Origin of the sequence: Aureimonas sp. N4 (assembly GCF_001463925.1) — a bacterium.
Lineage (GTDB): Bacteria > Pseudomonadota > Alphaproteobacteria > Rhizobiales > Rhizobiaceae > Aureimonas > Aureimonas ureilytica_A.
On record NZ_BBWS01000001.1, the window covers coordinates 113,565 to 168,704 of the forward strand.

Annotated in this window: 54 protein-coding genes (2 of these 54 running past the window's edge); 25 read left to right on the forward strand and 29 right to left on the reverse strand. The window is 66.6% G+C overall.

The annotated features are described in order from the left end of the window. On the forward strand, positions 1-706 hold the final stretch of the coding sequence (locus AUL28_RS00500; protein WP_062230191.1) for a glucan biosynthesis protein. 854 nt of this gene lie to the left of the window's left edge; 706 of the gene's 1,560 nt are visible here — the last part of the coding sequence; its start codon lies beyond the left edge, outside the window; its stop codon occupies positions 704-706. A gap of 192 nt (positions 707-898) precedes the next feature. Next, positions 899-1,576 (forward strand): hypothetical protein, encoded by a 678-nt coding sequence (locus AUL28_RS00505; RefSeq protein ID WP_062230318.1) that lies wholly within the window; start codon positions 899-901, stop codon positions 1,574-1,576. Here AUL28_RS00505 and AUL28_RS00510 read toward each other — a convergent pair. Further along, positions 1,548-2,156 carry an alpha-ketoglutarate-dependent dioxygenase AlkB family protein gene (locus tag AUL28_RS00510; protein WP_062230193.1) on the reverse strand — a complete coding sequence of 203 codons (609 nt, stop codon included), beginning with the start codon at positions 2,154-2,156 and terminating at the stop codon, positions 1,548-1,550. The genes AUL28_RS00505 and AUL28_RS00510 overlap by 29 nt on opposite strands. 102 nt (positions 2,157-2,258) lie before the next feature. Beyond that, positions 2,259-2,918, reverse strand: coding sequence for a helix-turn-helix transcriptional regulator (locus tag AUL28_RS00515; RefSeq protein WP_244493363.1), 660 nt, complete (start codon positions 2,916-2,918; stop codon positions 2,259-2,261). A gap of 760 nt (positions 2,919-3,678) precedes the next feature. On the opposite strand from AUL28_RS00515, the gene hslU reads away from it, so the two are divergent. Both hslU and AUL28_RS00525 read left to right on the forward strand, forming a co-directional pair. Further along, the gene (gene hslU, locus AUL28_RS00520) at positions 3,679-4,989 is read left to right on the forward strand and encodes an ATP-dependent protease ATPase subunit HslU (RefSeq protein ID WP_062230194.1); all 1,311 of its coding nucleotides are present in this window, start codon (positions 3,679-3,681) and stop codon (positions 4,987-4,989) included. A gap of 355 nt (positions 4,990-5,344) precedes the next feature. Then, positions 5,345-6,655, forward strand: coding sequence for an MFS transporter (locus AUL28_RS00525; RefSeq protein ID WP_062230196.1), 1,311 nt, complete (start codon positions 5,345-5,347; stop codon positions 6,653-6,655). Between the two features lie 59 nt (positions 6,656-6,714). Here AUL28_RS00525 and AUL28_RS00530 read toward each other — a convergent pair whose 3' ends face one another. Together AUL28_RS00530 and AUL28_RS00535 are read right to left on the reverse strand one after the other, a co-directional pair. Then, complete coding sequence (locus AUL28_RS00530) at positions 6,715-7,515, reverse strand: class II glutamine amidotransferase (RefSeq protein ID WP_062230197.1); 801 nt, start codon at positions 7,513-7,515, stop codon at positions 6,715-6,717. Between the two features lie 128 nt (positions 7,516-7,643). Then, complete coding sequence (locus AUL28_RS00535) at positions 7,644-8,396, reverse strand: aspartate/glutamate racemase family protein (protein ID WP_062230199.1); 753 nt, start codon at positions 8,394-8,396, stop codon at positions 7,644-7,646. Between the two features lie 171 nt (positions 8,397-8,567). Between AUL28_RS00535 and AUL28_RS00540 the strand changes: the two genes are divergently transcribed. Together AUL28_RS00540 and AUL28_RS00545 are read left to right on the forward strand one after the other, a co-directional pair. Then, on the forward strand, positions 8,568-9,029 hold the full coding sequence (locus tag AUL28_RS00540; protein WP_058602247.1) for an Lrp/AsnC family transcriptional regulator: 462 nt from the start codon (positions 8,568-8,570) through the stop codon (positions 9,027-9,029). Between the two features lie 142 nt (positions 9,030-9,171). Further along, positions 9,172-10,137 carry a DUF1402 family protein gene (locus AUL28_RS00545; protein ID WP_062230201.1) on the forward strand — a complete coding sequence of 322 codons (966 nt, stop codon included), beginning with the start codon at positions 9,172-9,174 and terminating at the stop codon, positions 10,135-10,137. On the opposite strand, the gene AUL28_RS00550 is transcribed toward AUL28_RS00545, so the two are convergent. From AUL28_RS00550 to AUL28_RS00580, 7 genes are all read right to left on the reverse strand, one after another. Then, on the reverse strand, positions 10,138-10,923 hold the full coding sequence (locus AUL28_RS00550; protein WP_062230203.1) for a hypothetical protein: 786 nt from the start codon (positions 10,921-10,923) through the stop codon (positions 10,138-10,140). It lies immediately after the preceding gene. 29 nt (positions 10,924-10,952) lie between these two features. After that, positions 10,953-14,180, reverse strand: a complete 3,228-nt coding sequence (locus AUL28_RS00555) for an efflux RND transporter permease subunit (protein ID WP_062230205.1) — start codon at positions 14,178-14,180, stop codon at positions 10,953-10,955. Beyond that, on the reverse strand, positions 14,177-15,877 hold the full coding sequence (locus AUL28_RS00560; protein WP_062230207.1) for an efflux RND transporter periplasmic adaptor subunit: 1,701 nt from the start codon (positions 15,875-15,877) through the stop codon (positions 14,177-14,179). The genes AUL28_RS00555 and AUL28_RS00560 overlap by 4 nt, the downstream gene beginning before the upstream one ends. Before the next feature lie 265 nt (positions 15,878-16,142). Then, positions 16,143-16,541 carry a helix-turn-helix domain-containing protein gene (locus AUL28_RS00565; protein WP_058602223.1) on the reverse strand — a complete coding sequence of 133 codons (399 nt, stop codon included), beginning with the start codon at positions 16,539-16,541 and terminating at the stop codon, positions 16,143-16,145. Next, entirely contained in the window at positions 16,538-17,134 is a 597-nt protein-coding gene (locus AUL28_RS00570) for a Smr/MutS family protein (protein ID WP_062230209.1), read from the reverse strand. Before AUL28_RS00570 ends, AUL28_RS00565 begins: the two co-directional genes overlap by 4 nt. Next, positions 17,131-18,219: a murein transglycosylase A gene (mltA, locus tag AUL28_RS00575; protein ID WP_062230211.1), complete on the reverse strand. Its 1,089-nt coding sequence runs from the start codon at positions 18,217-18,219 to the stop codon at positions 17,131-17,133. Before mltA ends, AUL28_RS00570 begins: the two co-directional genes overlap by 4 nt. 29 nt (positions 18,220-18,248) lie before the next feature. Next, on the reverse strand, positions 18,249-18,941 hold the full coding sequence (locus AUL28_RS00580; RefSeq protein ID WP_062230214.1) for a Tim44/TimA family putative adaptor protein: 693 nt from the start codon (positions 18,939-18,941) through the stop codon (positions 18,249-18,251). 177 nt (positions 18,942-19,118) lie between these two features. Between AUL28_RS00580 and AUL28_RS00585 the strand changes: the two genes are divergently transcribed. The 3 genes from AUL28_RS00585 (at position 19,119) to AUL28_RS00595 (ending at position 21,472) form a co-directional block, all read left to right on the forward strand. Beyond that, positions 19,119-19,658, forward strand: a complete 540-nt coding sequence (locus AUL28_RS00585; RefSeq protein ID WP_058635908.1) for an FxsA family protein — start codon at positions 19,119-19,121, stop codon at positions 19,656-19,658. 151 nt (positions 19,659-19,809) lie between these two features. Further along, positions 19,810-20,310 (forward strand): protein-export chaperone SecB, encoded by a 501-nt coding sequence (secB, locus tag AUL28_RS00590; protein WP_058602218.1) that lies wholly within the window; start codon positions 19,810-19,812, stop codon positions 20,308-20,310. Positions 20,311-20,470: 160 nt separating this feature from the next. Continuing rightward, a complete protein-coding gene (locus tag AUL28_RS00595; RefSeq protein ID WP_244493364.1) occupies positions 20,471-21,472 on the forward strand; it encodes a GGDEF domain-containing protein in 1,002 nt (333 codons plus the stop codon). Positions 21,473-21,497: 25 nt separating this feature from the next. Here the strand turns inward: AUL28_RS00595 and dnaQ are convergent, their stop codons facing one another. The 5 genes from dnaQ to AUL28_RS00620 all read right to left on the reverse strand — a co-directional run bounded on the left by dnaQ (position 21,498) and on the right by AUL28_RS00620 (position 25,041). Further along, the gene (dnaQ, locus tag AUL28_RS00600; protein WP_062230216.1) at positions 21,498-22,208 is read right to left on the reverse strand and encodes a DNA polymerase III subunit epsilon; all 711 of its coding nucleotides are present in this window, start codon (positions 22,206-22,208) and stop codon (positions 21,498-21,500) included. Between the two features lie 159 nt (positions 22,209-22,367). Then, positions 22,368-23,024 (reverse strand): dephospho-CoA kinase, encoded by a 657-nt coding sequence (coaE, locus tag AUL28_RS00605; protein WP_082640142.1) that lies wholly within the window; start codon positions 23,022-23,024, stop codon positions 22,368-22,370. Between the two features lie 7 nt (positions 23,025-23,031). Next, a complete protein-coding gene (locus tag AUL28_RS00610; RefSeq protein ID WP_058635910.1) occupies positions 23,032-23,475 on the reverse strand; it encodes a hypothetical protein in 444 nt (147 codons plus the stop codon). A gap of 134 nt (positions 23,476-23,609) precedes the next feature. Then, the gene (locus AUL28_RS00615; protein WP_062230218.1) at positions 23,610-24,449 is read right to left on the reverse strand and encodes a shikimate dehydrogenase; all 840 of its coding nucleotides are present in this window, start codon (positions 24,447-24,449) and stop codon (positions 23,610-23,612) included. Then, positions 24,442-25,041 (reverse strand): Maf-like protein, encoded by a 600-nt coding sequence (locus AUL28_RS00620; RefSeq protein ID WP_062230219.1) that lies wholly within the window; start codon positions 25,039-25,041, stop codon positions 24,442-24,444. Before AUL28_RS00620 ends, AUL28_RS00615 begins: the two co-directional genes overlap by 8 nt. 701 nt (positions 25,042-25,742) lie before the next feature. Here AUL28_RS00620 and hemE point away from each other — a divergent pair. Beyond that, the gene (gene hemE, locus AUL28_RS00625; RefSeq protein WP_062230221.1) at positions 25,743-26,771 is read left to right on the forward strand and encodes a uroporphyrinogen decarboxylase; all 1,029 of its coding nucleotides are present in this window, start codon (positions 25,743-25,745) and stop codon (positions 26,769-26,771) included. On the opposite strand, the gene AUL28_RS00630 is transcribed toward hemE, so the two are convergent. Continuing rightward, positions 26,768-27,313 (reverse strand): AAA family ATPase, encoded by a 546-nt coding sequence (locus AUL28_RS00630; RefSeq protein ID WP_062230223.1) that lies wholly within the window; start codon positions 27,311-27,313, stop codon positions 26,768-26,770. The two genes, hemE and AUL28_RS00630, sit on opposite strands and share 4 nt — an antisense overlap. Positions 27,314-27,547: 234 nt before the next feature. On the opposite strand from AUL28_RS00630, the gene hemJ reads away from it, so the two are divergent. The 5 genes from hemJ (at position 27,548) to AUL28_RS00655 (ending at position 32,558) form a co-directional block, all read left to right on the forward strand. Further along, entirely contained in the window at positions 27,548-28,069 is a 522-nt protein-coding gene (hemJ, locus tag AUL28_RS00635; RefSeq protein ID WP_062230225.1) for a protoporphyrinogen oxidase HemJ, read from the forward strand. A gap of 290 nt (positions 28,070-28,359) precedes the next feature. Beyond that, on the forward strand, positions 28,360-28,908 hold the full coding sequence (locus tag AUL28_RS00640) for a gluconokinase (protein WP_306302744.1): 549 nt from the start codon (positions 28,360-28,362) through the stop codon (positions 28,906-28,908). 67 nt (positions 28,909-28,975) lie between these two features. Further along, the gene (locus AUL28_RS00645) at positions 28,976-30,361 is read left to right on the forward strand and encodes a GntP family permease (protein ID WP_058602209.1); all 1,386 of its coding nucleotides are present in this window, start codon (positions 28,976-28,978) and stop codon (positions 30,359-30,361) included. Positions 30,362-30,650: 289 nt separating this feature from the next. Next, on the forward strand, positions 30,651-31,916 hold the full coding sequence (gene rho, locus AUL28_RS00650; protein ID WP_019994620.1) for a transcription termination factor Rho: 1,266 nt from the start codon (positions 30,651-30,653) through the stop codon (positions 31,914-31,916). A 153-nt stretch (positions 31,917-32,069) separates the two neighbouring features. Further along, complete coding sequence (locus AUL28_RS00655) at positions 32,070-32,558, forward strand: YbaK/EbsC family protein (RefSeq protein WP_062230229.1); 489 nt, start codon at positions 32,070-32,072, stop codon at positions 32,556-32,558. 3 nt (positions 32,559-32,561) lie between these two features. On the opposite strand, the gene arsC is transcribed toward AUL28_RS00655, so the two are convergent. Next, entirely contained in the window at positions 32,562-32,963 is a 402-nt protein-coding gene (gene arsC, locus AUL28_RS00660) for an arsenate reductase (glutaredoxin) (protein ID WP_062230231.1), read from the reverse strand. A 486-nt stretch (positions 32,964-33,449) separates the two neighbouring features. After that, positions 33,450-34,127, reverse strand: a complete 678-nt coding sequence (locus AUL28_RS00665; protein WP_244493365.1) for a PadR family transcriptional regulator — start codon at positions 34,125-34,127, stop codon at positions 33,450-33,452. Between the two features lie 255 nt (positions 34,128-34,382). Here AUL28_RS00665 and mnmE point away from each other — a divergent pair, with 255 nt between their 5' ends. Next, complete coding sequence (gene mnmE / locus AUL28_RS00670) at positions 34,383-35,702, forward strand: tRNA uridine-5-carboxymethylaminomethyl(34) synthesis GTPase MnmE (protein ID WP_062230322.1); 1,320 nt, start codon at positions 34,383-34,385, stop codon at positions 35,700-35,702. Positions 35,703-35,718: 16 nt separating this feature from the next. Then, entirely contained in the window at positions 35,719-36,246 is a 528-nt protein-coding gene (locus AUL28_RS00675; RefSeq protein ID WP_062230234.1) for a GNAT family N-acetyltransferase, read from the forward strand. Here AUL28_RS00675 and AUL28_RS00680 read toward each other — a convergent pair. Beyond that, complete coding sequence (locus AUL28_RS00680; protein ID WP_156419845.1) at positions 36,225-36,776, reverse strand: hypothetical protein; 552 nt, start codon at positions 36,774-36,776, stop codon at positions 36,225-36,227. The genes AUL28_RS00675 and AUL28_RS00680 overlap by 22 nt on opposite strands. A 144-nt stretch (positions 36,777-36,920) precedes the next feature. On the opposite strand from AUL28_RS00680, the gene mnmG reads away from it, so the two are divergent. The 4 genes from mnmG (at position 36,921) to AUL28_RS00700 (ending at position 41,524) form a co-directional block, all read left to right on the forward strand. Then, on the forward strand, positions 36,921-38,804 hold the full coding sequence (gene mnmG / locus AUL28_RS00685; RefSeq protein WP_062230238.1) for a tRNA uridine-5-carboxymethylaminomethyl(34) synthesis enzyme MnmG: 1,884 nt from the start codon (positions 36,921-36,923) through the stop codon (positions 38,802-38,804). Further along, positions 38,788-39,525 (forward strand): 16S rRNA (guanine(527)-N(7))-methyltransferase RsmG, encoded by a 738-nt coding sequence (rsmG, locus tag AUL28_RS00690; RefSeq protein WP_062219834.1) that lies wholly within the window; start codon positions 38,788-38,790, stop codon positions 39,523-39,525. The genes mnmG and rsmG overlap by 17 nt, the downstream gene beginning before the upstream one ends. Positions 39,526-39,623: 98 nt before the next feature. Next, entirely contained in the window at positions 39,624-40,433 is an 810-nt protein-coding gene (locus tag AUL28_RS00695; protein WP_058602202.1) for a ParA family protein, read from the forward strand. 104 nt (positions 40,434-40,537) lie between these two features. Beyond that, complete coding sequence (locus AUL28_RS00700; RefSeq protein ID WP_058602201.1) at positions 40,538-41,524, forward strand: ParB/RepB/Spo0J family partition protein; 987 nt, start codon at positions 40,538-40,540, stop codon at positions 41,522-41,524. A 79-nt stretch (positions 41,525-41,603) separates the two neighbouring features. Here the strand turns inward: AUL28_RS00700 and AUL28_RS23135 are convergent, their stop codons facing one another. From AUL28_RS23135 to leuS, 7 genes are all read right to left on the reverse strand, one after another. Further along, entirely contained in the window at positions 41,604-41,828 is a 225-nt protein-coding gene (locus AUL28_RS23135; protein ID WP_202814870.1) for a 2TM domain-containing protein, read from the reverse strand. 49 nt (positions 41,829-41,877) lie between these two features. Continuing rightward, positions 41,878-41,988, reverse strand: a complete 111-nt coding sequence (locus tag AUL28_RS23140) for a helix-turn-helix domain-containing protein (protein ID WP_202814871.1) — start codon at positions 41,986-41,988, stop codon at positions 41,878-41,880. A gap of 132 nt (positions 41,989-42,120) precedes the next feature. Next, positions 42,121-43,080 (reverse strand): LysR family transcriptional regulator, encoded by a 960-nt coding sequence (locus AUL28_RS00710; RefSeq protein ID WP_082640143.1) that lies wholly within the window; start codon positions 43,078-43,080, stop codon positions 42,121-42,123. 23 nt (positions 43,081-43,103) lie between these two features. Next, entirely contained in the window at positions 43,104-43,523 is a 420-nt protein-coding gene (locus AUL28_RS00715) for a lysozyme inhibitor LprI family protein (RefSeq protein ID WP_244493366.1), read from the reverse strand. 105 nt (positions 43,524-43,628) lie between these two features. Then, complete coding sequence (holA, locus tag AUL28_RS00720) at positions 43,629-44,675, reverse strand: DNA polymerase III subunit delta (RefSeq protein WP_062219838.1); 1,047 nt, start codon at positions 44,673-44,675, stop codon at positions 43,629-43,631. A gap of 16 nt (positions 44,676-44,691) precedes the next feature. Continuing rightward, positions 44,692-45,270 carry a hypothetical protein gene (locus AUL28_RS00725; protein WP_062230240.1) on the reverse strand — a complete coding sequence of 193 codons (579 nt, stop codon included), beginning with the start codon at positions 45,268-45,270 and terminating at the stop codon, positions 44,692-44,694. Next, complete coding sequence (gene leuS / locus AUL28_RS00730) at positions 45,257-47,890, reverse strand: leucine--tRNA ligase (RefSeq protein WP_062230242.1); 2,634 nt, start codon at positions 47,888-47,890, stop codon at positions 45,257-45,259. The genes AUL28_RS00725 and leuS overlap by 14 nt, the downstream gene beginning before the upstream one ends. Positions 47,891-48,326: 436 nt before the next feature. Between leuS and AUL28_RS00735 the strand changes: the two genes are divergently transcribed. Beyond that, the gene (locus AUL28_RS00735; RefSeq protein ID WP_062230244.1) at positions 48,327-48,995 is read left to right on the forward strand and encodes a YggS family pyridoxal phosphate-dependent enzyme; all 669 of its coding nucleotides are present in this window, start codon (positions 48,327-48,329) and stop codon (positions 48,993-48,995) included. Between the two features lie 214 nt (positions 48,996-49,209). Here the strand turns inward: AUL28_RS00735 and AUL28_RS00740 are convergent, their stop codons facing one another. Together AUL28_RS00740 and AUL28_RS00745 are read right to left on the reverse strand one after the other, a co-directional pair. Further along, positions 49,210-49,830, reverse strand: coding sequence for a DedA family protein (locus AUL28_RS00740; protein ID WP_062230245.1), 621 nt, complete (start codon positions 49,828-49,830; stop codon positions 49,210-49,212). Between the two features lie 134 nt (positions 49,831-49,964). Further along, on the reverse strand, positions 49,965-50,849 hold the full coding sequence (locus AUL28_RS00745) for an aminoglycoside phosphotransferase family protein (RefSeq protein ID WP_062219847.1): 885 nt from the start codon (positions 50,847-50,849) through the stop codon (positions 49,965-49,967). Between the two features lie 29 nt (positions 50,850-50,878). Between AUL28_RS00745 and AUL28_RS00750 the strand changes: the two genes are divergently transcribed. The 3 genes from AUL28_RS00750 to AUL28_RS00760 form a co-directional block, all read left to right on the forward strand. Continuing rightward, on the forward strand, positions 50,879-52,132 hold the full coding sequence (locus tag AUL28_RS00750) for an AI-2E family transporter (RefSeq protein WP_062230247.1): 1,254 nt from the start codon (positions 50,879-50,881) through the stop codon (positions 52,130-52,132). 107 nt (positions 52,133-52,239) lie between these two features. Beyond that, a complete protein-coding gene (gene acs / locus AUL28_RS00755; RefSeq protein WP_058636337.1) occupies positions 52,240-54,198 on the forward strand; it encodes an acetate--CoA ligase in 1,959 nt (652 codons plus the stop codon). 327 nt (positions 54,199-54,525) lie between these two features. Further along, positions 54,526-55,140, forward strand: partial view of a PTS galactitol transporter subunit IIC gene (locus tag AUL28_RS00760; RefSeq protein WP_062230249.1) — the start only. It continues 828 nt past the right edge of the window; the window shows 615 of its 1,443 coding nt (coding positions 1-615); its start codon is at positions 54,526-54,528; its stop codon lies beyond the right edge, outside the window.

The window sequence follows — 55,140 nt, forward strand, 5'->3', positions numbered from 1 at the left end:
CGATGGTCTGGCGCTCTGGACGGGCACGGGCGAGCGCATCTGGCGTCCTCTCAACAACCCCAACAACGTCATGACCTCGACCTTCACCTCGGACTCGCCCAAGGGCTTCGGCCTTCTGCAGCGCGACCGTGACTTCAAGAACTACGAGGATGACGGCGTGTTCTACGAGCGCCGCGCCAGCGTCTGGGTTCAGCCCAAGGGCGACTGGGGTCCGGGCGCCGTGCAGCTCGTGGAAATCCCGACCGACGACGAGATCCACGACAATATCGCCGCCTACTGGCTCTCGGCCAAGCCCGTGAAGAAGGGCGATGCGATCAGCCTCGACTACGATCTCTACTGGGCCAACAAGCAGCCCTTCCCCGGCGATGTCGGCGTGGTCGTCTCCACGCGCCTGGGGCGCGGCGGTGTCGCGGGTCAAGCCCGCCCCGCCGGCGTCACCAAGATCGTCGTCGATTTCGACGGCGGACTGGTGGCCAAGCTCGGCCGCTTCGACAAGGACGTGAAGCCCGTCGTCACCGCCTCGCGCGGCACGATCAGCAATGTGGACGCCTATTCGGTCAAGGTCGGCACCGCCTGGCGCGTGACCTTCGACGTCGCGGCCGAGGGCACGGAGCCGGTGGAACTGCGCCTCTTCCTGCGCCAGGGCGACACGATCCTGACCGAGACCTGGGCCTACCAGTTCCTGCCGCTGCCCAAGGCTGGCTGAGGTTTCGCCAGAACCTTCGAGACACGAGCGGAAGGCCGGCCGATGCGCCGGCCTTTTTGGTGGAACGCTCCGGCCGCTTTGTCGCAGACGAAAGGGGCCGGACCCTGCCCTATGTCCGCCCTTCTCGCGACGAGCAGGCTGGGTTGGGATGCGAAGAATAAGCCGGGTTCAGACGATCGCGGGTGGGCACTGATGGCGACCCTCGTCACGGTGCTGCGCGGCGGCGGGCGCTACACACCGCTTTGGGTGGAGCGGCTCTGGGCGGGCGCGCGGCGTCACGCGCCGGGCTTCACGCGCTGCCTCTGCCTCACCGACATGGAGTTTGCCATCGAAGGCGTCGAGCGTGTGCCTCTGCGCGAGACATGGCCGATCTGGTGGTCCAAGATGGAGGCGCTGCGCCCCGGGCTCGTGGAGGGCACGGCGCTTCTCTGCGACCTCGACACGGTGTTTTCGGGCGACGCCTCGGCGCTCAGCGAACCCGGCCTCTGTGCCATGGAGGATCACTTCCACAAGACGCGCCTGTCGAGCGCGCTGCTGCGCTGGGAGGGCGATCAGCTCGGCTTCGTCCACGACGCCTTCCGAGCGGACCCCGAGCGCTGGATGAAGCCGGGCTCCTGCGGGCCGGTGCCGAACGCCGTGCATGGCGATCAGGTGGTGATCGACCATCTTCTGCGCCAGCGGGGCATCAAGCCGGATTTCTTCCAGCATCGTCATCCCGGCCTTCTCGACTTCTACGACCCGGACAATCCGCGCCCCGGCCCGGTATTGGTCTTCATCGGCGACGCCAAGCCCGATCTCGCGACCGAGCCCGTCGCCTCGCTCTGGCGGGGAGATACCTCTATCAGGCAGGCCGAACCCGCCGAAGCGTGAGATTGATCCGCCCGCCCTTGGGCAACAAGGTCGAGGTGCCGGGATAAACGCGGTCCACCCCATGGAACGCGAGGCGGCTCGCGCCGCCCAGCACCAGCACATCGCCGGACTTCAAGCGAAACGAGCGCGTCGGGTCGCTGCGCTCCAGCCCACCCAAGCGAAACAGCGCCTCGTCGCCCAGCGAAACGGAGACGACGGGCGCGGCAAGGTCCGCCTCGTCCTTGTCCTGATGCAGACCAAGCTTGGCGGATCCGTCGTAGAAGTTCACCAGACAGGCCTCCGGCGGCGCGGACGAGGCGGACACCTCGTCCCAAAGCTGGAGAAGCACGGGCGGAATGGCGGGCCAGAGCGCGCCGGTTTCGGGATGGTCCCGCTGGTAGCGATAGCCCGCGCGATCCGACACCCAGCCGAGCGACCCGCAATTGGTCATGCGCACCGAGAAGGGCTTTCCTGTGCGGGGCATGGCCGGGCGATACAGCGGGGCCTCTGCAACGACGGCGCGGATGGTCTCCACCAGTTCTTCCTGCGCCGCGCGCCCGAAGAAGCCCGGCCAGAAGCGCACGCCCGGCTGAAGCTCCATCGTCGGTCTGCCTTCTATCATCCCAAAGGACATAGGCGCCGAGCCGCCGCTCCGCCACCCGGAAAGCCCGAGCGGCTCAGGAGGGGGAGCGCGGCGGCTGACTTACGAAAGATAGCCGAGCTGCGCGGCCAACGCGACCGCATGGGTGCGGTTGGAGGCGTCGAGCTTGCGCGTCGCGGAGGTCAGATATTGCGAGATCGTGTGTTCCGACAGTTTCAGGATGGTGCCGATCTCGGACGAGGTCTTGCCGAGCATGGCGAGCTTGAGGCAGTCGCGCTCGCGCCCGGTCAGCGGATTGTTGCGCCGGTTCTCTTCGAAGCGGATGCAGCTCAGCATTCCGAAGGCGCTGAAAGCCACGAGATGCAGCGCGTCGGCCACCTCTTCCGAGATGGGCGGACCGGCGCCGAAGAAGCAGAGAACGCCATTGAAGCCCGTCAGCCCATGCACCGGGCAATAGACGCCCGACAACATGCCCGTCGCGCCCAGAAAGCGCGCCTGGGGCAGCATGTCGGGGTCAGCGGGATCATAGCCGTAGAGCGTTTCGGCGTCCCAGACGAGCGGCAGCACGCCGCCCTTCAGCGCCCGCAGAACGGGCGTGAAACGGTTGAGGCCATTACGCTCGAAGCCGCGCCGGAACTCCTCGCTCCAATTCGACAGGACAAGCCGCATCTCCGCCCCCGCATCGTCGGACGAGGGGATCGAAAGGAGAGCGAACGTCGTAAATCCATGCTGGACGGCGATGGTTTCAAGACTGCTCGCCAATCCCTCCAACGTCCATGGTCGCGGTGCTCCTTCGAGCATCAAGCTGAACCCATCCTTCATTACGCCAGCGCGTCCACCATCAACAGGCGAGAGAACGAGGAGTTACAAACCATGGCCATTCCTTCCGCAGACTACCGCGTAAGCCGGGCGACGAGGCCGCGCGCACCGGCTCTCAAATTCATCTAACCGCAAATTCGCCACCATTCGACCCCCGTGGGGTCATAAAATTGGGCAGGCACATACAGTTTGGTTGATTAAATTTAAATGACAAACAACCATTGGTTGGAACAGCCCCCAGAGCCGGGAAAATAACATAGGCCGGAATTTGTCACGGAAAAAACTCATCTTCCGCTTCGGAAGTTGGAAAAGTTTGCCAAGCTTGGGGATACGATAACTCGCATCGATTGCGTTCTATTCATTTTATCCGCTCGCCTGTAAAATGAGCAGAGGTTGAATCCATGGGCGGATACGCGCCGATTCGTGCCTGGCGACCCCTTGATCGTGCCCTGTCGAAAGACCTGATCGTGCCGTGCACAAGCGCTGGGTCTGTCAGTTTTCTTTTATTGGCCGGGCAAGGATGGCAGCGACCTCGGGTTCCGCCGAGGATGCTGCCCGGTCTTGGCGCGTCAGATGGGCACGGCGGTCAGCTGTCAGCCTTGCCGCGCGGAGCCCTCTGGCACAGGCTCCTTGCGCTCCCCATCTGCAGCACTGTTTCCTTCCGCCATGACCCTTCCGGCGACCAGTACGAGACCCTGAAAGCATGACCGACTTTTCCCCCCGCGAGATCGTTTCCGAGCTGGATCGCCACATTATCGGGCAGCGCGAGGCCAAGCGCGCGGTGGCCGTGGCACTGCGCAATCGCTGGCGCCGGCAGCAGCTGACGGGCTCGCTGCGCGAGGAGGTCAGCCCCAAGAATATTCTGATGATCGGACCCACCGGCGTCGGCAAGACGGAGATTTCGCGCCGCCTGGCGAAGCTCGCCGGCGCGCCCTTCCTCAAGGTCGAGGCGACGAAGTTCACCGAGGTCGGCTATGTCGGCCGCGATGTCGAGCAGATCGTGCGCGATCTCGTGGAGATCGGTATCGGCCTCGTGCGCGAGAAGAAGCGCGCCGAGGTGCGCGCCAAGGCCCATGCCGGGGCCGAGGACCGCGTGCTCGACGCGCTCGTCGGCAAGACCGCCTCGCCCGCCACGCGCGACAGCTTCCGCAAGCGCCTGCGCGCCGGCGAGTTGGACGACAAGGAGATCGAGATCGAGGTGGCCGACACGTCCAACCCGATGGGCGGCATGGACATTCCCGGTATGCCCGGCGCCAATATCGGCGTCCTCAACCTCTCCGAAATGTTCGGCAAGGCCATGGGCGGGCGCACCAAGACGCGCCGTACCACGGTGAAGGAAAGCTACGAGCTTCTGATTTCGGAGGAATCCGACAAGCTGCTCGACAACGAGGCCCTGGTCGCCGACGCCATCGCGGCGGTGGAGAACAACGGCATCGTCTTCCTGGACGAGATCGATAAGATCGCCAACAAGGACGGCATGGGCGGCGGCGCGGGCGTCAGCCGCGAGGGCGTGCAGCGCGACCTCCTGCCCCTCGTGGAAGGCACGACGGTCGCCACCAAGCACGGGCCGGTGAAGACCGACCACATCCTCTTCATCGCGTCCGGCGCCTTCCATGTCGCCAAGCCCTCGGACCTTCTGCCCGAGCTTCAGGGCCGCCTGCCGATCCGCGTCGAGCTGCGCGCGCTCACCAAGGACGATTTCCGCCGCATCCTGACGGAAACCGAAGCCTCGCTCATCAAGCAGTATGTGGCGCTGATGGCGACGGAGAACGTGACGCTCGACATCACCGACGACGCGATCGACGCGATCGCCGATCTCGCCGTCTCGCTGAACGGCACCGTCGAGAATATCGGCGCGCGCCGTCTGCAGACGGTGATGGAGCGCGTGCTGGACGACATCTCCTTCGAAGCGCCCGACAAGGGCGGAGAGACCTTCCGCGTCGATGCCGACTATGTGCGCAAGGCGCTGGACGGCATTGCCGGCAATGTGGACCTGTCGCGCTTCATTCTCTGACGGCGTTTGTTCTTCTCTTTCATGGGCCGCGTCCGAAAGGGCGCGGCTTTTTTGTGTTTGAAGGACGGATCATCGCCCGCCGCGTTTCCGGTTGTGACGAGAATGGCGACCCATATCGGGCAGGCCCCAAACCGAACGCGCGCCGAGCCTAACCGCCCGAAATCACGACGATACTCGCTGGGCGCGTGGTGGGCTGAACACTCCATGGAGCCCGCCTCCCGACCTCAGCCACACCTTCGGCCGACGGGGACACGCTGCTTTTCCCGCACTGCGGTCTCTTGACGCAGCCGCGAAGGGCGAACCAAATCAGCGCCCCGTCCCGCGCGCCTTGCGCTCTTGTCCCGGTCCCGAGCCCATGCCCCGAGCCTTGCCCTTCGAAACCGCGCTGGAGGCCGTCGGCACCGGCCGCTTCCAACGAAAGCTGCTTCTGACCTTCGGCCTCGTCTGGGCGGCCGATGCCATGCAGGTTCTGGCGATCGGCTTCACCGCCGCTTCGATCGCGGCGAGCTTCGGCCTCACCGTGCCGCAAGCGCTGCAAACCGGGACGCTGTTCTTTCTGGGAATGCTCGTCGGGGCCTTCGTCTTCGGGCGGCTGGCGGATCGGATCGGGCGGCGGCGCGTCCTGATCCTCACCATCCTGATCGACGCCCTGTTCGGCATCGCCTCGGCCTTCGCGCCCGATTTCACCTGGCTCCTGGCCCTGCGATTTCTCACCGGCCTCGGCGTCGGCGGCACGCTGCCGGTAGACTATGCGATGATGGCCGAGTTCCTGCCGCCCCAGAAGCGCGGGCGCTGGTTGGTCATGCTGGAAGGGGCTTGGGCGCCGGGCACCGTGCTGGTGGCGCTGGCCGCCCTCGCCGTGCAGTCGAGCGGCGCGGCCGAGCCTTGGCGCGTTCTGTTCTTCATCACCGGCGCGCCGGCCATCATCGGGCTCTTCATCCGCTTCTGGGTGCCGGAATCCCCGATGTATCTCTTGCGCCAGGGGCGGGAGGCGGAGGCACGCGCCATTCTGGACAGGGTCGCCAGCGCCAACGGCACCACGCTTCCCGCCGGCACGCTGACCCTGCCGAAGCCCGGCCAGGGCGGCTCAATCTTTTCGGCGGCGCTGCGCGGCGTCACCCTGCCGGTTCTCGCCGTCTGGTTTCTCGTGTCGATGAGCTATTACGGCGTCTTCGTCTGGCTTCCCGTTCAGCTCGCGGGCCAAGGCTTCGGTTTCGTGCGCGGGCATTGGTTTCTGGTGCTGGTCGCGCTCGCCCAGATCCCCGGCTATGCGCTGGCGGCCTATGGCGTGGAGCGATGGGGCCGCAAGCCGACGCTGATCGGCTTCCTGCTTCTGAGCGCCCTCGGCTGCGGGCTTTACGGGCTCGGCCTCAGTGACGCGCTGGTGGCGAGCGCGACGCTGATCATGAGCTTCGCGCTGCTCGGCACGTGGGGCGCGCTCTATGTGGTCACGCCCGAGCTTTACCCGACCGAACTGCGCGCCACCGGCATGGGCAGCGCCGGAGCCATGGCGCGGCTCGGCGGCCTCGTCGCGCCCTCGCTGCTCGCCCCGATCATGGCGGCAAGCTTTGCCGGCGCGCTCGGCCTCTACGCCGCGCTTCTGGTTCTGGCCGCCGTTGCGGTGACGCGGATCAGGGTCGAGACGCGCAACCGAGCGCTGGCCTGAGGCCTAGGAACCGGGAACAGACGCCTTCGGGTCGGTCGACCGGGTCTAACCCAAGCCGCTCAGGCGGCCCGGATCGCGCCTTGATGGGGGGCATCGACATCGAAGGAACGCAGGAACATGCGTCCCGTCCGGTCCGCTTCCAGCACGCTGCCGGGCGGAATGGCGCGCCAGCCCGCCGCGTCCCGCCCGCAGGGCTCGGAGGCGACGAGAAGACTCGCCCCCTCGCTGCGGGCATAGAGCGAAGGCGGCTTGTCGTCGCTCGCCCAGCGAAAGGCGAAGAGCCGCTCGCCGTCCGAATGCACGGCGGCAAAGCGCACCGGCTCGTCCGACACCGCGCCGCGCATTGCCTCGATCTCGCTCAGCGTATCGCGAAACGCCGCGACGGGATCGCTCTCCAGCCCACGGCTGAGGGCGGCCAGAAAGATCGCCTCGGAGTCGCAGGTGCCCTTGCGCGAGGGATAGAGCGCGTCGGAAATCATGCCTTCGACGCGCCGGCGCAAGCCCGCATAGCCGCCGATCTGGCCATTGTGCATGAAGAGCTGCTGGCCATGGGCGAAAGGGTGGCAATTGCTGGTGGAGACGCCGCCGCTGGTCGCCGCCCGCACATGGGCCAGAAACAGGCCGGAGCGGATCTGACGGCAGAGCGAGGTGAGATTGGCGTCCGACCAGGCCGGCAGAATACCGCGATAAAGGCCCGGCTCGGCCCGCTCGCCATACCAGCCAAGGCCGCAGCCATCTCCGTTCACCACGGTGCGCGCCTCGCGCGCGGCCATGGATTGCGACACGAGGGAGCCTTCTGGGCGGATCAGGAGATCTTCCAGAAACAGCGGCGTCCCGGCATAGGCGAGTAGGCGGCACATGGGCGGGCAATCCAAGGCGAATGCGGCAGATGTTCGACCGAGGCATCGGCCGAATCGTCCCGTCAGCCGAAGGCGAGGAAGCGGGGCCTTGCGGCCACAGACCCCCGCGCCGTCAGTGACGCTTCAGCCTATGCTGCAACGCGTTCGCGAAGCTTGGCATTCTCCGTCTCTATGACGGTTTCCTGACCTTCGCCGAGGGCGAAGCGCACCGCCGCTGCCGCGTGGATTTCGGTGGAGCAGAAGCCCGGCAAGGCGAGCGCGTCGGGGCGCACCAGAAGCCCGATCTCGGTGCAGCCGAGGATCACGCTGTCGGCGCCCGCCGCGCGTCCGCGCTCCACCACCGCCTCGAAGGCGCGGGCCGAGCTGGGGTCCACATGGCCGGCGCACAGCTCTTCGAAGATGACGCGGTGCACCAGCGTGCGGTCTTCGGCATTGGGCACGATCGGGCGGAAGCCGACAGTCGCTTCCATCCGGTCGGCATAGAAGCCGTGTTCCATCGTGTAGCGCGTGGCCAGAAGCAGCGGGCGCGAATGGCCGGCCTGCTTCAGCGTCTCGCCCGTCTCACGGATGATATCGATCAGCGGAATGGAAACGGCGGCCTGCACCTCGGCCGAGACGAGATGCATTGTGTTGGTGCAGATGAGGACGCAATCCGCACCCGCGCGCTCCAGACGGCGCGCGCTGTCGGCCAGCATTTCGGCCGCCAGATCCCAGCGTCCCGCCTTCTGCAGCGCGACCACGGCCGAGAAATCGAGCGAATGGAGCAGCACGTCGGCCGAGGCGAGCGGCGAGCGCGCCGCGCGCACCGCCTCGTTCAGGAGGCGATAATAGGTGGCGGTGGATTCCCAGCTCATGCCGCCGATCAGCCCGATGCGCTTCATATGTCCGTCCCCTCAGGTATTGCGATCCTGTCATGAAGCATGACGCGAGGCCAGCGAAACCGGGATGCGACTTTACCGCAATCGACGCGGATTCGTGCACTTTTAACGCGCATTTTCGGCAGATAGCGCATCGCTCTTGCACGGCTTCTCCGCTTCGTGCATCCCTGCCCCATGCTGGACGATCGCGACCACCAACTCCTCACCCTGCTTCAGGACGATGCCGACCGTTCGGTGGCCGATCTGGCCGAGCGTCTCGCCCTGTCGCCCTCAGCCTGTTCGCGCCGCATCCAGCGCTTGAAGGACGAAGGCTACATCGCGCGCCGCGTCGCACTGGTGGATCGCAAACGCATCAACCTGCCAACCACGATCTTCGTTCTGGTGAAGACGGCGCGGCATGAGAAAGGCTGGCTGGAGGAGTTCCACGCCGCCGTCGGCGCGATCCCGGAGATCGTCGAGGTGCACCGGCTGACCGGCAGCGTCGATTACATCCTGAAGATCGTGCTGCCCAATGTCGAGCATTACGATACGATCTACAAGCGCCTCGTCGCCAAGGTGAGCCTTGCCGACATGTCGGCCTTCATCTCCATGGAGACGGTGAAATCGCTGACCGCCGTGCCGACGCGCTATGCCTGAGTGTTTCACGTGTGACACGCTTGGCGTTAAAAGAGCTGGGTAATGTTTCGAGCGGCGACGTCTTGATCTAAGACAGCCCGGTCGCCTCACGCTCGCCGCAAACCATGCGGATAGGCAGGCCTGTCCGATCGAAGGTCGATCCATGTCCCGTTTTCTCGCCGCGCTTCTGGCGGGCTTCCTGCTGGCTCACCCCGCTCAGGCGCAGTCCGTCGTCACGGTTCCGCCGGGCAATCGCAACGCCACGCAGCCCGCCATTCCGAGCTTCTCCTATACGCGCACGGCCGCGACGGGCGGCAATTTCGCGTCCAAATATCAGAAGATCCACGACCTTCTCGCGACCAATCGCGACCTTCAGAACAAGATCCGCTCGGCCGCTAAACTTTATGGGATCGACCCGATCCATATCGCCGGCGCGCTGGTCGGCGAGCACACGTTCAATGTGGACGCGCTGGACCGGATTCAGACCTATTACGTCAAGGCCATGTCCTATCTGAACTCCGGCATCGACTTTTCCTACAAGGGGGAGTCGGTGGAAAGCTTCGTGGCGCGGCCCGAGTTCAACCGCTGCCAGCGCGCCAAGGGCGACGAGGCGCTGTGGAGCTGCCGCGAGCAGGTCTTCGAGCAGAGCTTCCGGGGCAAGACAGTGGACGGGCGCTCCTACCCCGACAATCGCTTCGGCGCGGTCTTCTTCCAGCCCTATTATGCCGGGCAGACCTTCGGCCTCGGCCAGATCAACCCGATGACGGCGCTGGCCGTGTCCGATATCGTGCATCGCGTCTCTGGCTATCCCGACATCGAGATGAACCGGGCGGGCGAGGTCTATGCCGCGATCATGGACCCCGACAAGTCGCTTCACTACATGGCGGCGGTGATCCGCTCCTCGATCGACAAGTATCGCGAGATCGCCGGCTTCGACATTTCCAAGAACCCCGGCATCACCGCGACGCTCTACAATGTCGGCGACCCGATCACCCGAGCGCGACGGCTGAAGGCGGAAAATATCCGGCGGCAGGCGAGCGGCCAGCCCGCGCGGATGCCCGAAGAAAACTATTACGGCTGGCTCGTGAACGAGAAGCTGGACGACCTGCGCGCCATCTTCCCGCAATAGTCAGGCCGACCGCAGCGGATGCAGGCGCAGCCGGCCTTCCCGCTCGTGCCGCTCCACCCAGCGCCGCTCGGCTGCCCAGTCATGCCCGTCCCAGCCGGCGAAGCCGAAGCCATAGACATCGATGGTCCACCTCACGCGCCGCAGGCGACTCAACAGCCAGTAGAGCGCCAGAAAGCCCGAACTCGGCACCCCATCCCCGCGCCCGCCCTCGCAGCTTAAAGCCGCGCGGGCGGCGAAGAACAGCGGATCGTTGAAGAGCCAGACCGGCGCGCCGCGCAGGCTCAGCCGCGCGCAGAGTTCGGGCGTCCAGTCATGCTCGCCTCCCGCCCGCTTCTCGGCCAAGGGCGTCGGGCGGCGGCGCTCCTCGATTCCGGGATCAATCGGCAGAAGGAAGCCTTGAGCGTGCCGAACCGCGGCGCGGCGGTGGAAGCTCATATCCTCCAGCCACTCGCGCGTCTGCCCGCCGAAATTCACGAGAACGAGATGGGTGAGCCGGCGCCCCGTCGCGCCGCCGAAGCCCTGTGCATTGTTAAAGCGGATCACCCAGTCCGCCCGGTCCACAGCCGCGCCGATCCGCCCCGCCTCCGGCGCATTGCCGACCACGGCGATGCTGCGCGGCTCTATGGGTGCGGTGCGATCCGGCCCATGGCGAGGCGCGGGTCGGCCGCGGCCGGGGGCGAGCGGCGTGATGTCGTCCAGAAGCCGCCGCGTTTCGAGCGTGCGCGCCGGGCGCGAACCCGGCAGACGTGGAAGGGGCAGGAGTGGGATGGCGGGCATGGCGGGCATGGGGGTGCGTTGAGGCGGCCCTCGCTCCGTCATTCGGCCGGAACCGCCGTGCCGCCTTCGCTCCTAGCCTTTTCCTTATCCTTGCCGCGCGCCCCGAAATGCCAGGGCAGACGCTCGTTCGGATCACGCCGGTCCTTGGCGCGGTTCTTCTCCCGTCCCCAGAACTTGCCGCCCCGCCCTTCGCCCAGCCGCTCGAACAGAGCGAAGAGAGCCGGCACGATGAAGATGCCGATCATGGTCGCGGCCAACATGCCGCCGATCGAGGCGATGCCGATCGCGTTGCGCGAGGCCGCGCCCGCGCCGCTCGCCGTCACCAGCGGCACGAGGCCGAGGATGAAGGCCAGTGCCGTCATCAGGACCGCGCGGAAGCGCTGGCGCGCGCCGGTGATCGCGGCTTCAGTGATTTCCATCCCGTCCAGCTCGCGCCGCTCCTTGGCGAACTCCACGATCAGAATGGCATTCTTGGCGGCCAGGCCGATGAGCATCACCATGCCGATCTGCGAATAGATGTTGGAGGTCTGGCCGAACAGGGCCAGCGCCCCCGCCGCGCCCGCCGCCGCGATGGCGATGGAGAGCATGACGGTCAGCGGCTGGAGCCAGCTTTCATACTGCGCCACCAGGAAGAGATAGGCGAAGACGAAGGCCAAACCGAAGGCGAGATAGGTGACCGAGCCCGCCTGCCGCTCTTGATAGGACGTGCCTGAGAACTGATAGCTGTATCCCGCCGGCAGGGTCTCGCGCGCCACCTCTTCGAGGGCGGTCAGCGCCGCGCCCGAAGAATAGCCCGCAGCCGGCTGACCGGTGATCTGCGGGGCGGTGAAGAGGTTGAAGCGCGGCACGGAATAGGGGCCGAAGGTCGTGTCCACCGAGACGAGCGAGCGCAGCGGCACCATCTCACCACCTGAGTTCTTGGCGTAGAGCTGGCCGATATCGGCCGTCTTGGTGCGCGCGTCGGCTTCGGCCTGAAGGCGGACCTGGAAGATCTGCCCCTGATAGATGAACTGGTTCACATAGGTTTCGCCCATGGCGCCACCGACCGTGTTGTAGATGTCGGAGACGCTGAGGCCGAGCGTTTGCGCGCGGTCGCGGTCGATTTTCATGTAGAGGCGCGGCACGTCGGCCGAGAACGTCGTGCGGGCGGTCTCGATCTCGGGCCGCTCGTTGGCCGCCGCCACGAAGGCGCTGGCGACCTGCGCCACCTCGGCGGGGTCCTGCCCCTGCTGTGCCAGAAGCTCGAAGGTGAAGCCGCCGACCGAGCCGAGGCCGGGGATCGGCGGCGGCGGGAAGGCCGCCACCTGCACACCGGGAATGGCGGCGAAGCGCCCATTGAGTTCCGCCAGAATGGCGAAGAGATCGCGCCGCTCGCCCCAAGGCTTGAGCGTAACGATGCCGAGACCGCCGGAGGAGCGCTGCGAGGACTGGAGCAGCGAATAGCCGGCATTCAGCACATAGGCGTTCACGCCCTCCGTCTGCGAAAGAATGTCCCCGATCTCCAGCATGGCCTCGGTCGTGCGCTGCAGCGAAGCGCCGTCGGGCAGCGACACGTCGAACAGGATCGCGCCCTGATCCTCGTCCGGTAGGAGCGTCGAGGGCAGGTTGACGAAGGAGACGAAGGCGATGGCGAAGCCGAGCGCGAGCACGCCGAGCGCCAAAAGCACGCGGCGCACCAGAAAGCCGACCGAGCGCGCATAGGCATTGCGCGTCTTGTCGAGACCGACATTGAACCAGCGCAGCGGACCCCAGGCGGCGCTGGGCGGGCGCAACATGGCGGCGGTGAGCGCGGGCGTCAGGGTCAGCGCCACGATGGAGGACAGCACCATCGAGACCGACAGCGCGATGCCGAACTGGCGATAGAGCTGGCCGGACAGGCCGGGCAGGAAGGTGGTCGGCAGGAACACGGCGAGCAGCACAAGGGTCGTCGAAACGATCGGCCCGGTGATCTCGCGCATGGCGAGACGCGTCGCCTCCACGCGGTCGATCTTTCGCTCGGTCATGACGCGCTGGACGTTTTCGACCACCAGAATGGCGTCGTCCACCACGAGGCCGATGGCGAGGATCAGCGCCAGAAGCGTGATGACATTGATCGTGAAGCCGATTGCCAAGAGAACGGCGAAGGTGCCGATCAGCGACACGGGGATCGCGAGCGCGGGAATGAGCGTCGAGCGCCAGTCCTGCAGGAAGACGAAGACCACCACCACGATGATCACGGCGGTGATGGCGAGCGTCAGCACGATCTCATGGATCGTCGCATCCACGAATTGCGTGGAATCGTAGATGATCTCGTATTGCAGCCCTTGCGGGAAGGAGGACTGGAGCCGGTCTAGCTCGGCGCGGATGGCGGTGACGGTCTGGAGCGCGTTGGCGCCGGGCGCCTGATTGATCTGGATCGTCTTGCCCGGATTGTCGCGGACATAGGTGTTGACCGCGTAGCTCTCCGAGCCAAGCTCGACCCGCGCCACATCCTTCAGCCGCACAATGGCCCCGGAGGGCTCGGCGCGCACCACGATGTTCTCGAACTGCTCGGGCGTGTTCAACTGGCCTTGCGAGGTGATCGTGTAGACGAGGGCCTGACCGTCCGGCGCGGGCGCGCCGCCGATCTGGCCGGTGGAGGCCGGCAGGTTCTCGGCTGCAATGGCCGCCGTGATGTCGGACGGGGCGATGGAAAGCGCGGCCATGCGGGCCGGATCGGTCCAGACACGCATGGAATAATCGGCATTGCCCAGCACATTGGCGTCGCCGACGCCCTCCACGCGCTGAAGCGAGGTCACCACGTCGGACGAGAGATAGGCGCCGATATCGATAGTCGAAATCTGCCCGCCTTCGGAGAAGAAGGCGACCGCCATCAGGAAGTTGGGCGAGCGCGAGCGCACCGTGACGCCTTGGCGCGTCACCGCTTCGGGAAGCTGCGCGGTGGCGAGCTGCACGCGGTTCGACACGTTGACCTGCGCGATGTCGGGGTCGGTGCCGATGGCGAAGGTGATGGAGAGCGAATAGGTGCCCGAATCCGTCGAGGTCGAAGACATGTAGATCATGTCCTCGACACCGTTGATGGCGCGTTCCAGCGGATCGCCCACGGCCTGCGCCAGCACGGTGGAATCGGCGCCGGGATAGTTGGCGGACACGCTCACCGTCGGCGGCGTGATCTCGGGATATTGCGAAACGGGCAGGACAAGGATCGCCAGGAGACCCGCCAGAACCACGACGATGGAGATGACGCCGGCAAGGCGCGGGCGGCGGATGAAGAGATCGGAGATCATCGGGCGGACGAGCCCGAAGCGGACGAACCCGACGACGCACCGCCCTCGGTCCCGCTGCCGCCACCGGCCGCAGCGCCGTTACCTCCCGCGCCCTCGCCTTCCGTGCCTTGGCCGCCCTCGGACGGCTGGCGCGTCTGGCGGCGGGCCTGCGCTTCCGCCTCGGCCTGTTGCTGCGTCACGGGGCGCACCTTGGTACCCTCCTTGACCTTGGCCGAGCCGCGCAGGATCAGCGTCTCGCCGCCGTTCAGGCCTTTGGTCACGGCGCTCATATTGTCGATCGTGCGGCCGACCTCGATCGGGCGGCGCTCGACGCCATTGTCCGGGGTCACGACGAGCACCGCGCGTCCCTCTCGCGAGAACTGGATCGCGGCCTGCGGCACGACGGGCAGCGTCGGCGGGTTGCGCTCGCTCGCCACCAGCGTCACGTTCTGGTTGGCCAGCAGGAACTCGCCCTGATTGGGAAAGCGGATGCGCGCTTCCACCGTTCCCGTCGTCTGGTTGACGCTGTTGCCGACGAAATCGAAGCGGCCGGGCGGCTCGTAGAGCGCGCCGTTCGGCAGGCGAAGCTGAAGGCGGTAGTCCGTCGCGACCGCCCGGTCGGACGCATTGGCGGTGGCACTCACCGTTTGCGCGCCGTCCGGCAAAGGCGGCGCACCGGCCGCGCCCGTGCCGGCGGCCGTGGCGATGGGCGCTGCGCCCTCGCCGCCCGTGGAGGAGGTCATTTCGGACGAGGCGACCATGTCCTCCCCGCCCGCTGCCGCGTCGCCTTGGTCCTCGCCACTCGCTTGCCCATTGGGCCGGGCGCTCGCCACAGGCGTTTCATCGGCCTGCTGCGGCCCGACGCGCTGCCAGGTGACGAGCTGATCCTCGCCGATCGGGAAGACGCCCCAGATCGGGTTCATCTGGGTGAGAACCGCGAGATCGCCGCTGGTCGCGGAGACGTAATTGCCGCGCGTGATGAGCGGCGCGGACATTTCGCCGTCGATCGCGGCCTCGATGCGCGTGTAGGACAGATTCAGCTGGGCCTGCGTCAGCGAAGCCTGCGCCTGGAGAAGCTGGGCTTCGGCATTTTCCAGATTGGCGGTCGCGTCTTCCAGCGTGGCGCGAGCGGTGACGCCCGAACGCGCCAGTTCGTTCTGCCGGTCGAAATTGCGCTGGGCCTGATTGCGCGTCGCCTGCGCGCCGGAAAGCTGCGCTTCGGCTGCGCGCACGGCCGCCTCGTATTGCGCGGGCTCGATCTGAAACAGGAGATCGCCGCGCTTCACCTGCTGTCCGCCATTGAAGGCGACATCCTGGATATAGCCCTCGACGCGGGCGCGCACGGCCACCTTCTCGATCGGCTGGATCGTGCCGATGAACTCGAACGTGTCGCCCACGGCACGCGTTTCGACGCGCTGGACGATCACGGCGGGCGGCTCGCCCTTCTGGTCACCGCCCTCGCGCTCGGCCTGCCCGCCGCCCTTCTGCTTCTCCTCCTCACCGCCGAACCAGCCGGCCATGAAGCCGGGCAGTTCGACTCGGCCGATCAGCGGCAGCTCGACGCCAGACGCTTTCTCGGCCTCACCCTTTCCGCTTTGCCCCTCCCCGCCCGAGCCTTGCGCCGCAGCCGGACCGGCCAGCGCGAGAGCAAGGGTGACGAGCGCCGGTGCAAGGCGCAGGCGCGCGCGAAGGCTGGATGGGCCAAGAAGATTGCGCATGGAATTGTCCCGACGGAAGTCCGGCCGCCACGGGTCGGCGCGGCCTCGAACATCATGAGGGAGCTAACGGAGCCTCGTCGAACCCGGTTGCATCGCGAGATCGTGATAGGCTGCGACAGGTCGTCCGACCCGGATCGGGTTTGCGGGGAGTGCGTGGCTTTCCCCCAGCATCGCTGAGCAACTCGAGATTCCGCCCCTCGGTCAGGCGAGGTCGACAGCGGAGAGAGCCCGCCGCACATATCACCACGGTTTGCCGATCAGCCTTTCAACGGCGCTGACGCCGCGCCCGCCGCAAGATTTCTGCGCGCGCGGCGGCCTCTTCCAGATGCGCCAGAAGCGCGGAAATATCTTCGGGTGCGAGCGTGCCGATCGTCTCGGCCAGCCGGTTGGCGAGCGTCGTCGCCTCGGGGCTGAGCCCGCCCGTCTCCACCGTCACCTTGGGATGCGACAGGGCGGCGAGGCGCTGAAGCTCTTCGGCATCGTCCCAGATGACGTTGAGATAGCCGATGATGCGCTGGAGAAGATCCCAGCTCGGGCGACCGCGCCGGCCATGTTCCAGCGCCGAGAGATAGGCGGAGGAGACGTTCAGCGCCGCCGCCATCTGGCCCTGCGTGATGCCGCGCTCGCGGCGCAGCTCCCGCAGCTTTTCACCGAAAGGGGTCATTTCCGGCGCACCCGGACATAGAAGGCCCCCTCGCCGCCATGGCCGCGCTCGGCGGGCTCGTAGCCGGCCACGAGCGAGCGGAATTCACCGGTCGCGAACCAGTGCGGCATGGCGCGTTTCAACGTGCCGGTGGAGCCGAAGGACGCGCCGCGCCCTGTGATGACGAGCACATGCCGCAGCCCCCTGACCTGCGCCTGCCGAAGAAAGAACAGGAGAATGCCGTGGGCCGTCGCCTCGGTCTGCCCATGCAGGTCGATGCGATCGTCCAGCGCGATGCGGCCCTTGCCAATCTTGCGCCGGACGGGCCGCTCGATCGGATGCAGTGGTGGCAGGCGCGAGGGAGCCGAGGGCGCGGGGCCGGATGCGGCACTGGGCGGCGCGCTCCAGGCCTGCGGCAGATCCATATCGGCGCGCACGCGGGTTTTGGTGGTGGGTGGCTTAGGATGCACGGGCGGCGGAGGGGGAGGTGGCGCGATCTCCTCCTCCGGCAGGTCGGGCAGGCCCTTGCCTTTGAGCGGCGTTGCGGTGCGCGCGATGGAGACCCAGAGCCGGGCCTCCTCCTGCGACAGGGAGCGGGAGCGGCGCTTCTTCATGGCGCTTCGCCAAGGCTAAGAGGCAGAAAGACGGTCCAGCGCGCGGAATGGCGGATCATCCCGGCGAGCGTACCCGCCGTCTCGCCCGAGCCCGTGAAGAGATCGCCGCGCCCCGCGCCGATGATGGCCGAGCCCGTGTCCTGCGCGATGACGAGCCGGCGAAAGGGCACGCCTTCCGCGATCAGCTCGGGCGCATCCACCAGGATCGGCGTGCCATAGGCGGTGAGCCCGGCATCCACCGCGAGCGAGGCCATGGGGGTCAGCGACACGCCCTGCCCTCCGATTGGCCCGGCCTCGGGGTCCGCGCCCTCGATCTCGCGAAAGAAGATGAACGAGCGGTTGCGGCGCATCAGGGCCGGCGCGCGCTCCGGGTGCGCGGCGAGCCAGCGGCGGATGCCGGCCATATCGGCCTCTTCCAGCGGCAATTCGCCCTCAGCCACCAGCACGCGGCCGATCGCCGTGAAGCGGTGCCCGTTCTTGGCGGCGTAGCCGACGCGCAGGGTGGAGCCGTCCTGCAGCCGCAGCCGGGCCGAGCCCTGCACATGAACGAAGAAGGCGTCCACGGGGTCGGCCAGCCAGACGAGTTCCAACCCCTGCGCCGACAGCCAGCCATCCTCGATCGCCGCGCGGTCGGGATAGGGCACGAGGCGGCCAGAGGCATCCAGCCGCGCGAAGCCCTGCGCATCGTCCAGCCCTTCGGGCAGCGGCTCGGATGGGGGCAAGCGCACGAGATCAGGCGGGGCGCGGTAGAGCGGAACGGGAAAGGCCGGCGAGCGCATGCGCGAGGCGGGAAGCTCGGGCTCGTAATAGCCGGTCAGGAAACCCGGCGCATCGTCCGTAGAGCGCGCCGGGCGGAAGAAGCGCTCGAAGAAGCGCCGGGCCTCGTCAGGGGTTCGGGCGGGATCGCGCAAGGCCGCCTCGGCCGCCGCACGAAACGGCTCCCCCCGCGCGCCGGCCTCTGCGGAGAGAAGCGCGGGAGCGGAGCGTGAAAACGCCAGAAAGGCCGGCGTCGGATCGACAGCCGGCCAGTCGGGCATCGCCTCGAAGGACAGGAGCCGCCAGGGCGGCAGATCGGGAGGAGACATGGCGTCGAAACCTTGAACTGCCGAGGGGTCTACTCCTCGGATTCGGTTTCCACCAGCTTCCAGTTCGGATCGCGCGAGCGCGTGTCGCGGGCAAAGGTCCAGACGTCGCGCACCTCGGCCACCGTCTCGGGGTCGCCGTCCACCACCTCGCCCTTGGGGCCGAGCGTGGCGGAGATGAGCTGAGAGACGATGCGCAGCGTCACGAAGGCCTCGCGGCCCTTCAGCTCGGCCGCGACCACGGTGGCGTTGTCGATGCCCACGAACGAGGACTGCACCCGCTCGCCCTTCGCCTCACGCTCGTTGATCGAGGTTTCGAAGCCTTGATAGACCTCGGGCGAAAGAAGGTTCTTCAGAAGCTTGCGGTCGCCATCGGCAAAGCCCGTCACGACCATTTCATAGGCCGTGCGCGCGCCGTTGAGGAACTGCTCGATGTCGAACGTGGAATCGGCGTCCTGAATCCGGCGCAGACCTTCATTGGCCGGCGTGCCGATCGGCGCAGCCTTGTCGATCGCCTCGTAGCGATTGGCCGGCTCTTCGGCCGGGACGCGGCGCGAGGGAAGCGTCACGACATTGCCCTCGGGCCGCCCCACGGCATTGTCGTTGGTGCGGGAGTAAGGGTCGTAGGGCGGGCGCTCATGGCCCGTACGACGGCCGAGCACGCTGCGGAGCTGATACAGCACCACGGCCGCCACCACGATGAAAAAGATCGTCCCGAAACCCATGAAGCCGGATCTACCCTGCAAGAAGACTTGATCGACTCAGCATATAGAGACACCGGGCCGTGCATTCAAATTCACGAAAACGCGTCTTATGTGTTCTCCTGTCCAGCGGGCCGCCGAAGCTCGGGAATGATCCCGGCAAACGGCACCCGCTTTTCGAGGAGGAGAGTTCGACCCGCCATGCCGCTGATCCTTGTTCCGGTCATCCTACTGGCCTTGCCGCTTCTGGAGATCGGCACCTTCATCTGGGTCGGCAGCCATATCGGCATCGGCTGGACCCTGCTTCTGGTGATCCTGTCCGTGGTGGTGGGCGCTGGCCTTCTGAAGCGCCAGACGCTTTCGACGCTGCGCGCCGCGCAGGCCGAAGCGCGGGCCGGCCGCCTGCCCGAGCGCGAGATCGTGCATGGCGCGATGATCACGCTGGCCGGCATCCTTCTGATCATCCCCGGCTTCCTGTCCGACATCGTGGGCCTCGCGCTCTTCCTGCCGCCGGTGCGCGATCTCGTCTGGCGCGCCCTGCGCCGGCGCATCACCGTCACCACCGCGCCGGGCTATGGCGCCCGCCCGCCCGTGCGCCCGCATGTGGTGGACCTGACGGATGGCGAGTTCGCCCGCCGCGCCGACGGCTCCAGCCCCTGGATTCAGCTGGAGCGCGACGCGCCCTTCCGCCGCCCCAACGGACCGGACGGCAAGCCCGACGACAAGCCGACGCTGCACTGAGCGGACCCGGCTCCCGCTGTTCGAGACGAAGCGGAAAGGGGCGGATCACCGCCCCTTCTTGTTTTCGCACCCGGCGCCGTGGTAGCGCAGCCCCCATCCGCTGCGCCGGAGTCAACGGCGTTTCTTCTCCAGTCAACTCCGCAAGGACCTCATGTCCGAGACCCATCAGAACGGCGTCAACGGCGCCGAGCCGCAGCAGGAGGCCCCGAGCCTCAACATCCTGGCGCAGTACATCAAGGACCTGTCCTTCGAGAGCCCGCAGGCACCCGGCGTCCTACGCGCGCAGCCCCGCGCCCCCGGCATCAATATCGGCGTCAATGTCGGCGCGGTCCCCGTGCAGGACGGCGACAACGAGTATGACGTCAAGCTCACGCTGAACGCCCAGGCCGGCGAAGGCGCCGAGACATTGTTTCACGTGGAACTTCAGTATGGCGGCGTGTTCCGTCTGGCTGGCTTCCCGCAGGAGCACATGCTGCCGGTTCTCTTCATCGAGTGCCCGCGTCTTCTCTTCCCCTTCGCGCGCCAGATCATCGCCGATGTCACGCGCAATGCCGGCTTCCCGCCGCTGATGATCGACCCGATCGACTTCGCCGCGCTCTTCACGCAGCGCATGGCCGAAGAGCGCGCCCGCTCGCAGGTCCAGACGGTCTGATCGCCATCGCTTGACCCGATTGGAAAGGCGCCCCGGTGACACCACCGGCGGCGCCTTTTTCATACACGTTTCACGTGTCGAAAAAGTCGGGATTCCGCTTCCCTTCCCTTGCGTAGCCACCTAGTGAAGATCAATCTAACCCATGGGCGGAGAGGGTCGATTGTCCCGTCTGAACGTTGTGATGATGGAGTCCCCCGATCGCCAAGGCGATCGCACCGGCTTGGCTGACGACGGGGCCGCCCGCCTGGACGCCTCGGCCGAACGCTCGGCGCTCGCGCTTTATTCGATCAATGCCTTGGCCGACATGGTGATCTGGGCCGATCCCGATGGGCGCTACGTCTTCGTCAACGAGGCGGCGACACGGCTTCTCGGCTATAGCGCGGAAGAGTTCTCGCAGCTGCGGGTCTGCGATGTCGATCCCGATGTGGACGAGGCCTATTGGTATCGCCATTGGGAGGAGCTGAAGCGGGTCGGCGTCATCAAGATCGAGAGCACCAACACCAACAAGTCGGGCCAGGCCGTTCCGATCGAGATCACGGCGCATTATGTCCGCTTCGGCGGTCGGGAGTATAATTGCGCCATCGTGCGCGACATTTCCGAGCGCAAGATGACCGAAGCGCGGATGGAAGCCCTGCACCAGGAAATCTACCGGCTCAGCATCACGGACGGGCTGACCGAGATTTCCAATCGCCGCCATTTCGATATGGTCCTGGCGAAGGAGGTTCAGCGCCACGCGCAGTCGGGCGAGCCGCTTTCGCTGATCCTGCTCGACGTCGATCACTTCAAGGCCTTCAACGATTATCACGGCCATATCGCGGGGGACGACTGCCTGCGCCAGGTCGCCCAGGCGATCGACGCCGCGATGCGAAAGCCGGTCGATCTGGCGGCGCGCTATGGTGGCGAGGAATTCGTCTGCATCCTGCCTTGCACGCCGCCGGAGGAGGCCCGCGACATCGCCGAGGCGATCCGAACGGCCATCGCCGCGCTCGCCATTCCCCACGACCTGTCGCCGGAAGCGGGGATCGTCACGGCGAGTCTCGGCGTCGTCACCGCGATCGGTGGCCCCAGCATCTCGGCGCAGAGCCTTCTGTCCTGCGCCGACGCGCTTCTCTACGGCGCCAAGCTGGCGGGGCGAAACCGCGTGGAAGCGGACGAACTCTAGAAACCGCGCCTCGAGCCCTTTCGCCTCAGCCCTCCACGACGGGCGGCAGATGCGCGGTCCACGCCGCGCCCTCGCCGAGCGAGGCAATGAAGCGGCGATGGGCCTCGTCTTCGGCCGCCGACAGGCGCGGCGGCAGGGGCACCGGGCGCTTGGCGGCACAGTGGACGATCTCCACGCCCCGGTCGTTCAGCCCGTCATTGTCCATGTCGAGCCGCAGCGCCGACTGCCGGCCGCCGATCAGCTCGATATAGACCTGCGCCAGAAGCTCGGAGTCGACGAGAGCGCCGTGCTTGTCGCGCTTGGTCGTGTCGATGGAAAAGCGCGAGCAAAGCGCATCCAGCGTCGCGGGGGCCATCGGAAACTTGCGCCGCGCCATGGGCAGCGTGTCGATCACGAGGCCGGGCGGAATGGCGGGGCGGCCGACACGGGCCAGTTCGGCATTGAGGAAGCGAATGTCGAAGGCCGCGTTATGCGCGATCAGCGCCGCGCCCTCGAAGAACTCGGCGAACTCGTCCACGATCTCGGCGAAGACCGGCTTGTCCTTCAGAAAATCGTCGGAAATGCCGTGAATGTCGAAGGCGGCGGGATCGACCTTGCGAGCGTCCGGGCGAATGAACTTGTGAAACTCACGGCCCGTCGGAATGTGGTTCCAAAGTTCGATGCCGCCGATTTCGATGACGCGGTCCTGCTCGAAGTCGAGGCCGGTGGTTTCCGTGTCGAAGACGATCTCGCGCATGGAGGTTCCTTGAAGGCTATCTGGCAACGCGCCGACGAAGGGGCCGGCGAGGGATCTTTTAGGCCCGCTGGGGAGCAAACGCAGCCGATGCCGGCGGCATCGACAGGGCTGGCCAGAAGCGGGGCGGACAAGACCTGCCGGGCCGCCCCGGCCAGATGGTCAGAGAGGTTCCGACCGTCTGTCCTGCCCCTTCATCTCGGCCGATCGGCGCGCCGGCGCAAGGGGGTCTTTGGCCGTCTCCCGCAACTGGGCGAGGATCGCATCCACCTCGGCTTCGGCCTCGGCCATACCCTTGCCGGTGTCGATCACGAAATCGGCGCGTCGGCGCTTCTCGGTGTCCGGCATCTGCTTGGCGAGGATCGCCTCGAAGCGCGCCTCGCTCATGCCGGGCCGGGCCAGAACCCGCGCGCGCTGGATCTCGGCCGGGGCGCTCACCACCACGACCAGGTCCACCCGCGCCTCGCCGCCCGTTTCGAACAGGAGGGGAATGTCAAGGACAGCGACGGATGCGCCCGATGCCCGCGCCTCCTCCACGAAGCGCGCTTCTTCCTCGCGCACCAAGGGGTGCACGATCGCCTCCAGATCGCGCAGCGCGGCTGCATCGTTCAGAACGGCCGACGACAAACGGATACGGTCCACCGTGCCGCCGGGCGCGGTGCCGGGAAAGCGCGCCTCCACCAGCGGGGCGGCGCGTCCGGCATAGAGGCGATGCACCGTCTCGTCGGCGGAATGAACGGGGCAGCCGCGCGCGGCGAACATCGCCGCCGTGGTGCTCTTGCCCATGCCGATGGAGCCGGTCAGCCCGAGGAGGATCAAGCTGACATCACTCCGTCACGGCGAGCGCGATCCGCCAAGCCGTGCCGGTCTCGTCGCGCACCAAAGCGTAGCGGCAGCGAAATTCCAGCGCCGCCTCGCCGTCGTCACGCTCCTGCCGCCAGTCGAGCACCGCGAAGGCCGCGCCGTCGTCGCCGGCCGCTTCGACGATGTCGAAGCGCGACTGGACGATCTCCTCGCGCTCGAACACGGCGAGCAGCGCATCGACATTCTCGGCCAGCTCTTCCTCGTCGTTGAAGACATTGCCACGCCCGGACTGCCAGATCGTCACCGGAAACTGGAAACAGGCGAGGATCGCCTCGGCGTCGAAATCGTCGAACCCGGCCGCATAGGCTTCGAACAGGCTCTCGATGGCCGCTTCCGCATCCGAGATTTCGGTCTCGATGTCGGAGATGTCGCCCTGGTCGGCAAAGGCGGTACTACGATTGTCCATAATGTGGACCCTCCCCAACGCGCTGGAACTCGTGAGCATCGCCCCCAAAGATGGACGCAGGCTTTCGAAGCGTCGAAGCGGGGCGAAAACGCGCCCGCATCGTTACGAAAATCCGGCGTCGGGCCATGCCCGGTTCAGCGTGCGGCCTCGATATCGGCGAGAAGCGCCTGACGCAGTTCTTCCGACACGCTCGGCCGCCGGCCGAACCACCGCTCGAACCCCGGTACCGCCTGATGCAGCAGCATGCCAAGGCCATCGGCTGTCCGATGCCCGCGCTGCCGCGCCGCCCTGAGGATCGGGGTTTCGAGCGGCACATAGACAATGTCGGTCACCAGCGCGGCTTGTGCAAGAGCCGAGAGGTCCGGCTCGGCTTCGCCCGCGCCCCAAGGCCGCGTGTTGACCACAAGATCGGCGCCCGCCAGCCACGCCGCCTCGCGCTCGGCTCCAGCGCCGCCTTCGACCTCCAGGCCGGGCCGCGCGAAACTGCCCGCCAGCGCCTCGGCTCGCTCGGGCGTGCGGTTGACGATGCGAATGCGCCCGATGCCGGCCTCGGCCAGCGCATGAACCACGGCGCGCGCCGCGCCGCCCGCGCCGAGCACCAGCGCCTCCTCGGCGTCCCGCCAGCCGGGCAGGCGCTCGTCCAGATTGGCGGCAAAGCCATAGGCGTCCGTGTTGCCGCCGACGAGTTGGCCCCCCTCGAACCAGACCGTGTTGACCGCGCCGATCGCCTCGGCCGCACCGTCGCGGCGGGCCACGCCCGCAAAGGCGGCTTCCTTGTGCGGGATGGTGACATTGCCGCCGATGAAGCCGGCTTCGCTGAGGTTAGCGAGGAAGGCCGGAAAGGCGGCGGGCTCCACCGCGATGCGCTCATAGGAGCCGGCAAGCCCCAGCTCGCGCAGCCATGTGCCATGGATCAGCGGCGAGCGCGAATGATGAATCGGCCAACCCGTGACGAAGGCTTTGGGTTCAACCATCGACCAGCCCCCGGCGGCGCAGCTCGGCCACGAGAGGCAGAACGGGCAGGCCGATGATGGTGAAGAAGTCGCCCTCGATGCGCTCCATCAGCTGAATGCCCTGGCGCTCCACCTGATAGGAGCCGACGCTGGAGAGGGCGGCATCGCCGACCTCGGCCAGATAGCGGCCGATAAAGGCGGGCGAGAGGTCGCGCAGGGTGATGCGCGCCTGATCGACATGGCGCCAGAGCGTTTCGCCGTCCTGCACCAGCGCCACCGCGCTCGACAGGACATGGGTGCGCCCGGACAGTTTCAGGAGCGCGCGGCGCGCGCCTTCCATGTCGGCAGGCTTGTGGAAGCGTTCGTCGCCGAGCGACAGGGTCTGGTCCGCGCCGATCACCAGCGCGCCGGGATGGCGCTCCGAGACATCGGCCGCCTTGGCCTCGGCGAGGATCAGAGCGACGTCCTCGGGCGTGGCGCCGCTTTCGGTCAGCGGCGCTTCCAGCGCGCGCTCGTCCAGCGTCGAGGGATCGACGGCAAAGTCGATCCCGGCATTTTGCAGAAGCTCGCGTCGGTGCACGCTGCCCGAGGCCAGGACGATCGGCTTGCCCATGCGGCTCGTTTCCCGTTGAAATCTGGACGCTTCCTAGAGTCGGAACACGCCCGAGAACAAGAGCTGTTCTACCGGCCCCGTCATCGCTCCGTCACCGTGACGCGGAGATGACGCGCCGGGGATCCATTGTGGTTAAGAATCGTTCATCATGACGAGACGGACTCCGATCGGCTTTCGGAGCAAGGTCACGGGCCCGATATGACCGGGATTCTCGCCCCACTGTGAGCAACCGGGGACAAGCTTGGGTAAGCGAAACGAGCCCACAGAGGGGGTCGGGAAAACCCCTGTTTCATCCACAGAGGAAGGCCGCTAACGCCTTGTGGAACGGGGCTTGTGAAAAACGGGGGGAAACTCCCGGCCCGCCACCTCCAAGCGTTGGAATCCTTGAGGGAATCCGACCCTGCGCAAACGCCTGGGCCAAGGCGCAAAACCGCGCCGTTTGCGGGGCTCTGTGAATTACCAGTATCCACCGACTCATAGAATCAGAATCCTTTTCTATAAGACTTTCTTTGTTGGAAGAGCGGGCTGGGGATCTGCGATCCCGCCCGCCTTTCGCATCGGAAAAAGCGAAGCGAGGAAGCCCCTGCCCTTCGGGCGGGGCTGGACGAAGCGCCCGTTCCCCGCCATGTCCGGGGCTGAACCACGACCCCACAGCGCCAAGGCTCGACGGCCTTCGCGACGAGCCTTCTGGAAAGCTCCTCATGGAACAGCGAAAGCTTCTGCGCGTCCTCGCCGGCGAGACCGTCTTCCCTCCCCCGGTCTGGCTCATGAGGCAGGCCGGTCGCTATCTTCCGGAATATCGCGAGGTCCGGGCGAAGGCGGGCAGCTTTCTCGATCTCTGCTACAATCCCGAACTCGCAACCGAAGTGACGCTTCAGCCGATCCGCCGCTTCGGCTTCGACGCCTCGATTCTCTTTTCGGACATTCTGGTGATCCCCGACGCCCTGAAGCGCAACGTGCGCTTCGTTCAGGGAGAGGGACCGATGATGGACCCGATCGCGCCCCATGAGATCGCGGGTCTCGACCCCAGCCATGCCGACACGCATCTCGCCCCGGTGATCGCGACGGTCGCGCGCATTCGCGCCGCGCTGCCCGAAGAGACGGCGCTGATCGGCTTTTGCGGCGCGCCCTGGACGGTCGCGACCTATATGATCGCCGGCCATGGCACGCCGACGCAGGCCCCCGCGCGCTTGTTCGGCTACGAGCACCCCGAGGCGATGGACGAGCTTCTCCTGCTGCTGGCCGAGATGAGCGCCGACTATCTCGCCCGCCAGCTCCAGGCCGGTGCGGACTGCGTGCAGATTTTCGACAGCTGGTCGGGCGTTCTGGACGAGGCAAGCTTCGAGCGCTTTGCCGTCGCCCCGGTGCGCTATCTCGTGCAGCGCCTGCGCGCCATGGTACCGGGAGCCCGGATCATCGGCTTTCCCAAGGGGGCCGGTGCTTTCCTCGACACCTACCGCGAGAAGACCGGCGTCGATGCGCTCGGCCTCGACTGGGGCGTGCCCTTCGAACAGGCGCGCCGGCTTCAAAAGGGCGGCGCCGTGCAGGGCAATCTCGACCCGCTGCGGCTGATCGCCGGCGGCCGGGCGCTGGAGGACGGCGTCAACGCCATCCTCGATCAACTGGGCGATGGCCCTCTTGTCTTCAATCTGGGCCATGGGATCACGCCGGACGCTCCGATCACCCATGTGGAGCATCTCATGCGCCTCGTGCGTCAGCGGGCTTCCTAGAGCCTCATCCGCTCCCGCAGGAAACGAACGCGCTTAGGCACCGGCGCGAGCGGCAGGTCCGTGACCTCGTAGCCGAGCCCTTGGTAAGTCCAGCGCATGACTCGGGCGGTCTCGGCGGCCTCCGCTGCGTCCTGCCGCCGCTCGGCGTCGCCGGCATAGATCTCCGGCCAGAAGGGCGCGAGGAAGACCGGGTTCGTGTAGCGCAGGCGACGCGCGGCTCGGGCGAGATCATCCGGCACGGGCAGGCCGCAGAGCGCGAGATAGCCGAGCACGTCCGGCAGGCCCCGGTCGAAGATCGTGACGCCGCCTGCCCTGCACGCGGCCGCGTGGGCGGCTTCGTCCCGCGCCGCCATGGCCTTCGCATAGGCCGCGCGGTCGCCCCAAGGGAGAGCCGAGCCGCCGCGCGCCATTTCCTGACGGATCACGGCCCGCCCGCTCTCGGGCGCGGTGCGGAAGCCCTCTTGGGCCATGGCTTCGATCAAGCTCGTCTTGCCGCCGCCGGGGCCGCCGGTCAGCACGATGAAAGCGTCATGGGGATTCATGGATGATCTCCGATGTTGGTGAGGGAAGCCGAAGACCGCTCTTGCGAGCGGGCCTGCGGTCTTGGATCGCGGGCGGTCGCCTTGCCGCGCGGCGTGGTTCTCGATTAGAGCCGTTCGAAAGCCGGACCTGGGATCGGCTTGGAGCTCAGGGCGGCGCATCCGGTCCGTCAGGCTTCGATCCCCATGGTCCGATGCCGAGGCGATCCCGCTTCGGCTGGCGAAGGGAGACGCATCATGGCCACAGCCGCGCCTGCGAAAGATCGCTCGGTTCTCGTATCGCTGGGGGTGGGGGCCGTTCTGGCCGCGCTGCTCTTCGCAATCGTGCCGGTGGACGCCATGCTCTGGGTCAAGGCCCTGCACGTGGTCGCCGTCATCTCGTGGATGGTCGGCATGTTCTACCTGCCGCGCCTGTTCGTCTACCACACCGAGGCGGGCGTCGGCAGCCCCCAAGCCGAGACCTTCAAGGTGATGGAGCGCCGCCTGATGCGCGCCATCGTCAACCCCGCCATGGTGGTGACTTGGGTGTCCGGCCTTTGGCTGGCGATCGAGGTCTATCACTTCCAGGGCGGCTGGCTGCACGCCAAACTCACGCTGGTGGTTCTGATGAGCGGGCTGCACGGCTATTTCTCGGCCGCGCGCAAGAAGCTGGAGCGGGACGAGATGACCAAGACCAGCCGCCACTGGCGCCTCATGAACGAGGTGCCGACGCTGCTCCTCATCGCCATCGTCATTCTGGTGATCGTCAAGCCCTTCTGATCGAAGGATCGCCATCGGCCCGCCCTTACGGCGGGCCGCGGACGCGGGTCAGGGGATCAGCCGCGACACGCTTCGTCGCAGCGCCTTGAGCCCGGGCTCGGCCTGGGCAAGCGCTTCCCCATCCGATGCGACAACGCTTTGCGACGTGCGCCCGGCCCAGGTCCCAAACCCCGGCGCGCCAGCATCCGGCCACACGTTCAACTTGCTTTTCTCGGCCCGGGAGTGATTTAGCACCGATGGAGCGGACGATCCTATGTCCGCCTTCTCATCTCGTGCTCCGGAGAAAGCCCGTGCCCTCGAACGCTTCCAAACCCGCCCTGTGCCTCGTCGTGATGGGGCCTTCGGGGACGGGCAAGACCACCACGGCCAAGCTTCTGTCGCAGCGTCTGGGCTGGAAGTTCGCCGAGGCGGACGAGTTCCACCCGAAGGCCAATATCGACAAGATGTCCGCCGGCATCCCCCTGAACGACGAGGACCGCGCCCCCTGGCTCGCCTCGATCCGGGACTGGATTTCGGACGAGGCGGGGATGGGCGAAAGCACCGTCATCACCTGCTCGGCGCTGAAGCGGCGCTATCGCGACATTCTGCGCGGGGCCGAGGCGCGGGTGCGCTTCGTGGAACTCGATGCGCCCGAGGGTGTGATCGGGGACCGGCTCGCTCTGCGCAAGGGCCATTACATGCCCCCGTCCCTCCTCGCCTCGCAATATGCCGATTTCGAGCCGCTGGAAGCCGACGAGGACGGGATCAAGGTTTCCGTCGAACAGGACCCGGACGGGGTCGTGAGCGAGGCCCTGCGCCAGCTCGAACTCCTGCGCCCCGAGATGCTGCGCGCGCTCTGACGCGCCGATCCTCCGCGCCCGCCCCACGCGGGGCGGCGCCCCCTCCCCGCCCCACAGGTGCATAGAAATGAATTCCACGGCGCTCGCCCATGTCTGGGGGACCGGGCCGCTTCTCGTCATCGCGGCGGTTGCGGTTCTGCTTCTCCTGCTTCTCATCATCCAGTTCCGCATCCATGCCTTTCTGGCGCTGACCATGGTCAGCCTCGTGACCGGCCTCGTCGCCGGCATTCCACCGGCCAAGATCGTGCCGGTGCTCACCGAAGCCTTCGGGCAGACGCTCGGCGGCGTCGCACTCTTGATCGGCTTCGGCGCCATGCTGGGCCGGCTTCTGGAAGTCTCGGGCGGCGCGCAGTCGCTGGCGGACGCGCTGATCCATCGCTTCGGCGAGAAGCGCGCGCCCTTCGCTCTCGGCTTCGCCTCGCTGCTGTTCGGCTTTCCGATCTTCTTCGACGCCGGGCTCGTGGTCATGCTGCCCATCGTCTTCACGGTCGCGCGCCGGCTCGGCGGCGGGCTCCTCCTCTACGGCATTCCGGTGGCGGCGGCCTTCTCGGCCATGCATGTCTTCGTGCCGCCCCATCCCGGCCCGGTCGCGGCCTCCGAGCTTCTGAAGGCCGATGTCGGGCTTCTGATCCTGCTCGGCATTCTCGTCGCCATTCCGGCCTGGCTGATCGGCGGCCAGATCTTCGGCTCGTTCATCGGCAAGCGCATCGTCCTGCCCGTGCCCGACATCCTGTCGGGCGGCAAGCAGGTGGAGCAGGACCCGAACCCGCCCAAGCCCTCCACGGTGATCGGCATCCTTCTCCTGCCGCTCGCCATCATCTTCGTGAACACCGGCCTCGACTTCTCCCGCGCGCAGGGCTGGGTCGATCCGAACGCCACCTGGTATCAGATCGGCCGCGCTTTCGGCGCAACGCCCGTCGCGTTGCTCATCGCGGTTCTGGTGGCGAGCTATGTGCTCGGCATCCGGCGCGGTCGCACGGCCAAGATGGTGGAAGGCATTCTGGACTCCTCGCTCGGACCCATCTGCGCCATCACGCTGATCACCGGCGCAGGCGGCATGTTCGGTGGCATCCTGCGTGCCAGCGGCATCGGCGATGCGCTCGCCACCACGCTGGACGGATTGGGCATGCCGATCTTCGTCGCCGGCTTCGTGATCGCCGCCGCGCTGCGCGTGGCGCAGGGCTCGGCGACGGTGGCCCTCATCACGGCGGCGGGCCTCGTGCAGCCGGCGGTGGCGGCGGCAGGCTATTCCGAGGTGCAGCTTTGCGCCACGGTTCTGGCGCTGGCGTCCGGCTCGGTCGTCCTCAGCCATGTCAACGATTCCGGCTTCTGGCTGGTCGGCCGCTTCTTCGAGATGGACGTGAAGACCACGTTCAAGACCTGGACAGTGCTGGAAACCCTGATCGGCCTGATCGGCTTCGCGCTGGCCGGCGTGATCTTCCTGTTCTTCTAAATCGATTTCCTGATCGTCAGCATTAGTGAAAAGCAGGCGGGTCTTCCCTGGGGGAGGCCCGCCTGTTTCGTTCCTGGCCTCGTTCGGGCCATCTTGCGAAGCTGCGACGGAATGGCTATAAGCTTTGCCGTATCCCGCCTTACGGCGCGGTGCGGCTGCATAGCTGCGCCCCGCCCATTCGACGCCGAACCATACGCATTCGTATCATCCCGGCCCGAGTATCCTCCCCTGATGACTGTCCCCATGGCAGACGGCTTGCAAGGCCCGGCCGATGGGGTGGAGCCCGCCCATGCCTGAGATCAAACTCCAGGATCTGAAAGACAAGACGCCCGCCGAACTCGTCGCCTTCGCCGAAGAGAACGAGGTCGAAAGCGCGTCCACCCTGCGCAAGCAGGAACTGCTCTTCGCCATTCTCAAGCGCCTCGCCGCGCAGGAGATCGAGATCATCGGCGAAGGCGTCGTGGAAGTGCTGCAGGACGGTTTCGGCTTCCTGCGCTCGCCCGACGCGAACTACCTGCCCGGCCCCGACGACATCTACATCTCTCCCTCGCAGCTGCGCCGCTTCTCCTTGAAGACGGGCGACACGGTGGAAGGGACGATCCGGGGGCCGAAGGACGGCGAGCGCTATTTCGCGCTTCTCAAGGTCACGACGATCAATTTCGACGACCCCGAGAAGATCAAGCACAAGAGCCATTTCGACAATCTGACCCCGCTCTACCCCAACGAGCGGTTCAAGATGGAAAATCCCGACCCGACGAAGAAGGACATCTCCGCCCGGGTCATCGATCTCGTCGCCCCGCTCGGCAAGGGCCAGCGCGCGCTGATCGTCGCCCCGCCGCGCACGGGTAAGACCGTTCTACTCCAGAACATCGCCCATTCGATCACGGCCAACCATCCCGAGTGCTACCTCATCGTGCTGCTCATCGACGAGCGGCCCGAGGAAGTCACCGACATGCAGCGCTCGGTGAAGGGCGAGGTCGTCTCCTCCACCTTCGACGAACCGGCGAGCCGTCACGTTCAGGTCGCCGAAATGGTGATCGAAAAGGCCAAGCGTCTGGTCGAGCATGGGCGCGATGTCGTGATCCTTCTCGACTCCATCACCCGTCTCGGCCGCGCCTACAACACGGTGGTTCCGTCGTCGGGCAAGGTGCTGACGGGCGGTGTGGACGCCAACGCCCTCCAGCGGCCCAAGCGCTTCTTCGGCGCGGCGCGCAATATCGAGGAAGGCGGCTCGCTGACCATCATCGCGACCGCGCTGATCGACACCGGCTCGCGCATGGACGAAGTCATCTTCGAAGAGTTCAAGGGCACCGGCAACTCGGAAATCGTCCTGGACCGCAAGGTGGCGGACAAGCGCATCTTCCCGGCCATGGACATTCTCAAGTCCGGCACGCGCAAGGAAGACCTCCTCGTGCCGCGCCAGGACCTGCAGAAGATTTTCGTGCTCCGCCGCATTCTCTCGCCCATGGGCACGACGGACGCGATGGAATTCCTCATCGACAAGCTCAAGCAGACGAAGAGCAATGCCGATTTCTTCGACTCCATGAACACGTAAGCCTTTCCGGGAGCGCGTCGGCGTTCTCGGACGTGAAGGCTCGAAAGGCCGCCGGTGCGATGCGCCGGCGGCCTTTTTCATGGGCCCGTCCGCCTTGCCGCCCGCCCGACGCGGACTTTATGGAAGAAGCCGACGCCTTTGCGGGAGACAGACATGACCGACCTTGCCGACCTGCCCGATGCCGTGCGCCGGGTCGAGATCGCCGCGCTCGCCAAGGCGCTGCCCTTTCGCGTGGTGAAGACCGAGGTGATCGCCCGCACCGCCGAGGAAGCGGCGAAGGCCGTCTCGGCCGAGGTCGGGCAGATCGTCAAAAGTCTGGTGTTCCGGGGCGCAGTGACGGGACAGGCCTATCTCCTGCTCGTGTCGGGCACCAACCGGGTCGATCAGACGGCGGTGGCCGGCGCGATCGGCGAGGCCTTGGAGCGGCCGGACGCCGATTTCGTGCGCGAGCACACAGGATTCGCCATCGGCGGCGTCGCGCCGCTCGGCGCGACCTCGCCGCTCCCTGTCTTCATGGACGAGGATTTGCTGGCCTTCGACGCGATCTGGGCCGCCGCCGGCACGCCCTTCCATGTGTTCGAGACGACGCCGAACGATCTGAAGGCCGCCACCGACGCGCGCGTCATCGGCGTGCGCGGCTGAGCGTCAGGCGCGGGACACCACAGTCCCGTCTTCCTTGGTGAAGGCGCTCAAGGGATGCTCCAGCAAGTCCAGCACCTCTTCCGAAGGCCGGCAGAGCTTCGCGCCTTTTTGCGTCACCACGATCGGGCGATTGATGAGGATGGGATGAGCCAGCATCGCATCGATCAAAGCCTCGTCGGACAGCGCGGGATCGCCGAGACCCAGCTCGGCGAAGGGCGTACCCTTTTCGCGCAGCAAGGCGCGGGGGCCGATCTCCATGAGCTCCAAGAGTTCGGCCAGGCGCTCGCGCGACGGCGGCGTTTTCAGATACTCGATCATCTCCGGCGTCTCGCCCGATTGCCGGATCATGGCGAGAACGTTTCGCGAGGTGCCGCAGGCGGGGTTGTGATAGATCGTGACGGGCATGGGGCGTCTCCGCTGGATGCGCCCTTTGAAGCCGCTCCGAAGCCGCCAGGCAAGAGGCCGTGCCATCGCCGCCGACCTTCGTTCGCGTGGCCAGTATCTGCCGACGAGCCGCTCCAAGCGAGGCATCGGGTGTGGCATCCATGGGAAGGCCTCACAAGACCTCGCCGGGTCCACTCGCCGGAGCTTTTCGCCGGGGTTCCTAGAGTGAGCCACGCGGCTCGCCCGTCCGCAAGGACCGTCGCGAAGGCTCGACGATGCGCCCTCGCATCGACTGCGTTTGACTCCTCGCCCCCGAGCGCAACACCATCGACCATTCGCTATGCCAAGCTTTTGCGAGACGCTCTCAGTGGCACACGGACCCGATGCGACGAGGGCACCCATAAACGCAAAGGGCCGCCGAGCGGACCCGGCGGCCTTGAGACATCATCTTGAAAAAGCGTCTTCGCCCTCCCCGCCTCCTCGGCGGGGCGCGAGAGTGGTGCCGTCTCAGACGTTGGCCGAGCCGCCTGATCCGCGCTCCAGATCGTCGGCCACTTGCAGAAGAAGCCGGGTGATCTCGCTGGAGCGCTTCTCGTCCGCTGTCAGCGCACGGGCCGCGACCTCGCGCAGGTTCAGAAGCGCGGCCTCGACGCTGCGGGGCAGCTCCGGCCCGTGCTTCTCGCCGCGTGAGGCATGGTGCTCGCGCCGCTGCTTCAGGCGCTCGGCCAACTCGGTCAGTCGACCCAGAATGCCGTCCGCCGTTTCGCGGTGGCTGGCGAGATAGGCGCGGCCCTCGTCGGTGACGGCATAGCGCTTCTTGTTGCCTTCGCTTTCGGAGAGGATATAGCCGGCTTCTTCGAGATAGCTGAGCGTCGGATAGACGATGCCGGGCGACGGGGCGTAGAAGCCCTGCGTCATCTCCTCGACATGGCGAATGATCTCGTAGCCATGGCGCGGCTCCTTCTCGATCAGCGCCAGCACGAGAAGGCGAAGATCGCCCTGCAGCAGAAAGCGGCCGATCCGCCCGTCGCCCTCGCCATCTCCCATGCCGCCGCCAGGGCCACCATGCCGGTGGCCCCGACCCCCGCCCCGTCCGAACGGGTTGCGACCCATGGCGAACAAAGCCCCCAGCCCGCCGCCATGGTGGTGGCCGTGACGGCAGCGTGTTTCGTATTCCTGTCTCATTTTCTGATCTCCGGTGGATTAAGATATATCTTTAGATACATTCAGTTCACGGCTCACGCAAGCGAAAAAGATATATCTTGATCTATCGGAGTTCGGGAAATGGCCGCCCGCTCGCGACCCTTCCGCCGGCCCGAGCCTCGCAAACCGATTTGGCGCTTGACGCGGCCCGTGCCGAATGTGCCAACGAAACGAGGGTCGATGCGGCCCGCGCTGGGCCCCGGCGAAGGGTCGAGCGCCACCATTGCTGGGAACGCCATGACCGCTTCTGTGCCCGACGACACGATCCTCGCTCTTTCCTCCGGCTCGCTGCCGGCGGGCATTGCCGTGGTCCGCGTCAGCGGGCCGGCAGCGGCTGACGCGCTGGAAGCGCTGGCAGGTGGTCTGCCCGAGCCGCGCCGCGCCAGCCTGCGCCGCCTGCGCGCGGGCGACGGAACGGAGATCGACCGCGCGCTCGTCCTGTTCTTTCCCGGTCCCGCCAGTGCGACCGGTGAGGATCTGGCCGAGTTCCATCTCCATGGTGGGCGGGCCGTTGTGGCGGCGCTGACCAGCGCGCTCCTTGCCCTGCCCGGCCTGCGTCTGGCGGAAGCCGGCGAATTCACCCGCCGCGCCTTCACCCATGGGCGGATCGACCTGACGGAAGCCGAAGGGCTGGCCGATCTTCTGGCGGCCGAAACGGAAGGGCAGCGCCTCCAAGCCATGGCCCAGGCGGGTGGCGAGGCGCGTGCGCTTTATGAGCGCTGGATGCGCCAGCTCTCGCGCATCCGCGCGCTGCTGGAAGCCTCGTTCGACTTTTCCGACGAAGGCGATGTCGATGAGAGCGTGTCCGCCGGCACGAGCGAAGCGGTGGCCAACCTCGGAGCCGAGATCGAGGAGCATCTGGCCGGCGCGCACCGGGCCGAAATCCTTCGCGATGGGTTCCGCGTCGCGATCGCCGGCGCACCCAATGCCGGCAAGTCCAGCCTTCTCAACGCGCTCGCCGCGCGCGAGGTCGCCATCGTCTCCGCCATTCCCGGCACGACGCGGGACGTGATCGAAACGAGGCTCGATATGGAAGGGCTGCCGATCCTTCTGTCCGACACGGCGGGCCTGCGCGAAACGGAAGACGAGATCGAGGCGATCGGGGTGTCCCGCGCGCGCGCGCGCATCGACGCGGCCGATCTCGTGCTGCATCTGATCGACCCCGCCGCGCCCGAGGAGACGGTGATCGAAGCCGGGAGCACGCCGGTGTTACGCGTGGCGACCAAAGCCGATCTTCCTTCGACTTTGCCGGCTAACTCCGATCTCTCGCTCTCTGCGCGCACCGGCAAAGGACTGGACGAACTGACGCGCCGCATCGCCGCCTTCGCCCGCGAGGCGGCGGGCGATCCGGCCGCGCTTTTGCCGGCGCGCGCGCGCCACCGTGATCTTCTGCGCCAATGCGCCGAGCGCCTCTCAGCTTACGACGCGGCGCTGCCGCCCGAGATTGCCGCCGAGACCCTGCGCGAGGCGTCCGACCGGCTCGGTGCCTTGACGGGACGCGTCGGGGTGGAAGACCTTCTCGGCCTCATCTTTTCGGAATTCTGCATCGGGAAATAAGGAGCAGACAGTGAGAATGGACCTGACGATCCGCGCCGCCGAGCCGCGAGACCTCACCGGCCTCACCGCGCTCATGAACCTGCCGGGCTACCGGCACGGCACGCTGCGCCTTCCCTTCGAGAGCGAGGAAAGCGCGCGCAAGCGTTTGTTCGAAGGCGGGCCGAACATGACGCTTCTCGTCGCGCTTTTGGACGGTGAACTGGTCGGCACGATCCATCTCATGCGCTGGACCGGACGACGAGCCCATGTCGGCGGGATTGGCATGGGCGTCCACGACGCTCATACGGGGCGCGGCATCGGGCGGCGGCTGATGGAGACCATTCTGGACCTCGCCGACAATTGGCTGGGCCTGACGCGGCTGGAACTCTCGGTGAATGTCGACAATGCCCGCGCCATCCGCCTCTATGAGCTGAGCGGCTTCGAGATCGAAGGGCGCGAGCGCCAGTCGATCCTGCGCGACGGCGTATTGGTGGACGCCTTCACCATGAGCCGCCTGCGCGCCCCGCCGCGCCCGGCGTCCGATCAGGCCAACGCGGCCTCGTAAAGCGCGCGAAGCGGAAGGCTGATCCCAAGAGCGGCGAGGGGAATGGAGGCGTCCATCCCCTCGACCCTCTCATCGTCCCAGCCAGCCCCCGCGAGCCTAGACCCATGGAATGCCAGAGGTCGGTCTTCGCACAGAAACACGATGTGCCTCAGGAAAGGGGCTCGCTTGTAATCTGCGATCTTGCGCAGCCGATCGAAGTCATGGAGCGGATCGCACAGGAACTCGAAGACTGCGATAGGGGCGCTGGCAACCAGAGCCTCGGGATGGTTGCCAGCGCCTCCATCGACACCGACCGCAGGGCGGCGTATCTGACCGGGCCTCGTTTCCATGCCGAAGCGCCGCGTGAAGGGTGAGAACGGCGTTCCCCGCAGGGCCGAGCTGAGCCAGCCGATCAGGTCCACCACCATCCGATCCTGCCGACGCGTCACGCCCTTCGGCAATTTCAGGGGAAATCCGCCCACGAGTTCATGAAGCGCCTCTTCGCTTTTCTGCCAGCGTAGAAAGCGCTCCGTGTTCCAGGGTTCGGTCAAGCTGATTTCATGCATGGAAGGCCCGAGCCGATCGTGTTGAAACAGGCCGGATCGTAACGCGAGAGCCAGCGCGACGGCAGGTCAATTCCTGCCCACGTCTCGCCTTCCGTTGACAGCGGACCCGGCTCGGGGCTTAACAAACCCATGACCCAGAATTTGAGCGAGTTTTCTGCCGACGTCGTGGTGATCGGCGGTGGCCATGCAGGCGTCGAGGCCGCCGCGGCCTCCGCTCGCGCCGGCGCGCGCACGGTGCTCCTGACCCATAGCTTCGCCACGGTCGGCGCCATGAGCTGCAACCCGGCCATCGGCGGCATCGGCAAGGGCCATCTCGTGCGCGAGATCGATGCGCTGGGCGGCATCATGGGCGAGGCGGCCGATAGCGGCGGCATCCAGTTCCGCCTTCTCAACCGGCGCAAGGGCCCCGCCGTGCGCGGGCCGCGCACGCAGGCCGACCGCAAGCTCTACAAGGCCGCCGTGCAGGACATGGTCCGCGCGCAGGCCGGGCTGAAGATCGTCGAGGGCGATGCGTTCGACCTGAGCTTCGGCGAAGGCAACCGCGTCGAGGCCGTCATCCTGGAGGATGGCCGGCGCATCCGCTGCGGCGCGGTGGTGATCACCACGGGCACGTTTCTCAACGGGCTCATCCATATCGGCTCGGTCAAGATTCCGGCAGGCCGCGTCGGCGAGAAGCCTTCGCTCGGCTTGTCCGCCACGCTGGCGCGGCTCGGGCTTCGGCTCGGCCGCTTGAAGACGGGCACGCCCGCGCGGCTCGACGGGCGCACGATCGACTGGGCGAGCCTGGACAAACAGGGTCCCGACGAGGAGCCCTACGCCTTTTCCTATCTGACGACGCGGATCGCCAATCCGCAGATCGACTGCGGCATCACCCGCACGACCGATGAGACGCATCGCATCATCCGCGAGAACCTCCATCGCTCCGCGCTCTATGGCGGCGAGATCGAAGGCGTCGGCCCGCGCTATTGCCCCTCGATCGAGGACAAGATCGTCAAGTTCGGGGACCGCGACGGCCATCAGGTGTTTCTGGAGCCCGAAGGGTTGGACGACGACACGGTCTATCCGAACGGTCTCTCCACCTCGCTGCCGGAGGATGTGCAGGAAGCCTTCCTGCGCTCGCTTCCCGGTCTGGCACAGGTGCGCATTCTGAAAGCCGGCTACGCCATCGAATATGACCATGTGGACCCGCGCGAGCTGACGCGCTCGCTCGAAGTCTCAAAGGTGCCTGGCCTGTTCCTCGCCGGGCAGATCAACGGCACGACGGGCTACGAGGAAGCGGGCGCGCAGGGGCTCTTGGCTGGGCTTAACGCGGCGCGGCGCGCCAGCGGAGCCGAGCCGGTCGTGATCGGACGGGGCGACGCCTATCTTGGTGTGATGGTGGACGATCTCACCCGCACGGGCGTCACCGAGCCCTATCGCATGTTCACCAGCCGGGCCGAGTTCCGCCTGTCGCTGCGGGCCGACAATGCCGACCGCCGCCTGACCCCGCTCGGCCTCGAATGGGGTCTGGTGGATGCCCGGCGCGCCAAGGTCTTTTCCAAGAGCGAGGCGGCGCTGGGGGAAGCGCGCAGGCTTCTGGAAGGCGCCACGATCACTACGGCCGAGGCGGCTCGCAAGGGCCTTGCCGTCAATCAGGACGGGCGCACGCGCTCGGCCTGGACGCTCCTGTCCAACACCGACACGACCCTCGACATGCTGATCCCCATCTGGCCAGAGCTGGCGTCCATTCAGGGTACGGTGCGCGAGCGCATCGAGATCGAAGCGGCCTATGACGTCTATCTGGAGCGCCAGCGGCGCGACCAGATCAGGTTGAAGCGCGAGGAAGAGCGGAGCATCCCTGCCGACCTCTATTTCGACACGCTCAAGGGCCTCTCCAACGAAATTCGCCACAAGCTGCGCGAGCGCCGTCCGGCAACCGTTGCGGAAGCGGAACGGATCGACGGTATGACCCCCGCCGCTCTCGCCATCATTCTCGTGGCCCTCAGAAAGTTCGACCGTGCGCAAGCAGCCTGAACGCTCCATCCGCCCCTTCGCCCGCACGGCGGTTGCCCGTCCCGCTTCCCGTCCGCGGATGGGACGGGCGGCGACCGACGCGAAGCTCGCCGAGGAACGCTCGCTCGTTCTGTCGCGCCACGGTGTTTCACGTGAAACAGTGGAAAAGCTCGACGCCTATGTTGAACTTCTCCGCACATGGCAAACGCGCATCAATCTGATTTCGCCCTCCACGATTCCCGAAATCTGGACCCGGCATCTGGAAGACGGGCTCTGGCTGTCGCATCTGGCCCGCAACGCCACGCGCTGGGTCGATCTCGGCTCCGGTGCGGGCTTTCCCGGCCTCGTCCTCGCCATCACGCTCTGCGGGCGCGAGGGGGCCGAAATGCATTTGGTGGAGAGCAATGCCAAGAAGGCGGCTTTCCTGCGCACCGTCATCCGCGAACTGAGCCTGCCCGCCGAAGTTCATGTCGAGCGGATCGAGGATTGCGGGGAGATCATTGGCGGGGCCGAGGCTGTCAGCGCGCGCGCCCTCGCGTCGCTGGACGAACTCTGTGCCCTCGTCGCCCCGCATTTGAAGCCAGATGCCAAGTGCTGGTTCCCCAAGGGGCGGAACCATGATGAGGAAATCGCGGCGGCTTCTGCCCATTGGCGCTTCGACATGGTAAAGCATAGCTCAGAGATCGAGGATGGCTCGGTGATGCTGGAAATCCGACGGCTCGAGGCTCTGGCGGGAGCCTGAGCTTCGCCCTTCAGAAGGTGTCGGATGCGCCGCCCGCAAGGCGGCGCCGCTCCCCTAGCTTTGGGCTTGCGAAAGCAGGCCTACAGGAACGAGACGGTATGGATACGCTCCCTGTTTCGCGCATGCGCGTGATCACCATCGCCAACCAGAAGGGCGGCGTCGGCAAAACCACGACGGCGATCAATCTGGCGACCGCGCTCGCCGCCATCGGCAAGCGCACGCTGCTGATCGATCTCGACCCGCAAGGCAATGCCTCCACCGGGCTCGGCGTCGACCGGGACGATCGCGCCGTCTCCTCCTACGACGTGCTGGTGGAAAGCGCCTCGATCACGCAGGCCGCCATGGCGACCGCCGTGCCCGATCTCTCGATCATTCCCTCGACGCTGGATTTGCTGGGCGTCGAGATGGAAATATCGGGTTCGACCAGCCGCGCCTATCGGCTGCGCGATGCGCTGCACTTCCACGCCGAGGAAACGCCGCTTTTCGACCTTGTGCTGGTGGACTGCCCGCCCTCGCTGAACCTTCTGACGGTCAACGCCATGGCGGCGGCGGATGCGATCCTCGTGCCGCTTCAGTGCGAATTCTTCGCGCTGGAAGGCCTCAGCCAGCTTCTGGAAACGGTGGAGCAGGTGCGCGACACGCTGAACCCGGCCCTGTCGCTGCACGGCATCGTCCTGACCATGTATGACGGGCGCAACAATCTGGCGAGCCAGGTTGTGCGGGATGTCCGCTCCTTCATGGGCGACCATGTCTATGAGACGATCATCCCGCGCAATGTGCGCGTGTCGGAAGCGCCGAGCTTCGGCAAGCCGGCCATTCTCTACGATATGAAATGCCCCGGCAGCCAAGCCTATATCCGCTTGGCCTCCGAGGTGATCCAGCGAGAGCGGCAATTGGCGGCCGCCTGACGAGTGAGAGTTCGGGCGGATGGTCGTTTTGCCCCCGAAATGAACAGGATGCGGGCGCGGCCCGCCAAGAGCAGAAGCGGACCGATCCGCAAGGAGCGATGAGAATGAGCGAAGACAAGGGACGCCAGCGTCTGGGCCGGGGCCTCGCCTCGTTGATCGGCGGCTCGGCCTCCTCCGCCGTTCCCTCCCGCGCCGCCACGCCTTTCCCGCTGCCCGGCGCCGCGCGCGTCGAGGAGCCGGGCGAGCGCAAGCTGGCGGTGAGCGAGCTTTCGCCCAATCCGCGCAATCCGCGCCGGCATTTCGACGAGACGGATCTGGCCGAACTGACGGCGTCGATCCGCCAGCACGGCGTCGTTCAGCCCATTCTGGTGCGCAAGACTGCCAGCGGCGCGTTCGAGATCGTGGCCGGCGAGAGGCGTTGGCGCGCGGCGCAAGAAGCGGGCCTCAAACAGGTGCCCGTCGTCGTGCGCGAGATCAGCGACCGCGAGTCGCTGGAAATCGCCATTATCGAAAACGTCCAGCGCGCCGATCTTGACCCGATCGAAGAGGCGATGGGCTATCAGATGCTCATCGACGAGCACGAGTACACGCAGTCCGATCTGGCCGACATCCTGGGCAAGAGCCGCAGCCATGTCGCCAACACGCTGCGCCTTCTGAAGCTGCCCGACAGCGTGAAGGAGATGGTGGCCAAGGGCGAATTGTCGGCGGGCGCGGCGCGCACGGCCGTCTCGCAGGACGACCCGGAAGCCTTCGCGCGTCAGATCGTGGACGGGGGTCTCAGCGTGCGCGAGGCTGAAACGCTGGCGCGCGGCGAGCCGCTGCCCGAACCCGCTCCCCCGCGCGGCTCCGCGCAGAAGCGCCGTACGCCCCCTGCCCCGCCTTCCGTCGCCGAAGTGCGCGAAAGCGACACGCAGGCGCTGGAAAAGCTCCTGTCGGACACGCTCGGCCTGCCCGTCGCCATCGAGCTTCGCGGCGAAGGCGGCTCGCTGCGCCTCGACTTCCGCCATCTCGACCAGCTCGATCACCTCTGCCGCCTGCTCCAGACGCGCGTGTCGGCGGAAAGCGCCGAGCCGCGCATTCGCAGCCTGTAGCCCACTGCCCTCAAGGAGCGGGTTTCGCCCGCTCCCATTGTTGGTTTGGGCCGGGGCCGGATCACAGCCGTCCGCCGAGTTATTTCTCGACCTGCCGGCGCTTCCAGGCGGGAGTGAAGAAGGGCAGCCGATCAAACGTGCTCAGCCCGCTGACGGCCAAAGCCACGCCCCAGGCCAAAGCGGGCCGCTGGACCCGTAGGCTGTGAGGCGTGGTCAGAAGGTTGAGAAGCGTCAGCCCGGCCATGATTGTCACATCAAGCCCCAGCTGGATGTAGAAGCGCTTGGTGCGGCGAACCTTCGCCACGGCGAGGGCCTCGTCGGGATGGCTTTGCTGCGGAAGGGGAATGGGTATGTCATGGATCTCCCACAAGTTGCGGGAGATCGACCTCGAAGGTGGCAGCGAGAGCCTTCATGGTTTCACGGCTGGCGGAGCGGCCATTCTCGATGCGCTGGATCGTGCGCATGCTCCACCCGCTGATTTCAGCGAATTGTTCCTCGACCAGCCGCGCTGAAGCCTCAATGTGTGACCGAGCATCTCGCCTTGGCGCCAAGTTCGACAGGACGATCCAAAGGCTTTCCCGGCTCTGTCCACTACGTCACGACCTCGACTGTCGCCCCCTTGTCGGGTTGGTGACGCGGCCTGGCACGACAGCGCCATCGATCGTCGTCTCGTGACGCACGGCCTCTTCGAGTTCGCGCAGGAACAGACGCAGCCCCCGGTCGCGAATCTTGTTGGCGCGCAAGGTGAGGCCGAGTTCGCGCCAGAGAGGCGGGTCGAGCGGGCGGGAGATCGTACCGGCGATCGGCTCCCCCAAGGCCAGCCCCGGCAGAATCGACGTGCCAAGCCCGCCCGCCACCATCCGCTTGATCGTCTCGACGCTGCCGAGTTCCATGATGGGATGGGCTGTGAGGCCAGCGGCGTCGAACCAGCGATCGAGCCCGCCACGCGTGTGGCCACCGGACTCGTAGAGGATCAAGGGCTCGGCAGCCATGGCCTGCGGCGTCGCCCGGTCGGGTAGGACGTCGCTGGCTGGAAACAGGGCCAGAAGCGGCTCACGCATCAGAAGCGTGGTATCCAGCGAGCGGCTAACCGGGACCGGCAGGGTGACGAGACCGACATCGATCTCCCCAGCTTCGATCCGGGGCAAAATGTCCACTGTGTTGCCGATGCTGACGCTGATCTCCAGCCCCGGCATGTCGCGTTTCACATTCGCCAGCACGGATGGGAGAAGAAAGGCGCAGGCTGTCGCACCGGTGCCGATGCGAAGCCGTCCGGTTTCCTCGCCGCTATAGCGCGACACAGTTTCCACCGCGTCTTCCATCGCGGCCAGCGCGCGGCGCGCGGGTTCCAGAAGTGCCTCGCCCGCCGGTGTCGGCTGCGCCCTACCCGCTGCGCGGTCCAGCAACCGCACGTCCAGAATGCGCTCCAGCTCCTGCAATTGCTGGGACACGGCGGGCTGGGTCAGATGAAGGCGGCGAGCGGCCAGCGACAGGTTGCCGGTTTCCACCACGGCGAGAAAGCTTCGCAATTGCGGAAGACTCGGCCATTTCGCCATTCGGGCGCTCCAGAATAAGCCGGCTAATTCGATTGCTCGCTAGGCGGCGGAACGGGGCAGCTGAGATCACCCTCCTCGCAATGGGCATAGGCGTTCAGAGCGTTGATGCGCTGCTCGGTCTGCGAGCGGAGACAGTCGGCTTTCGCCATGGGCTGAGCGCTTGCGCCGTGAAGCGCCGAGATGGCGAACTCGCATTCCAGATCGCGAAAGCCGATCCAGGCGCGCTGTGCGCTGACAAGATGTCCCAGCCGGTTCGGATCGCCCTTCAAACGGTTTTTCAGGTCGCGATAAAGGTCGTTGAGTTGGCTGTCGGCCTCGCTATAGGCCCGCCCGGCGCAGAAGTTGAGGCTGGTTTGGTCGTCTGCTCCCTCGCAGTCGAGCGCGTGCGTCGGCGAAGCCTGAAGAGGAAGCGTGACGGCGAGCACCATCAACATGCTTTCCATTCGGGTGAACCGTCCCTGTCGCATCACGATCGCTCCCCTCCCCGTTGGCTACGCCTGATCTTCGGCCTGATGGTGCAGCACCTGCCACTCGGCCGCATGGGCTTTCTAGCGCCGCCCGCGCGTGCGCAGCCGAGCCGCTTCCACGCTGATGTCGGTGAGCGTCCGGCGCATGATGGTGACGGCCAAGGCGCTCTCGCGGCGCGAAAGGAGAATGTCGGCCTCGATGCGCTGGAGCGTGCGAGCGATGGCCTCGCCCGTCCAGGCACCGAGCGCGGCCTCGAAGGCGGGCTTGCGACGAAAATGCGGGCGGCGGCGCTCCACGGCGGACGCCACCGTCGCGCCCCCCTCCTCCACCTCGGACCGCATGATCTGCAACCCCTGGAAATGGCGCAGGAGCGCGGAATGAAGCTGGAAGGTCGCGGTGCCAGACGCCAGCAAGCGCTCGATCAGTTCGGGCAGCTTCTTCACCTCGCCGGACGCGGCGGCGTCGATCGTCTCGTCCACCGTGTCGGCCGACACGTCGCCGACGATGGTCTCGACGTCGTCTTCGGTGATCTGACCCTTGCCGAGCGCGTAAAGGCAAAGCTTCTGCACCTCGCCGCGGGATGCCAGGCGATTGGCCCCCAGCCGCTCGCGCAGGGCCTCGCGGGCGTGACGGTCGATCGTCAGGTTCGCCGCGCTCAGTTCCTCGTCGATCATCTTGTCGAGGGCGCGCGCCTCGTCCTGATAGCAGGGCAGCGCCATGGCGGCGCGGCCGCGCTCCACCTGCTGGCGCAGGGCGGCGGTCTTCTTGAGATCGCCCGCCTCGATCACGATGGTCGCGCCGGGCGGCGGATCGGCGGCGAGATCGGCCACGGCGTCGGCAAGGTTCTTGCCATTGCCCGCGCCGCGCACGCGGATCAGCCGCCGCCCGCCGAAAAGCGACAGGGTGCGCGCCTCGTCGAACAGGCGGCCGATGTCGCGCTCCAGCTCGTCGGCATTCAGCGTCACCGTGCTGAACGGATCGGCGAGATCGGCGCCGCTGAGCCTGGCGACGGTGGCGGCGCGCTCCGACACGAGGCCGGGATCGGGGCCATACAGAAGCACGACGGGAAAGGACGTGTCGGGGCGCGACAGAAACGCCTCGACCTCGCCCGCCTTCTTCTGCGCCATAGCCCCGGCCCCGGCGTTACTTGGCCGGCGTGGCGGCGGGCGCGGGGCTTGCGGCCTCGCGCTGGAGCGCGGGGGCGACGACCGTCAGGACGCGCTCGGCCACCGCCTTGCCCGCCTGATCGCGCGCGTCGATCACCGCGCGCTCGGCGGCAAAGAGCTGCTGCGTGCGGTCATAGGGCACGAGGGCGAAGCGCTGGCCCTTCACAAGCGAGCGCCCGTCCGACAGGCGCACGAGGTCGAAGTCGACCGTCATGCGATAAAGGCTGGCCGAGGGCGCGCCGGTGCCCGCTTCCAGCGAGGACACCTGATCCGTGGAGGTCACGGTGTAGCGCAGGTCGTAGAGCGGAGCGCGGGCCGGTTCCGCGCCGTTCAGGGCGTAGAGCATGGCGTTGCGGAAGACCTGCGATGTGCGCGTCTGGGCCGTGGGCATGGACACGCGGCCCTTGAGCGCGACGAGGGCGCTGGAGCGCGCGCCCGTCGCCGGGTCGATGCCCTTGGCGCCATAGAGCGGCCCGGAGGTGCAGCCCGCGACGAGGAGCGCGGCGGCGGCCAGCGGCAGGAGGCGAAGGGCGGGGCGGAGCCTAGACGACGACATTCACGATCCTTCCGGGAACCACGACGACGCGCTTGGGAGCCGCGCCCCCAAGGGCTTCCTTGATGAAGTCGAGCGCCAGCGTGGCGGCCTCGATCTCACCCTTGTCGGCCTTGGCGGAGACGGTGATGTCGCCGCGCTTCTTGCCATTGATCTGCACGGGCAGGACGATCTCGTCGTCCACCAACAGCGCGGGGTCGACTTGGGGCCAGCCCTGCGCGGCGCACAGGCCACCTTGACCCAAGGCCGCCCAGCATTCTTCCGCCAGATGCGGCATCATCGGGGCTAGAAGGCGCACAAGGATGGAGAGGCTTTCGCGCGCTGCCCCACCCAAGCTGGCGTCACCCTTCAGCGCGTCCGGCGTGAAGGCCGAGGACAGCGTGTTGACCAGATCATAAAGGCGCGCCACGCCTTTGTTGAAAGCAAGACGCTCGATGTCGCCGCCAACACCCGCTGCCGTGCGATGAGCGGCGCGGCGTACGAGCTTGGCGGCGTCGCTCGGCTCGGCCGGGACAAAGTCCGCGGGAGAAGCCAGATGCTCGGCCGTTTCGGCCACGAGGCGCCAGACGCGCTGCACGAAGCGATGCGCGCCTTCCGCGCCCGCTTCCGTCCAGATCACGTCGCGCTCAGGCGGCGAGTCGGAGAGCATGAACCAGCGCGCGGTGTCCGCGCCGAGCGAGGCGATGATGTCGTCGGGGTCCACGACGTTCTTCTTGGACTTCGACATCTTCTCGATCGAGCCGATCTCGATCTCGGCCCCGGTGGACAGGCGCTTGGCGCGGCGCTGGCCGTCCACTTCCTCGATCAGGACATCGGAGGGCGGCACCCATTCCCGAGCTCCATCTCCCATGGCGCGATAGGTCTCGTGCACCACCATGCCCTGCGTGAACAGGCCCTTGAAGGGCTCGTCCATGCCGACATGGCCGGTGGCGCGCATCGCCCGCGTGAAGAAGCGCGAGTAGAGAAGATGCAGGATCGCGTGCTCGATGCCGCCGATATATTGATCGACCGGCAGCCAGGCATTGGCGGTCTCCGGCATGGTCGGCTCGTCGGCGCGTGGGCTCGTGAAGCGCGCGAAATACCAGGACGAGTCCACGAACGTGTCCATCGTGTCCGTCTCGCGCAGGGCCGGGCCGCCGCAATGCGGGCAGGTGTTCTGACGCCAGGTCGGATGGCGGTCGAGCGGATTGCCGGGCTTGTCGAAGTCGATGTCATCGGGCAGGCGAACAGGCAGGTTCTCGCGCTTCTCGGGCACCACGCCGCAGCTCTCGCAATGGAGAACCGGGATCGGACAGCCCCAGTAGCGCTGGCGCGACACGCCCCAGTCGCGCAGGCGGAAATTCACCTTGCGCTCGGCCTGCGGGCGGCCGTTCAGCGTCGCGCCTTCCAGACGCTTGGCGACTTCGGCAAAGCCTTCCGCCGGCGTCATCCCGTCGAGGAAGCGCGAATGGAACAAGCGGCCATCGCCGTCATAGGCCGTGGTCTCGACCGCGAAGCTCGCCGCGTCCGTGCCTTCGGGCAGGACGACGGGGTTCACCGGCAGGCCGTACTTGCGCGCGAAGTCCAAGTCGCGCTGATCATGCGCGGGGCAGCCGAAGATCGCGCCCGTGCCGTATTCCATGAGCACGAAATTGGCGACATAGACCGGCAGCACCCATTCGGGGTCGAACGGATGGGTGACGCGCAGGCCCGTGTCGAACCCGCGCTTTTCGGCCGTCTCGATCTCGGCGGCCGAGGTGCCGCCGCGCTTCACGTCCTCGATGAAGGCGGCCAGTTCCGGGTTGGTCTCCGCGGCGGCCTTGGCGAGCGGATGGTCGGCCGCGACCGCGAGGAAGCTTGCGCCGAACAGCGTGTCGGGCCGCGTGGTGAAGACCTCGACCTCGTTCAGCTCCGGCTTGGCGGAGCCCTCCGCCAGCGCCCAGCGCACGAGCAGACCTTCCGACTTGCCGATCCAGTTGCGCTGCATGGTGCGCACTTTTTCGGGCCAGCCGGGCAGGTGATCCAGCGCGGCCAGGAGATCGTCGGCATAATCGGTGATGCGGAAGAACCATTGCGTCAGCTCGCGCTGCTCCACCAGCGCGCCCGAGCGCCAGCCGCGCCCGTCGATCACCTGCTCGTTGGCGAGCACGGTGTTGTCGACCGGGTCCCAGTTGACCTTGGACTTGCGGCGATAGGCAAGGCCCTTCTCGAGCAGGTCGAGAAACAGCATCTGCTGGCGCTGGTAATATTCGACGTCGCAGGTCGCGAATTCACGCGACCAGTCGAGCGACAGGCCCATGCTTTTGAGCTGCCCGCGCATGGTCGCGATGTTCTCGTAGGTCCACTTGGCGGGGTGGACCTTGTTCTGCATCGCGGCATTCTCTGCGGGCATGCCGAAGGCGTCCCAGCCCATCGGGTGCAGGACGTTGAAGCCCTTGGCGCGCTTGTAGCGGGCGACCACATCGCCCATCGCGTAGTTCCGCACATGGCCCATATGGATGCGCCCCGACGGATAGGGGAACATTTCCAGGACATAGTATTTCTCGCCCGGCGCGTCGGTGTCGGTCTCGAAAAGCTTTTCGGAAGCCCAGCGCTCCTGCCAACGGGGTTCTGCGGCGCGGGGATTGTAGCGTTCGATGGCCATTGCGGGAGCGGTCTCGTGCGGATGATGCGGGCGGAGTCGCCAACGGATAGCGACGGATTGAGCCGTCGGATACGACGGACGTATCCGTCAATATTGCCTTATGCCGCTCGCGACAAGCGCGCCGGCCGCTCTTCACAAGCCGCCAAACAGGCCGCATAAGGCGCGACGAAGAAGGCAGAAGCAGACGCGCGACGCCAGCCCGCGCCGCTGCGGAGGATGAGCCCCCGCAGCCGTGGCATCGGCTTTGTCTTCTTTCGGAGTGATGAGCAATGTGGCTGATACCACTGAGCATCACGCTTGAGATGAAACGGACCCGGAGAGGCTGGCAGGCTGTCCTCCGGATCCGGATACTCATCTAGGCGACGGGTACCGGAGTTGAAGCTCCGGTACCCACTCCGAAATCTAGTCCAAACCGGCCTTTTCTTCAAGGAATGCCATGAGCGAGACCGCCGTCGACCGCCTTCACTCCATCAAGGCCCGCATCCGCGCCGCTGAAGCCGAGGCCGGGCGCGCCGCCGGCAGCACTCAGCTCGTCGCGGTGTCCAAGACTTTCGAGGCCGAGGAGATCCGTCCGGTGATCGAGGCCGGGCAGCGCGTCTTCGGCGAGAACCGGGTGCAGGAGGCGCAGGGCAAGTGGCCTCTCCTGCGCGAAAGCTTCCCCAATCTGGAACTGCATCTGATCGGCCCTCTCCAGTCCAACAAGACGGCCGAGGCGGTGGCCTTGTTCGACGTGATCGAGACGGTGGACCGCGAGAAGATCGCCGCCGAGATCGCCAAGGAAACGAAGAAGCAGGGCCGGGCGCTGCGCCTTTATGTGCAGGTCAATATCGGCGAGGAGCCTCAGAAGGCCGGCATTCCGCCACGCGAGGCCGTGGATTTCGTTCGCCGTTGCCGCGAGGCGCATGGGCTGGAGATCGAGGGCCTCATGTGCATCCCGCCTGCCGAGGAACATCCCGGCCCCTATTTCGCGCTGCTTCAGAAGATCGCGGGCGAGGCGGGTGTGGAGAAGCTCTCCATGGGCATGTCCGGCGATTTCGAGCGGGCCATTCCCTTCGGCGCGACCAGCGTGCGCGTCGGCTCGGCCATTTTCGGCACGAGAAGCTGAAGGCGAGGGCAGGGCGGCCGGGCCGAGGCTCAGAGCCGGAGACAGAACCCTCCGGTGGAGGGCGATCGAGGAATTGTTTCTGCCGGTGAGGCACCGGGCGCAGTCCATGCAGCGCATGGGCGAGCACCGGCAACGATGTCCGACGGGAACAAGACGCGGTCGGCCGACCCGAAGGGTTTTGTCCCCGGTTCTAAGGGCCGCCGCGCCCGATCCGTCAGGCCCGGCTGCGGCGACGGCTGCGCCAGAACCAGATGGCGCTCGCCAGCACGGCGAGGATCACCAGCGCGTCCGCGACATGGAAGGCCGTCTTGACCCAGGGCGTGTCGTTCCAGTGCTCGCCGAGGCTCGCGCCGAGCCAGGCCAGCGCGTAGCACCACAGGAAGGAGCCGGTGAACGTGTAGAGGTGGAAGTGCCAGAGGTTCATGCGCGCGATGCCGGCGGGCAGCGACAGGAAGGTGCGCACCACGGGCAGAAGGCGGCCGATGAAGATGGCGAGCGAGCCGTAGCGCGCGAAGAAGCGATCCGACAGCGCGAGTTCCTTGGCGCCCCAGCGCGCCCGCGCGATCAGCCGCTCCACGAAAGGCCGCCCGCCGCGCGCGCCGACTTCATAGGCCAGATGCGAGCCGAGATTGCAGCCGATCGCCCCGGCCAGCGCCGCTGCGAGGAGACTGTATTGCCCCTGTGAGGCGACATAGCCGGCAAAGGGCATGATGATCTCGGAGGGCAGCGGCAGGCAGGCCGACTCCAGCCCCATCAAAATCGCGACGCCCGCCAGCCCCCCGGCGGACATGACCGCAATGAGGCCGGCGACGAGCGGGGCAAGCAGGGCTTCCATGAGATGAAGGTCCTTCCAGGTATCTCCGGGGTTTAATAACAGGAATGTGAGGTGCTGTAACCGCTATGGGTCGAGACCCTTTGCGGGTGGCCCTGGCCATGCACCCGCGTCTTGAAAGGACGAGGTCCGGTGGCTCAAGACAGAAGCCGGAGGCGTGATAAGGTCCGCCGGGATTGCCTGCAGAGTGCCTCGTTGCGACCGCCTCGATAATAGGACAGAGCGATCACGGCTCCATAAAGCGCCCAAGCCTTTGCTCGGAGCCAGTCGCTTTCGCTGATCGCACAGGCGTCGCGAAACGCGGTGCGGGCGGCAGGGTCGACCCAAGACCAAGCCGCGGCATAGTCTGCCGCAGGATCGCCCACGGCCGAAAGGCCCCAGTCGATGACACCGACGAGAAACCCTTCCCGAGCGATCAGGTTGTCGGCTTTGAGGTCGCCATGCAGCCAGACGCCAGGGCTGGCATAGCGTTCGCACAAGGCCCGTTCCCAAAGAGAATGGGCGTGCCGCACATCGACTTCGTCCGCGACGGCACCGATCGCCGCCTGCGTGCGCTCGGATATGTCGGTCAATGCGACGCCGCGTTGGTGATTGCTCTCGCCGGCCATCGGCGCCCCCTGGCTCGGCAAAGACTGGAGGGCCCGAAGAAACTCGGCCAGCGCGCGCGCTGCGGCCACAGGATCGGCAAGGGCGCTCGACGATGCGATGTTGCCCTCGATCCAGTCCCATAGGCCGAAAGGGCAAGGCCATCCCACATCGATCTCTGTTCGCAGCCGGAGCCGAGGGACAGCAAGCGGCAGGCCTTGCAGGCGCGGCAGCCAGTCCAGTTCCTTGACGAGCAGTGGCACCGCCGAGGCCCGGCGGGGCAGACGGAGCACGTGGCAATCCCCGATGCGAAAGAGATGATTGTCGGTTCCAGTGGAGGGAACGGGACGGATCGGCAGCCCAGCCCAGCCGGCCCCCGTGTCGCGCAGCACGGCCTCAATGAGCGTATTGGGAAAGTACAGGTCATCGTCGTGCATGCGCAGGCTCTGGCAGACATTCGCGAAGCATGAATGACAGCGGCATTTCCAAGCGCTTTGTCACGTCCATTCCGGCCAAGCTCTTCCCGTCGAGCACCCATGGCACCCAAATGCAGCCGGCTCTCGATTTCGGCCGCGCGCGAGCAATATTCCAACGCCTGCCGGCTCTCGTCCGGTCCCGCGTCGAGCCCGCGCGTTTGTCAGGAGTGCTTTGCGTGCAGAATCCCTTTTCCAGCCTGTCGTCCGGGCCCGCAACGCCGCAGCCGGTCGCCTATCGCGCGGTCACGATCGCCGCCATCGTGCTCGGCATGATCCTCTGCGTCGTGGTCTTCGCCTATGCCGCGACGGGCTTCTTCCTGATCTTCGCCTCGCTGCTTCTGGCGGCGATCTTCTGCGGCGTGGCGCGCCTGTTTCAGCGGCTCGGCCTGCCGCGCTGGGCCTCGCTGATGCTGGTCTATCTCCTGACCTTCGTCCTGATCCTCGCGCCGCTTGCTTGGGGCGGCTTCGCCCTCGTGCAGGAGTTCAACAATCTTCTAGCCGGCGTGCGCGAGCAGGCCGACAAGCTGATGCACTCGCTCCAGGGCATGGGCCTGCCGGTGAACGGGGATTCGGGTTCGCAGTCCTTTCAGGATCTTCTACCCTCGGGCCTCGCCTCGCAGGCGGGGCAGGCGCTGTTCGGCGCGCTGGGCGCCGTCGGCAATTTCTTCGTGGTGCTGTTTCTTGCGATCTTCGTCTCGTGGCAGCCGAGCCTTTATCGCGACGGGCTGGTTTCGCTGTTCCCCAGGGAGAAGCGCGCCCGCATCTCGGAAGTCCTGAAGAAGGCCGCCCATTCGCTGATCCTCTGGGTGGCGGGCGATGCCATTTCCATGGCGCTGATCTTCACGGTGTCCTGGGCGGGCCTGCTTCTGATCGGCGTCAACAACGCCTTCCTCCTGGCGCTTCAGGCCGGACTTCTGGCCTTCGTGCCGACCGTCGGCGCCTTCGTGGCCGGCGCGATCATCGTGTTGGCGGCCTTGGCGCAGGGCGTCGACATGGCGCTCTGGGCGCTTGGCCTGTATCTTCTGATCCAGGGCGTGGAAAGCAATGTCGCCCAGCCCATCGCCCAGCGCTACACGACCTCGCTGCCGCCGGCTCTCACCATGGGCGCGCAGGTGATCTTCGGCCTCCTGTTCGGGCTTCTGGGCTTCGTCCTGGCCGTGCCGGTCGTCGCCGTCGTGCGCACGCTGGTGCGCGAGCTTTACATCGACGACGTGCTCGGCGGCCCGGTGAAGAGCAGCGATTGACCTCGGCGATGTCGCGTATTTCCTCCCGCCGGGAACCGCTCTAGAGTTCGGCGCAAGGTGAGTCGCGCCGCAGGGCGGGCCGCTTTCGACTGGGAGGATACGAGACGATGACCACGGTGGCCGTCAAGGAAGAGTGGAAGTCCGGCACGCAGCTGACGCTCAGCGACTACAACAGCTGGTACGCGGCGAGCGTGAACGACCCCGAGGGGTTCTGGCGCGAGCACGGAAAGCGGCTCGACTGGATCAAGCCCTATACGAAGGTCAAGAACACCTCATTCGCGCCGGGCAACGTCTCCATCAAATGGTTCGAGGACGGCACGCTCAACCTCTCGGCCAACTGCCTCGACCGGCATCTGACCGAGCGCGGCGACCAGACCGCGATCCTCTGGGAAGGCGACAATCCGGAGGAGTCGCGCGCCATCTCCTACAAGGAGCTGCACGGCGATGTCTGCCGCATGGCCAATGTCCTGAAGGATCTGGGCGTCCGGCGCGGCGAGCGCGTATCCATCTATATGCCGATGATCCCGGAAGCGGCGGTCGCGATGCTCGCCTGCGCGCGCATCGGCGCGGTGCATTCGGTGGTCTTCGGCGGCTTCTCGCCGGACGCGCTGGCGGGCCGCATGGAGGGCTCGGGCTCCAAGGTGCTCGTCACCGCCGACGAGGGCCTGCGCGCGGGCCGCAAGGTGCCGCTGAAGGCCAATGCCGACAAGGCGGTGGAGATCGCCGCCAAGGCCGGCCACACGGTCGAGAAGGTTCTGGTGGTGAAGCGCACCGGCGGCGAGATCGCCTGGGACGAGGGGCGCGATCACTGGTGGCACGAGGCGCGCGAGCGCGTGTCCGCCGAGTGCGAGCCGGAAGAAATGAGCGCCGAGGACCCGCTCTTCATCCTCTACACGTCGGGCTCCACCGGCAAGCCCAAGGGCGTGTTGCACACGACGGGCGGTTATCTCGTCTGGGCCTCGATGACCCAGCAATATGTCTTCGACATGCGGGTGGGCGAGGTCTTCTGGTGCACGGCCGATGTCGGCTGGGTCACCGGCCACAGCTACACGGTCTATGGCCCGCTCGCCAATGGCGGCACGACGCTGATGTTCGAGGGCGTGCCGAACTATCCCGATGCCGGGCGCTTCTGGCAGGTCGTGGACAAGCATTCCGTCAATGTCATCTACACCGCGCCGACGGCCATCCGCGCGCTTATGGGCGCGGGCGACGAGTTCGTCACCAAATCCTCGCGCCGCTCGCTGCGGCTTCTGGGCTCGGTCGGCGAGCCGATCAACCCGGAAGCCTGGAACTGGTATTACCGCGTGGTCGGCGAAGAGCGCTGCCCCATCGTCGATACCTGGTGGCAGACCGAGACGGGCGGCATCCTGATCACCCCGCTGCCGGGCGCGATCGACCTCAAGCCGGGCTCGGCGACGCGCCCCTTCTTCGGCGTCAAGCCCGAGCTGGTGGACGGCGAAGGCAAGGTGCTGGAAGGTGCGACCGAGGGCAATCTCTGCATCACGGACTCCTGGCCCGGCCAGATGCGCACCGTGTTCGGCGATCACGAGCGCTTCGAGCAGACCTATTTCTCGACCTATCCCAACAAGTACTTCACCGGCGACGGCGCGCGGCGGGATGCGGACGGCTATTGGTGGATCACCGGCCGCGTCGACGACGTCATCAACGTGTCGGGCCATCGCATGGGCACGGCCGAGGTCGAGTCCGCGCTGGTCTCGCACCCCAAGGTCTCGGAAGCGGCCGTGGTCGGCTATCCTCATGACGTGAAGGGGCAGGGCATCTATTGCTATGTCACGCTCATGGAAGGCGAAACGCCCTCGGAAGAGCTGAAGAAGGAACTCGTCGCCCATGTGCGCGGCGAGATCGGCCCGATCGCCTCGCCCGACAAGATCCAGTTCTCGCCGGGCCTGCCCAAGACCCGTTCGGGCAAGATCATGCGCCGCATCCTGCGCAAGATCGCGGAGGACGATTTCGGCGCGCTGGGCGACACCTCGACGCTGGCCGACCCGGCCGTGGTGGACGATCTCATCGACAACCGTCAGAACCGCAAGATGACACCGGCCTGAGCCGGGAGCTTCAGGTCAGAGCATAAAGGAAGGGGGCTGCGGCCCCCTTTTCCATGGGCCTCGCTGAAGCCAACCAAAGGCTCCGTTCGCTTTGGGGAGACCGACGGACGCTCCTCATGGAAAGCTGTCTCGCTTCGCTTTCGATAAAGTTCGGACAAAAGCCGTGAACATCTTGATCTCGATCGAATCAGGTGTTCCCTTTCTCGGCGGGCGACCCGGCGGACACAAGCCGGGCGACCCGTGCCAGCGATAACGCTTCGCGCGAGCGACAGCGCTTCGGGTAAGCCATCGCGCTTCGGGCAAGCCATCACGCTTCGGGAGGAAGCCATGAACGATATTCTCGGCCAGTTGAAGGGGGTCGTGGACGCGCTCGGCGCGACCGTCCTTCTTCCCATTCTCATCTTCGTCATCGCGCTGGTGCTCGGGGCCAAGCCCGGCCGCGCCTTTCGCGCGGGCCTCACGATCGGCGTCGCCTTCGTCGGCATCAATCTCGTGCTCGGCCTCATGCTGACGACGCTGGGGCAGGTGGCGCAGGCCATCGTCACCAATACGGGGATGCACCGCGACATCGTGGATGTCGGCTGGCCGTCCGCCGCCGCCATCGCCTTCGGCTCCTCGGTCGGGCTTTGGGTCATCCCCATCGGCATCATCGTCAATGTCGCGCTGCTCTTCAGCGGTCTGACGCGCACGCTCAATGTGGACGTCTGGAATTTCTGGCACTTCGCCTTTGTCGGCTCGCTCGTCACCGCCGCCACCGGGAGCCTCGGCTACGGGCTGATCGCCGCCGCCCTCATGGCCGCGCTGTCGCTGGTGTTGGCGGACTGGACGGCCAAGGGCGTGCAGCGCTTCTACGGCGTGCCGGGCGTCTCCGTGCCCCATCTCGCCTCGGCGCAGATCGTGCCGGTCGCCATCGGGCTCAACTGGTTGATGGACCGCATTCCG

What these genes read in the sequence shown, in the direction of transcription:
- AUL28_RS00505 (WP_062230318.1), top strand. Translation starts at nt 899, where the DNA reads ATGGCGACCCTCGTCACGGTGCTGCGCGGCGGCGGGCGCTACACACCG.
- AUL28_RS00510 (WP_062230193.1), bottom strand. Translation starts at nt 2,156, where the DNA reads ATGGAGCTTCAGCCGGGCGTGCGCTTCTGGCCGGGCTTCTTCGGGCGC.
- hslU (WP_062230194.1), top strand. Translation starts at nt 3,679, where the DNA reads ATGACCGACTTTTCCCCCCGCGAGATCGTTTCCGAGCTGGATCGCCAC.
- AUL28_RS00525 (WP_062230196.1), top strand. Translation starts at nt 5,345, where the DNA reads ATGCCCCGAGCCTTGCCCTTCGAAACCGCGCTGGAGGCCGTCGGCACC.
- AUL28_RS00530 (WP_062230197.1), bottom strand. Translation starts at nt 7,515, where the DNA reads ATGTGCCGCCTACTCGCCTATGCCGGGACGCCGCTGTTTCTGGAAGAT.
- AUL28_RS00535 (WP_062230199.1), bottom strand. Translation starts at nt 8,396, where the DNA reads ATGAAGCGCATCGGGCTGATCGGCGGCATGAGCTGGGAATCCACCGCC.
- AUL28_RS00540 (WP_058602247.1), top strand. Translation starts at nt 8,568, where the DNA reads ATGCTGGACGATCGCGACCACCAACTCCTCACCCTGCTTCAGGACGAT.
- AUL28_RS00545 (WP_062230201.1), top strand. Translation starts at nt 9,172, where the DNA reads ATGTCCCGTTTTCTCGCCGCGCTTCTGGCGGGCTTCCTGCTGGCTCAC.
- AUL28_RS00550 (WP_062230203.1), bottom strand. Translation starts at nt 10,923, where the DNA reads ATGCCCGCCATGCCCGCCATCCCACTCCTGCCCCTTCCACGTCTGCCG.
- AUL28_RS00555 (WP_062230205.1), bottom strand. Translation starts at nt 14,180, where the DNA reads ATGATCTCCGATCTCTTCATCCGCCGCCCGCGCCTTGCCGGCGTCATC.
- AUL28_RS00560 (WP_062230207.1), bottom strand. Translation starts at nt 15,877, where the DNA reads ATGCGCAATCTTCTTGGCCCATCCAGCCTTCGCGCGCGCCTGCGCCTT.
- AUL28_RS00565 (WP_058602223.1), bottom strand. Translation starts at nt 16,541, where the DNA reads ATGACCCCTTTCGGTGAAAAGCTGCGGGAGCTGCGCCGCGAGCGCGGC.
- AUL28_RS00570 (WP_062230209.1), bottom strand. Translation starts at nt 17,134, where the DNA reads ATGAAGAAGCGCCGCTCCCGCTCCCTGTCGCAGGAGGAGGCCCGGCTC.
- mltA (WP_062230211.1), bottom strand. Translation starts at nt 18,219, where the DNA reads ATGTCTCCTCCCGATCTGCCGCCCTGGCGGCTCCTGTCCTTCGAGGCG.
- AUL28_RS00580 (WP_062230214.1), bottom strand. Translation starts at nt 18,941, where the DNA reads ATGGGTTTCGGGACGATCTTTTTCATCGTGGTGGCGGCCGTGGTGCTG.
- AUL28_RS00585 (WP_058635908.1), top strand. Translation starts at nt 19,119, where the DNA reads ATGCCGCTGATCCTTGTTCCGGTCATCCTACTGGCCTTGCCGCTTCTG.
- secB (WP_058602218.1), top strand. Translation starts at nt 19,810, where the DNA reads ATGTCCGAGACCCATCAGAACGGCGTCAACGGCGCCGAGCCGCAGCAG.
- dnaQ (WP_062230216.1), bottom strand. Translation starts at nt 22,208, where the DNA reads ATGCGCGAGATCGTCTTCGACACGGAAACCACCGGCCTCGACTTCGAG.
- AUL28_RS00610 (WP_058635910.1), bottom strand. Translation starts at nt 23,475, where the DNA reads ATGGACAATCGTAGTACCGCCTTTGCCGACCAGGGCGACATCTCCGAC.
- AUL28_RS00615 (WP_062230218.1), bottom strand. Translation starts at nt 24,449, where the DNA reads ATGGTTGAACCCAAAGCCTTCGTCACGGGTTGGCCGATTCATCATTCG.
- AUL28_RS00620 (WP_062230219.1), bottom strand. Translation starts at nt 25,041, where the DNA reads ATGGGCAAGCCGATCGTCCTGGCCTCGGGCAGCGTGCACCGACGCGAG.
- hemE (WP_062230221.1), top strand. Translation starts at nt 25,743, where the DNA reads ATGGAACAGCGAAAGCTTCTGCGCGTCCTCGCCGGCGAGACCGTCTTC.
- AUL28_RS00630 (WP_062230223.1), bottom strand. Translation starts at nt 27,313, where the DNA reads ATGAATCCCCATGACGCTTTCATCGTGCTGACCGGCGGCCCCGGCGGC.
- hemJ (WP_062230225.1), top strand. Translation starts at nt 27,548, where the DNA reads ATGGCCACAGCCGCGCCTGCGAAAGATCGCTCGGTTCTCGTATCGCTG.
- AUL28_RS00645 (WP_058602209.1), top strand. Translation starts at nt 28,976, where the DNA reads ATGAATTCCACGGCGCTCGCCCATGTCTGGGGGACCGGGCCGCTTCTC.
- rho (WP_019994620.1), top strand. Translation starts at nt 30,651, where the DNA reads ATGCCTGAGATCAAACTCCAGGATCTGAAAGACAAGACGCCCGCCGAA.
- AUL28_RS00655 (WP_062230229.1), top strand. Translation starts at nt 32,070, where the DNA reads ATGACCGACCTTGCCGACCTGCCCGATGCCGTGCGCCGGGTCGAGATC.
- arsC (WP_062230231.1), bottom strand. Translation starts at nt 32,963, where the DNA reads ATGCCCGTCACGATCTATCACAACCCCGCCTGCGGCACCTCGCGAAAC.
- AUL28_RS00665 (WP_244493365.1), bottom strand. Translation starts at nt 34,127, where the DNA reads ATGAGACAGGAATACGAAACACGCTGCCGTCACGGCCACCACCATGGC.
- mnmE (WP_062230322.1), top strand. Translation starts at nt 34,383, where the DNA reads ATGACCGCTTCTGTGCCCGACGACACGATCCTCGCTCTTTCCTCCGGC.
- AUL28_RS00675 (WP_062230234.1), top strand. Translation starts at nt 35,719, where the DNA reads ATGGACCTGACGATCCGCGCCGCCGAGCCGCGAGACCTCACCGGCCTC.
- mnmG (WP_062230238.1), top strand. Translation starts at nt 36,921, where the DNA reads ATGACCCAGAATTTGAGCGAGTTTTCTGCCGACGTCGTGGTGATCGGC.
- AUL28_RS00695 (WP_058602202.1), top strand. Translation starts at nt 39,624, where the DNA reads ATGGATACGCTCCCTGTTTCGCGCATGCGCGTGATCACCATCGCCAAC.
- AUL28_RS00700 (WP_058602201.1), top strand. Translation starts at nt 40,538, where the DNA reads ATGAGCGAAGACAAGGGACGCCAGCGTCTGGGCCGGGGCCTCGCCTCG.
- AUL28_RS23140 (WP_202814871.1), bottom strand. Translation starts at nt 41,988, where the DNA reads ATGCGCACGATCCAGCGCATCGAGAATGGCCGCTCCGCCAGCCGTGAA.
- AUL28_RS00710 (WP_082640143.1), bottom strand. Translation starts at nt 43,080, where the DNA reads ATGGCGAAATGGCCGAGTCTTCCGCAATTGCGAAGCTTTCTCGCCGTG.
- AUL28_RS00715 (WP_244493366.1), bottom strand. Translation starts at nt 43,523, where the DNA reads ATGGAAAGCATGTTGATGGTGCTCGCCGTCACGCTTCCTCTTCAGGCT.
- holA (WP_062219838.1), bottom strand. Translation starts at nt 44,675, where the DNA reads ATGGCGCAGAAGAAGGCGGGCGAGGTCGAGGCGTTTCTGTCGCGCCCC.
- AUL28_RS00725 (WP_062230240.1), bottom strand. Translation starts at nt 45,270, where the DNA reads ATGTCGTCGTCTAGGCTCCGCCCCGCCCTTCGCCTCCTGCCGCTGGCC.
- leuS (WP_062230242.1), bottom strand. Translation starts at nt 47,890, where the DNA reads ATGGCCATCGAACGCTACAATCCCCGCGCCGCAGAACCCCGTTGGCAG.
- AUL28_RS00735 (WP_062230244.1), top strand. Translation starts at nt 48,327, where the DNA reads ATGAGCGAGACCGCCGTCGACCGCCTTCACTCCATCAAGGCCCGCATC.
- AUL28_RS00740 (WP_062230245.1), bottom strand. Translation starts at nt 49,830, where the DNA reads ATGGAAGCCCTGCTTGCCCCGCTCGTCGCCGGCCTCATTGCGGTCATG.
- AUL28_RS00745 (WP_062219847.1), bottom strand. Translation starts at nt 50,849, where the DNA reads ATGCACGACGATGACCTGTACTTTCCCAATACGCTCATTGAGGCCGTG.
- AUL28_RS00750 (WP_062230247.1), top strand. Translation starts at nt 50,879, where the DNA reads ATGAATGACAGCGGCATTTCCAAGCGCTTTGTCACGTCCATTCCGGCC.
- acs (WP_058636337.1), top strand. Translation starts at nt 52,240, where the DNA reads ATGACCACGGTGGCCGTCAAGGAAGAGTGGAAGTCCGGCACGCAGCTG.